This window comes from Maribacter sp. C-4077 (genome assembly GCF_055378385.1).
Genome location: NZ_AP038807.1, coordinates 2,953,672 through 3,011,342 on the forward strand (window position 1 = coordinate 2,953,672; position 57,671 = coordinate 3,011,342).

Genomic DNA, 57,671 nt, shown 5'->3' on the forward strand with positions numbered 1-57,671 from the left:
GGACCCAAACAGATTTTTTAAAATAAACCGTAGTCAAATCATTGCCAAAAATGCCATTGAAAAAATAGATTCCTATTTTAACCACCGAGTGAAACTCACCATTACAAACCCACGTGAACAGGAATTCATTGTTAGTCGACCAAAAACCACTGATTTTAAGGAATGGTTGAATATGTAATATGTGAATCGAATTTCTCAGTAACTATCAATCTAATGTACCTTGCATTATTTCAGTAAAACACTATTAAGGGAAAACTACGAGACGTATGTAGTATTTATGATTTGCTAAAGTTTAATGTTCTTAAAATGAAAAACAATCCCCGTCAACGAGACCAACGCCGTAATCAAAAAGAACACTACACTAATCCCAACGGAGGTGCTTTCTTCTAGGTTCAGTAAAGCGGCACCATAGAAAAAGGTCACTTCCCTACTACCCAAACCTCCAAGGGTCAATGGGATAACGGATACGATGGAAGAAACCAAAAATATAACCAGATACGCAATAATATTGCCCTCAATGGATAGTGCCTTCATAATACAGAGTACACAGAGAAGCTGGGCGAATTGTACTAGGGCGGAATATCCTACGGACTTCCAAAAAATGGGCAGGACATACTGGAAAAATCGCTTGTTTAAAAAGAAAAAGGTCCCCACAGATATGGGTGTTAAAATAAGGAATAACCATCGATATGGGTTAAAAAGCTCAAATTCCAGTACCCATAACAGGCCACAGGCATAGATAAACAGGAGTAGCAGGCCACTGAGTCGGTCTAGCGCCAAAACACTCACCACGCGCTTGGTTGGTACCTCGAAGGTCTTTTTTATCAGGTAGCCTTTGTAGGCGTCCCCACCTATCCCGCCAGGTAAAAAAAGGTTGTAGAACATACCTAAAAGGTAGAGCTTCAAATTGCTTTTTTGGGAGAGCGGGATTCCAAGCTGATGGAAATAAGCGTTCAGCCGAATGGAAGCGAGTATTTTGGACACAGAAAACAAAAGTACAGCTGCGGTCAAATACAGGGGGTTGCCTTTTTTCAAGGTGTTCACTACTTCCGTGAAATCGATTTTGGTAAATATGAAGTAAACAAGCGCAATGCTTATCAACAACTTTAGGGCGGTGGTAATGGTCTTACGCGGATTGGCCACCTATGCTTACTTTTTTGATTCGGTACGGTCTTTTCTGTTGCGATTCGTAATAGGTACGTATCAACAATTCCATCACGATGCCTATGGTAAACAGTTGGATACCTGCCAAAATGAACATCATCCCAAAAATCAATAAGGGCCTGTTCCCAATATCCTCGCCCAAACCGAACTTCACTAATAAAAGATAGATATTTATCAATATTCCAAGGATGATCAAAAGAAATCCAAAGATGCCGAAAAGGTGAATAGGTCTTTGAAAATATTTTCGGATAAAGAGCAACAACATCATATCTGCCACCACCTTAAATACACGTTCCAACCCGTATTTGGAAACTCCGGCATGACGGGCATGGTGTTTCACGGGCACCTGTTTAATTTGAGCACCTTCCAAATGGGCCAAGAGGGTTATAAAGCGATGCATTTCCCCATAAAGATTCAAATCCTTGGCAATGTCCTTGGTAAACACTTTTAGTGCGCAACCATTATCCTTAATATCCAATTTGGTAACCCGTCTTACCATATAATTGGCAATTTTCGATGGTATTTTTTTTACCAAGGAATCCTTACGCTTTTGACGGATTCCGGTAACCAGGTCATAATCATCGTTTACGGCATAGGAGAGCATCTGCGGAATATCGCTGGGGTCGTTCTGAAGATCCCCGTCCATGGTAATAATGTATTCCCCTTCGGCGTAATCTATACCGGCAGCTAGCGCTAGGCTCTGACCGTAATTTTTCTTGAGTTCTATGAGATGTACCTTTGGGTCCTTCATTCCCTTGACCACTTTTTTGGTGCCGTCCGTAGAAAAATCGTCGATGTAGATAATTTGGTAATTATATCCAGGTAGGCTTTCATGGATTTTTTGGGTCAACAACACCACATTTTCTTCCTCATTGTACAGAGGGACTACCACAGAGAGTAGGGAAGGGGTTACAATATCCATCAAGCGGTTTTTGGATTATGGGGCAAAGTTAAGTTTTTATTCGAACACTGTTAGCAAAGGATTTCCTGTCTATGCTTTCCTATACGCTCTAAGTAGGCGTTCGGCGGCAACAAAGGGGGTGATTTCACTTTCCATAACCTTTTCTTCCATGGATGACAGTGCTTGGGAAAGGGTTGGATTATCATAAAAATCCTGAAGCAGGATGTGGTTCAAATGATGCCGAAGCCACTTTTTGTTCTGTTGTTTTCGTGTCCGATGGAAAGAACCGTTTTCCTTTGTATGCAACATGAATTTTTCAATACAGGACCAAATCGGTTTCAAACCTGTGTTCTGCATGGCGGAACAGGTCATAACCTGCGGAATCCATCCGTTTTCCTTGGCCGATAATAGGTGCAGTGCCCTGCTGAATTCTAACTGGGCCGTTTCGGCAGGTTGTACGTTCTGACCATCGGCCTTGTTGATCGCTATGGCATCTGCCATTTCCATGACCCCCCTTTTAATGCCTTGTAGCTCATCGCCCGCACCGGGCAATTTTAACAAAAGGAAAAAGTCTGTCATATCCCGTACCGCGGTTTCGTTTTGTCCAACCCCAACGGTCTCTATCAAAATTACGTCGTACCCGGCAGCTTCCAAAAGTATGATGGTTTCCCTTGTTTTTCTGGCCACACCACCGAGTGAGCCACTCGTTGGTGAGGGTCTTATGAAGGCATTTTTTTCCTTGGATAAGGTTTCCATCCGAACCTTATCCCCCAAAATACTGCCTTTTGTCTCGTTGCTCGAGGGATCAATGGTAAGTACCGCGACCTTCTTCCCTCTGTGGACCAATAACATTCCAAAATTCTCGATGAAGGTGCTTTTGCCAACGCCCGGCACTCCCGTGATACCAACACGAACCGATTCTTTCTGGTATTCAAGGCACTTTTCCAGAAGTCCTTCAGCTATTTTCTGATGCTCCTTTTTGGTACTTTCAATTAAGGTAATAGCCTTGGCAAGGGTGGTCCGGTCATTCTCGATGACCTTTTTTGACAAGTCGTTAATGTAGGCTACATCGGGAGTCATTTTAAAGCTTCTTTCTAAATGTCCAATGGCTTTCGGCTATTTGTTTATGGGCACGTTGATACGTGTTTGGTCCCAGGAGAGGCTTAAATAAAGCTGGTCTTCATTGGTAAAGTCGATGGTAAAGTTTTCCACAGGTTGCGAAATTTCCCTTGAGGGCACTTCTACATTGATGAGGTCCTCGCCCGCATCCCTGGTAGTCTGTGTGCCACCCCCAAAAATGCTAACCCCCCAATCCGGTACTTCCTTATTGAAAATCACCTTCCAACTTTCCTTATTTGGAATGGTCCATAGGGAATACGTTCCCGCGGGCAAGGGCTTGTCGATTATTTTGATTGCCCCTGATGTAGTAAAAGTCGTGGGTTCGTTGGCTCCCGTACGCCACACTTGATCAAAGGGCACCAGACCGCCAAAAATGGGTCTGCCTTTTTTGGCGGGACTGGAATAATGGACCTCGAGCTGGGTACCTTGTAGGGTATAGGAGCTCGTTTTTTCCGGGCTGTGTTTTTTGGTCTCTTTTCGCAAATAGGGTAGGCCCACAAAGTAAAACAGGCCAAATAAAACTATAAGTACCGCTACCAGTCTTTTTAGGAATTTCATTTCTTTTGAAGTGTTAAGTAGTCCTAAGGTACTAAATCAAAGGTAAAGATGGTAATGTTGTTATAGGTTTCCCCGGGCTTTAGAACACTGCTTGGAAAGTCCGGTTGGTTGGGTGCATCGGGGTAATTCTGGGTTTCAAAACAAATTCCGGGAAAATCCAAGGGAGTGTAGACCACCAATGCGGGTTGGTTCGTGAATACCTGCATGGTAATACCGGATTTAGCCGAATGCAATTCCGCCACTTTTTCACTACCCATGTCTTTTATATAAGGTGTGTCCAAACGCTGTACGCCAATTTCCCTGGGCAGTAAAAAATCATATTTGGATTTCCGCACAGGGATGATATCGCCCGTAGGCAACAGGTTTTCGTCTGTTTCCAGTATATATGGGCAGTTGAGCTGTAACTCGTAATTGTCGATGTACGGGCTGTCATCCAATTTAAAATAGGAATGATTGGTCAAATTGATCACCGTACTCCGGTCCGTCACCGCTTGGTGTATGACCTGTAAAGCATTTTTGACCAGTTTATAGGTTACGTTTACGGTCAGGCTTCCCGGATACCCTTCCTCAAGATGTTTGCTTTTATAGGATAATTTCACCATTGGGTCATCTGCATAGGACACCTCCTCAATTTGCCAATATTTTTGATGAAATCCTTCCTTGCCACCGTGAAGATGCACCCCATCTTCATGGTAGAGTAAAAATTTTTCCCGATCTAAAACAAAACTACCGTTGGAGATACGCCCGGCGTATCTGCCTATGCATGCTCCCAAACAATTTTCATCCAAACGATATCGGCTTGGGTGGTTGTATCCAACTACCACATTGGTGTAGTTTCCGTCCTTTCCATTTACCAGAAGTTTCTGGATAATGGCGCCGTAGTCCAGGACCATTAAGGTCATAAATTCGTTGGAAATCGTAACTTGTTTCAAGCGGAAATATTAAAAAGATTCGTAAAAATAGAAGTTTTTTGCAACACCCTTTTTTTTCTTTCGTCCTTAAAGTAACAACAACTAAAAACAAACACCAAACCTACCAATGTTTCAAATTGACATTGTTGAAAAATGTAAGGCAAACGACCGCACTGCACAAATGCAATTGTACCGGCAGTATTGTGACGGAATGTACTGTGTAGCCATGCGTTTTTTAAAAAATGCGGACGATGCAGAGGATGTATTGCAGGAAGCTTTTATCAAGGCTTTTCAAAAAATACATCAGTTTAAGGGAGAGGTGACGTTCGGGGCGTGGTTAAAGCGTATTGTGGTGAACAAATGTATCGATTTCTTGAAGTCGAAAAAGGAACAGACCATCGCTTTGGACGAAACGTATATGCGGCCGGTGGATACCGATGATGATTGGACAGTGGAGGAACATATCGATATTGAAGAAGTAAAGGAGGCCATTGGGCAATTGCAAGGAAAATATAGATATGTCGTGATGATGTATTTGGTAGAAGGTTTTGACCACAAGGAAATTTCAGAAGTATTGAACATAACCGAAACCGCCTGCAGAACGCGATTGTTGCGCGGTAAAGGTCAACTAAAGGAGTTGTTAAAAACAAAAGGATATGGCACGGGATCTTAAAAAATTGTTCGATAAGGAACGTGAGGAACAAACCTTCAAAATGAAGCGGGGACATGAAGCCCGCTTTTTGGCCAAGCTGGAGGAGTCGCTTCCACAGGAAAGGGAGCAAACTTCCCTTTGGAATACCTGGCGGGTGGCTGCTTCGGTCATACTACTTGTTGGAGTGGGAATTTTTGCCTATGTACAAATCAATACGACGGAGGATGTACCCACCACGGTGGTTGACACTGAAAAATCCAAAGAAAATGATAAGGGCTTTTCCTTTGGGGACCTTTCTCCCGATTTAAAAAAGGTGGAGAATTACTACGTGGCCAATATCAATATGGAACTTTCCCAATTGGAGATATCGGAATCCAACAAGGAGCTTGTGGACAGTTTTATGGAGCGGTTGGCTGAGCTGAATTCCGAATACCAAAACTTGAACACCGAATTGAACGAATTGGGCCCCAACGACCAGACCATTGGGGCGCTAATAGAAAACCTGCAGCTTAGGTTACAGTTATTGCAAAAATTAAAAAAGAAGTTAAATCAATTAAAATCATCAAAAAATGAACAGATCACCAAGAATAGTATCTAAACAACTCATCATTGTTTTAGGATTTTGTATGGGTTCCCTAGTAGGTTTTGCCCAGAAGGAAAGCCGCACCTATACGGAAAGTTTCAATGTAGATAAGGATGCCGTTTTGGATATCAATACGAGTTACGCCGATATTGAGTTCGAAACCTGGAACAAGAATTCCGTTGAGGTGGCCGCGGTCGTCGAATTGGAAGGAGCGGATAAAGAGGAAGCGGAGAATTACTTTGCGAACGCCCCGATAAAGATTATGGGGAATAGTTCCAGGATCGAGATTTCTTCCGGTTCCAATAAATTCGGGTTTATAGGCTCCCGGGATTTTGAGTTCGAATTTGGGGATTTGGATATTGAGATTCCCGAAATGGCACCCTTTGTGGTGGAAATTCCGGAGATAGCACCTTTCCCGGAAATCGTGGAGATGCCGCCCATGCCCCCTTTGCCCCTTACCGATGCCTTTGAGTTTGACTACAAGGCCTATCAAAAGGATGGGGAAAAGTATATGAAAGAATGGCAAGAGGAATTCAAAAAGAGCTTTGATGAAAAGCATCAGAAAAAACTGAAGGAATGGGCCAAACGTATGGAAGAGCGAGGAAAGGATATGGAAAAGCGTATGGAGGAACGAGAGAAACACAGAGAGGAAATGGAAAAAAGGCGTGAGGAGCTCATGGAGCAACGTGTTGAAGAACGTGAGGCGATGCAGAAAGTAAAACATGAGGAGCGGAGGGCACGGCAAGAGGCAATGCGTTTAAAAAGCAGACATGAGGGACCCAATATTTTTTATTTTTCCACAAATGGGGAAAACAAGAACTTCAAGATCAAAAAGACCATAAAGATTAAAATGCCAAAATCCACCAAGATTAAAATGAACGTGCGGCACGGCGAGGTGAAGTTGGCGGAAAATACCAGAAACTTGAATGCGACCCTGTCGCATTCAAGCCTATGGGCCACTACCATTGACGGAGATGAAACACAGGTGTCCGTATCCTATTCCCCGGTCAACGTGAGACGATGGAACTTTGGGCAACTAAAGACCAACTATTCCAAGGATATTGAGTTACGTGAAGTGGGAAGTTTACAATTACAGGCAACTTCGTCCGATGTCACTATCGATAAATTGCTAAAAAGGGCCTTCATCAAGAATGATTTCGGGCCCTTGAAAATTGTTTCCATTGACAATGACTTTGAAGAGATGGACGTATCCTTGAAGAACGCAGAATTCCATTTTGCACTTCCTTCAGTGGCGACTTCGATTTACATTAAGGGAAATGCTTCGGAAATGGTTTTGCCCAAAAAACTGACCCTGACCGAGACAAAAAATGGAAATACCAAGATTTTAAAAGGATATCACCTATCCGATAATAAAGACCGTTCCCTTGTCATTACTTCGGATTATAGCGAAGTGACCATCCAATAAGTATCTTTGCCTCTTTTCTACAGTTTTGGTTCCCATCCAGGAGCATACTCGCGTTTCCAGAAATTCATCGCCATCTCATTGTTCAGCACTTTTCCTGTAGCGGTATCAATTTTTAAGGTCTCCCCGGCATCTTGGGCCATATTGCCCAAATGGCAGAGCATGGTCGTGATGCTGGCATCTTGAATATCTGCATGTAAACTCTCATCCTGCCGTATGGCATTGAAGAAGTTGCCTACATGATTCACGTCCAATTGGCCTTCCCCACGAGTATTCGTAGTTTCGCTAGCGCCTCCCTCTTTTTCTTCCTTTAACAGATTCCCTTGCAAATCGTATAACTGATAAAAGTTACGATCTAGCATGATGGAGCCTTTGCTGCCGTAGATGGTAATGCCCCTACCCGGTCTTTCCGGTTTCATGATGCCGCGACTATGTCCGGTCCAGGTAATGAATTTGTCATTATCGAAGGAGAACGTGACCTGTTGGTTGTCTACAAACTCCCAATCGTCGTCATACGTGTATTTTCCCCCAAAGGAAGTGACACTGTTGGGTAGGTCCACGTCCAGGGCCCATCGACATATATCAATTTCATGGGTTCCATTGTTATGGATTTCGCCCGTTCCCCAATTCCGGAACCAATGCCAGTTGTACGGATGTACATTGTCCTTATATTTTTCTCGTAAAGCTGGACCTTGCCACAATTCCCAATCCAAGGTTTTGGGGACATCGATTACGGTGCCTTTGCCAATACTTCCCCTATTGTTGGAGTAATAGGCTTCGCCTTTGTACACATCGCCAATGATTCCTTCCCTAATATCCTTGATAGCGCTAATGGAGGTTATCGCAGAACGTTGTTGGTTTCCCATTTGCACTTTCTTTCCATATTTCCTTTGGGCGGCCGTCAACAATTCGTTTTCATGGGGATTGTGGCTACAGGGTTTTTCCACGTAGACATGTTTTCCTGCCTGAAGTGCCAAAATCGCCATAGGGGCATGCCAGTGTTCCGGGGTGGCAATAAATACGGCATCTACCTTTCTGTCTTCCAAGATTTTCCGAAAATCCTTTTCTACTTTGGGCACATAGCCAATATTTTCCTGGCACCATACATTGTGTTCTTCAATGATGATATCGTCTACGTCACAGCTATACAAAATGGTGGCATTTGGGTCGGCATGAATGGCCTTTACATGCGCTTTTGCCCGACTGCGAACCCCAATGACCGCACAATTGATTTTATCGTTTGCTCCTAAAATTCTGCCGTAAGAGGCCGATGAAAATAGCATGCCGCCAAAGGTCAAACCTGCCGTGCCGGCACTTGTTTTCTTTATAAAATTTCTTCTTGTTGTCATTGCCTATTCTTTTGTGGTTGGTTTTATTTTTATATTCTTGAAGGAAACGCGGTCCCCATGGTCTTGAAGGAGAATATGCCCTTTTTCCGCTTCCCCAAAGTTGGGCCAGGTCACATATTTACTTTCGGAAACCAATTTTCGATAGTCATCGCTACCGCGTTCGTATTCCAAAACCTTCATACCGTTCAGCCAATGTTCTACATGTCCGTCCTTAGAAATTATATGGGCCGTGTTCCACTCGCCAATGGGATTTATGGGTTTGTTTTCATCGGCCTTGATTAGGTCATATAGCGATGCGACCGTCCTGCTACCCTCATGATTGCCCAATTTGGCATCAGGATGGCGTTCATCGTCCAAAATTTGGTATTCGAGACCAATAGAAGAGCCCGGACCTTTGTTGATATCAGTATCCACGTAATATTTGATGCCGCTATTCGCACCTTCGGTAATTTTAAAATCCACTTTTAACTCAAAATCGCCAAAGGTCTCCTTGGTCACAATATCACCACCTGCCGCTGATTCTTCACCTCCTGACGAAAGTACGGTCAATACGCCGTTTTCTATTTCCCATCCTTTATCGGGGAATTCATCCAATCGGGCACCCCGCCATCCGTCGGTTGTCTTGCCGTCCCAAAGCATTTGCCAGCCATTTTTTTCCTCGTCAATGCCCAAAGCGTTTTTGGTAATAATCGGGTCGATTGGGGTTTCGGTAGCATATTTGGAAAGACTATCCGTCAGGATTTTAATGTTCTTCCAACTAATTTCGGTGCCTTCCTGTTGGTCATCGCCAATACTGTGTACTTGTAGCGCAATAAAACCATTGGAGGTTTTATCATCGATCAAATGTGCGGCCGGTACACCGTTGATCCATGTTTTTAAAGTATCGCCTATGGCCTCGATCCTGTAATGGTTCCAATCATTTTGTTTAAATGCCTTTTGAGCTTCAGGATTTCTGGTCAAAGGGTTCAACCATCCTCGCCGGGCCTCGTCATAGATACCTGCGCTCCAATCCCTTTCCGATGGGTCGATTTCAATCTGATAACCATGCACCCTTCCGTCCATATAATGGGGAAAGCTGTTGCTCCTTATTTGTATTCCAGAGTTCATGGAGGGGTCTACCTTATAATCCAGCTCTAGGATAAAATCCTCGTACATTTTATTGCTGGTCAAAAAGGAGTTTGGGGTATCGTGGACGGTACTTCCTACGATACTGTTATCACGGACCGTGTATTTTGCCGTTCCCCCTTTTTGGGTCCAACCCTCAAGGGATTGTCCGTCGAATAAGGATACCCAAGGGGTATTATCGGTGGGTTCCTGCTTGCAGGACATACATAGGAAAGCCCCAATGGAGAATGCGTAAAGAATCAACTTGTTTTTTGTCATGGCGATGCTTGTGGTTGTTAATCGGTTCAAAAAAAAGCGTCTTAAAAAAGACGCTTGAAGATAGTAATTTTTGATGTTTTTTAGTTGGATGAATTCACTTCAATTTCTACGGTATGGCTTACTGGAATTCCGTCATCGGTGAGGCCCTCTACTTTTATTAGGTATTGACCAGGGTTATCTCCAGTAAAGAATTCTAGTTTGTTGTCCCCTTCCTTTTTTAGCATAATGTTGGGTTCCCAGAACAGGGTAGAGCGGTAATCTGGCTTTTCATGTTCTTTTTTGTCTACTGAATAATTAGGGGTATAGAATTCCCTTACCTTGTTGAAACCGGGTATTTTGAATTTTGTGATACCTGGTAATTCACTTGGAGTTTCTCCAAAATCCAAGCCCTTTTCAGTATAAACCGATATGACTCCAGCAGCTCCTCGAGAACCGTAGATAGTAGTATCGGCCCAATTTACATCTAAAAAGCTTATTTCTATGGCCCTTAAGCCCTGCAAATAGGTTATATCGGACCAAACGCCATCAACCATAACTCCTGGAATTGTGCTGGCATTCATAGATTTCGGTCCCCCGGGAAGTTTGATTTGTTGAAATGGATAAGTTCCAGTTATCCGAACACCTGGAATTCTTGCCAATAAATCCATAGCACTTAGGGATTCTCCCCCTGCAATGGAATCACGATACACCCGTCTCGAAAAAGGACCAAAGGAAAGAGAAGCATTATAGGCCTTATTAATTAATTCTTCTTTTGATTTTTTCTTTTCGGTAACTACAACTTCATCCAATTGGTTAACTTCTTTAGGGTCATACTTGAAATCTGCTGCCTTTTTTTTGAATGCGTTCAGAAGGTAGTCGTTGTCTGGCGCGACGAACTTCGTAGTCCTAGTCGAATTCTTTCTGGGAGCAGGTAAATCCATAGGGTAGTCAGGGTCCAAGGCAAAGTCGATGGACTTAGTTTTTTTCGTCGTGCTTTGTGCTTGGAGTACGGCATCCAGACTGTCCTGGAAGTAAAAATTGCCAAAGCTGAACCTTCCGTTAGCGTTGGTTGAGTCTTTGGAATAAATAAGGTCTTCCCCCATTAGTGTAAGGGAGGCCAGACTTTGCCTGGGTTTTTCTTTGTCGTGGTAGCTCACGGTCCTTCCGCTGATGGTAATGCCCTTTTCTGGTGAGAATCGCAGCTTCTTGCTTGTTTTTTGTCGTAGGAGTTCCTGCCACTCGAACCGTCGCCATCCATGGGTGAGCATAAGAGCGTCCAAAAGCTGTTTTCTATCTTGGGAGGCATCCTTGAAAAAATAACCAGCATCGGGAACAGTAGCCCCTACATCGGAGTCGAGCAAAAGCCAACTGCGTATATCGCGGGAATATTCGGAGGACAGGGCATTATGGGAAACCACGCTCATGGAGAACTCACCTTCCAATGAATTTCCTTCGGAATCTGCTAATTCCAGGTCGATTTGAACGCGATCTCTTGTTCCGTAGCTTTTCCTGTCCATATCCATGGAAAGCGATGCGCGCTGATTGGGATTTTCCACGAAGAAGAGCCGTTCGCTAACGGGCTCGCCCTTGGCGGTGAACAAGGTGAACTGTGCCACACCTTCCTTAAGCTGTTCCGGATATATCTTTACGGCATGTTCCTTCGTCCCGTAACCCTTCACCACCTGTTTTAGGAAGACCTCGCCCCTTAGGTGGCCAAGTAATAGTGCTCCCTGCAGTCCGTCCGATAGGTTTGTGGCCACCTGTACCAGGATATATTCCACTCGGTCCGTAACCTTGAGCAGATACCCTTCGTTCATGGCCTTTGGCAGTTCAAATTCATTGTTATAGGACTCTCCGTTCAACCGTGCATAATAGGTCTTTCCTGGAAGTGGTTTAAGGTTGACCATGCCCAGGCCGAACTCCCCACTATTGAAGTCGGTAACGATGTTGCCTTCCCCGTCCAGAATACTGCCACTAGCAGCTAGACCGTTGCCAAGTCCGTCGGTCACCTCGATGCCGAGTTTGGTGGTCATCCCGTAAACGAGCTGTCCGCCTTCCGGGAAAAAGCGCACGATGGTACGTGATGCAGGTTCCGAAGCATCATCTTCGCCGTTTTCCTTGGAATTGCCTAAGTCTTGGGAATTTTCAGGAAAATTGGATGTGGTCATGCTCTGCATCCAAATGTGGATATTCTTTTCGAAGAGTATGGGCTCGTCCTCATTGAGCATGTATTTTGTATAGGCCCTCAGAGTATATTCGCCCTGTTCAAGTTCTTGGTCCAACCTAATTTCGCCCTTGGACCCCGGGCCCAAAGCGAATTGTTTCCTTCGTTCCACGACCTGTCCGTCCGGGCCTACCAGTTCCACATGAACGACCTTGCTCTTGTTGCTTGCCCTGTGGTCTATACCATCCACCAGATATGCCTTGAACCAGATGGTCTGGCCATTGGTGTAGAAGTCTTTGTCCGTCTGCAGGTAGGTCTTCTCGGGCCTTTCGTCATTGCTGTAAAGCATTAGTTTGCCCAGTATATTGTCGAGTTGCAGGCTTTCCTGTTCGGGCGTATCGAAGGAAATTAAGCCCATTATGGAAAGACAGCTTAAAAAGAGAAAAGGAGGTAATTTTTTCATAGCGAAGTATTTACTTCCTTTAAAATACTAAAAATAATAATAATGTAAGGAAATTCCTTAGTGAGCTTCCTTTTTTAAGTAATCCCCAAAATTGGCCTTAAACCGATTCAACCTGGGAATGGAAACGTTACGGATGTAGGAATTGTTAGGATGTTTTCTTTCGTAATCCTGGTGGTAGTCCTCCGCATCATAGAACTTGGTAAAGGCAGTCACTTCTGTGGTAATGGGCGCCCCGCCGTAAACATCTTGGTCTTTCAACGCTTGTATGTAACTGTCTATGATTTTCTTTTCCTGCGCGTTCTTATAAAAGGCAATGGAGCGATATTGCGTACCCCGGTCCGGTCCCTGACGGTTTAAGGTCGTTGGGTCGTGCGACCCAAAAAATACCTGTACCAATTCCACAAAGGAAATTTCAGATGGGTCATAGTAGACTTCAACGGCTTCTGCATGGGAACTCTGTCCGCTTCCAACCATTTCATAGGTGGGGTTTTCTTCGGTGCCCCCGGCGTAGCCCGAGATTACTTCCTTTACTCCCCTAACACTTTCAAAAATGGCCTCCACGCACCAAAAGCAACCACTGGCAAAGTAGGCCGTTTCGTATTTGCTGAGGTCCTGTGGACTCAATTTTTCAATTTTTTCCGATGTTGCAGTCCTTTCAGAGGCGTTCTCCGAAATTGTTGCAGGTTTGGTTTTGGACTGGCAACTTGTGGCCAACAGAATGGCCATTACCATAAGGGAATGTTGTATGAACTTCATTGTAATTGGTTTTTTGTGCGCATGTTTAGTAGGAAAAATACAAAGTACTTACCTCAAAAAAGGTTAAAATATGTTAAGGATAGTGGGTGACGACTTAATTTTATCCCATGAACCCTCATCGCGGGGTTCGTTATTGTGGTTTAAACATCTTTGTAAACTTAAATGTTTAAAATCAAGCTAATAACCTAATTTTAATTGTGTGAACGAACTGGAGCAATTACTTTTTTCATATTCCGAAAAGTCCATTCCCATCTTGGATGAGGCTTTACCGATTGAAAACTATGTATCGTTGGATTTATCCAGTTCGAATTCCGATTTGAATGGTGTGAACATTACCGACCCAAACGAATGCCAATCCTACATTGACTCTATTTTAAAAAGGCAGGGAGGTAAGGTTGCCCATGGCGGTTATTTGGAACAGAGAAATCTCTATGCCGATAAGTCCGGCTTCAATGAAAAAACACAACCACCAAGAAATATCCATTTGGGAATCGATTATTGGGCGCCAGCCGGCACCAAAGTAATAACTCCTTTGGATGGAGTGGTCCATAGTTTTAAGAACAATGCGATCAGGGGCGATTATGGACCCACCATAATTCTGGAGCATAATATACAAGGTTTGGTCTTTTATACACTATATGGGCATTTAAGTTTGGAATCGTTGGAAGGACTATCGGTTGGGAAGGAATTTAGGGTCGGAAGCATACTGGCTACCTTGGGAACTCCGGAAATCAATGTAAATTACGCCACGCATCTGCATCTTCAGGTTATCCAGGATTTAAAAGGCTACGAGGGCGATTATCCGGGCGTATGTGCCCAGGTAGACCTTGATTTTTACAAGAAGAATTGCCCAGATCCCAATCTGCTATTGAAAATTTAATCTAAATAATTCCTCGATGGCTTTGCCTCGAGGTTTCCGATTATACCTACCCTTCGGGGAGGTGGGAATTGTCTTTTCGCTCCCGATAGTTATAAGGACCGTGTGGGGTAAATGTAAAATTTCGGTTCCCGATGGTAATCGGGATGAAACTGGCGGAATACCCCTATTACCTGCCTATGGAATACTCGGTTTAAAGAAATTTTTTATTCTGCTCGATTAAAAACACCTTTTTTCGATAACCTGTTTTTTGTGCAAGGTCCATTCGTCGAGCGAATTTTACACTTAATCCGGATCGGTGCAGCTTATCGAGAAACCCCTGTTTTTCAACGAAAGGCACCCCCCTTAAATACGCTTGCGGTAGTTATAATAATGTAACAAACGCAAGTCATGAAAACAGTAGCGACCATCTTCTTCATCTTCTTCATAGGAACCGCGGCCAATGCACAGGACAAGGCTGAGACTTTAAAGGTAGAGACCATCGAAATGGGCATCGTTACCGAAACGGCTCCGATAAAAAAGATGGAGGTAAAACAGGAAGTGGCCCGTTTGTACCGGTTCAAGAACTCAAGGGTAAAGAAGGAACTTTCCTTTACTACCAAAGCGAACAGCCCTAAAATGGCTTAACCTATACCAGTATCCCCTCGGTATCCCTTCCTGCCCAAAGGGCAGGTTTGGGGCTACCCCTTCAAAAGTTTGTAAGCTCTTTCAGCCTTTTATAAATGATTCCGTTGTGACGTGTAAGAATCGGGATTTTTTACCGATGAAATGCGTAAAAACATCGGTGAACCATAATTTTAATTGTAGGAAAATACGTATTATCGATTGTTGTTCGTCGAAAAGTTTGAATTTCATCGGTAAAACCTGACATTTCATCGAAACTCAAATTTTAAATCGGCAATGTTGGAGTTATATACAGACCAAATCTACCTACTAATGAAAACTATTCTTAGTTTAATGCTTGTTATTTGCATGGGGACTTTTGCCCAAGCTCAGAAAGCGGAAATTGAAGTGAAAGTGAGTACCATTTCAATGCCCATAGCTGAACCCATGGACCAAACTAATTTGGGTGAAAAGTTCCCAGCGGTAACAGGTATTTTCGTTCTAAAGCATTCGAGGGTCAAGCGGGCCCTATCCTTTATCGTGGAGGAAAAAAATGAAAAACTGGCCTAATCCATCGATGTTTCGGTCACGTTTTCCTCTAGGACTACGGGTCCTAGGATGTCCCAAACATTTTCGGCAACAATTTTTTGACCTTCTGCCGTTGGATGTATGCCGTCTTCTAAATTTAGTTCAGGTTCGCCTGCAACCCCTTCCAATAAAAACGGGATCAGCAAAATATCATTTTCCTGTGCGAGATCGGGGAACATACTTCTAAATTCTGAGGTATACTCCAACCCCATGTTTGGCGGAATCTGCATTCCGGCAAGTATGATAGTGGTTTCCGGATTTTTTTGGCGCACGGCATCGATGATCATCTGAAGGTTTTCCCTGGATTTGTCCAAGGGAATCCCCCTGAGTCCGTCATTGGCACCAAGTTCCAACACAAAAATATCCACCTCTTGGTTCAAGACCCAATCCAATCTATTGAGTCCCCCGGAGGTAGTTTCACCACTCAGTCCGGAGTTGATAACGGTGTAATTCAATCCCAGGGAATCAAGGCGCTTCTGTATCAGATTTGGGAATCCCTGTTCTGTTTCCAGTCCATAGGCGGCGGTAAGGCTGTTCCCAAAAAATAGGATTACCTTGTCATCCGCAGTTTCCCCCTGTTCAAGGGTAACATCGTCTTGGTTCGTATTGTCCTCCGTATTTTTTTGTTGTTTCTGACCTTCACCACAGGCAATAAGGGCGAAAAAAGCCAAAAAATAACTAAACTTTAATACTTTGTGCATCATGGTTTCTTCTAAAAATAGAAATCATTTGTTTATTTTGTTCGCTTGTACCAAATGATTTATGGCAAAGATATTAAACGTACGCAATCTTAGGAAGACCTATAAAAGCGGTTCCAAGGAATTGACCGTTTTGGACGGGATTTCCTTTGAAATTGAAGCCGGCGAAACCTTCTCCATTGTTGGGCCCTCCGGAAGTGGAAAAACGACCCTTTTAGGTCTTTGTGCAGGATTGGACCATGTGGATGAGGGTAGTATTGAGCTCTGTGGGGTGGAACTAAGTAAGTTGGACGAGGATGAACTGGCCTTGTTGCGAAACCGGAAGGTGGGTTTTATTTTTCAGGATTTTCAATTATTGCCCACATTAACGGCCCTTGAAAATGTTAGTGTCCCCTTGGAATTACAAGGCAAACCCGATGCCCAAAAGGTGGCCAGGGATTTGTTGGATAAGGTAGGTCTTGGGCGCAGGTACGATCATTATCCATCGCAATTATCTGGTGGTGAGCAGCAGCGCGTAGCATTGGCGCGTGCGTTTTCCACGACCCCCGATATTTTATTTGCTGACGAGCCAACCGGAAACTTGGACGAGGAAACCGGGGAAAAGGTGATCCAGCTGTTGTTCGAACTGAACAAGGAAATGGGAACCACCTTGGTTATCGTAACCCATGATCTGGACCTGGCACAGCTCACCCAAAAGATAATCCGACTGAAAGGCGGTAAAATTATTTCCAATCAAACCAAAACCCTAGCTTAAATACCTTGGAGACCTCTACCAAAACCCGATTTTCTTGGCTGTTAAAAATGGCTTGGCGCGATGGCAAGGCCAGTGGAAAGCGACTGTTCCTGTTTATGGGCAGTATAATTTTGGGGATAGCGGCGGTGGTTTCCATCCAATCGTTTAGTCAAAACCTAAAGGAAAATATCGGTGGGCAATCAAAGGCCTTGATGGGTGCCGATTTTCTAATTGACAGTAACGAGCCCGCCAATGAGCGGGTACAACAAATCATGGATTCCTTGGGTGGCGCGGGCGCAAAAGAAGTAAAGTTTGCCTCTATGGCGGCTTTTGTAAAGAACGGTGAAACCAAATTGGTTCAGGTGCGGGGCGTGGAAGGAAACTTCCCGTTTTATGGGGAATTGGAGACGGAACCAGCTTCGGCTGCTGCTGATTATCAAAAAAAAGGGGGTGCCTTGGTAGATGCCACTGCCATGATTCAATTTGATGTAAGGGTAGGGGATAGCGTAAAATTGGGGAACATTACCTTCCCGATTGTCGGCTCCTTGATAACCGCTCCCGGAAGTACGGGCATTGGAACATCCGTAGCACCACCTATCATCGTACCGTTCGAGTACATGGAACCTAGCGGTTTGTTACAAAAGGGGAGTCGCTTGGAATACGCCTATTACTTCAAATCCCCGGAAGCTGACCTGGAACAACTTGACAAGAAAGTGGACCCCTTGCTGGACGAACAAAATGCCGATTTGGATACCCATACCTCTACCAGTGACCGATTGGGGAGAAGGTATAACAATGTGGGTCGTTTTTTAAATTTGGTTGCTTTCATTGCCTTATTGCTGGGATGCGTGGGAATCGCAAGCTCCGTGCATATCTATATCAAGGAAAAACTAAGGGCGGTGGCCGTATTGAAATGTTTGGGCGCCACCAGGAAACAGACCTTCCTGATTTACCTTATCCAAATAGCAGGCATGGGCCTGTTGGGAGGGTTCATTGGCACGGTCATTGGACTACTGCTGCAGCAGACCTTTCCCATGATTTTACAGGAATTTCTACCGTTTGAGGTTGAAATCTCAACTTCGTATTCCGCAATAGCCGTCGGTTTGATTTTAGGGGTGCTCATGTCCGTCTTATTTGCCCTTTCCCCGCTGCTAAATACCTGGTTCGTGTCCCCATTGCAGGTATTACGTGTACAGGACAACATCGGTACAAAATCAAGAAAGGCACAGATTTGGGTGGTTTTGGCCATTGTACTTTTTGTTTTTTTGTTCGCTCTGTGGCTTTTGGAAAACCTAAAATACGCCTTGGGTTTTGTGGTTGGAATCCTGATTACCTTTTCAATTTTGGCCGGAGTTTCCATCCTTTTCATGCGCTTGGTTAAAAAGTATTTTCCAAAATCATGGAGTTTTACCTCACGCCAGAGTCTGTTGAATCTATTCCGACCCAATAATCAAACCGCTGTACTGATCTTGGCGATTGGAATTGGGACTTTTTTGATCAGTACCTTGTATTTTACTAAGGACTTTTTACTCGCGAAGGCGGTGGTGGAATCCAACGAAAAGAGCCCCAATATCATTATGTTCGATGTGCAGACGGGACAGAAGCAGGATGTCATCAATACCGTTGCTCCAAAAGGATTGCCCATTTTGGATAACATCCCGATAGTTACCATGCGGATGGAGCGTATCAAGGACCGTAGCGTCAATGAAATTCGATTGGATACTACCACAAGTATAAATAAGTGGATACTCAACCATGAGTTTCGGGTTACGTATAGAGATTCGCTCATAAGCTCTGAAAAATTGGTATCGGGCACCTTTGTTGAAAAAATGCCTCAAACTGGCCCCGTTCCCATTTCATTGGCGGATAATGTAGCGAGGGATGCCCAGGTCGTTGTGGGTGATACCCTACTTTTTAATGTACAGGGCATGCTTATGGAAACCGTTGTTGGTAGCATACGAGAGGTGGATTGGGGCAGGATGCAATTAAACTTTTCAATCGTTTTCCCAACCGGGATTTTAGAAAATGCGCCGCAGTTTCATGTACTTACGACCAATGCTCCGGACAAGTCGGCATCGGCCAAGCTACAAAGGGAATTGGTAAAGAAATTTCCCAATGTTTCCATTTTGGACTTACGCCAGGTGATTACCCTCATTGAAAGTATCTTGGACAAAATTTCATGGGTGATAAGCTTTATGGCCTTCTTTAGTATCCTTACGGGAATTATTGTCCTGATCGGTTCTGTTCGAAACAGCAAGTACCAACGAATTCGGGAAAGTGTGCTTCTGAGAACAATAGGGGCAAAAAGCAATCAAATTCTAAAAATTACAGCCTTGGAATACCTGTATTTGGGTATTTTGGGAAGCGGTATCGGGGTATTGTTGTCTTTATTGGGCAGTCAGTTGCTCGCATACTTTATTTTTGAAACACCTTTTGTACCCTCTTGGATTCCATTTTTGATTGTACTTCCCGGAATAACATTATTAGTGCTGACCATAGGTTTGTCCAATAATATTTCGGTGTTAAAAAGTCCGCCGTTACAGGTTTTAAGGAAGGAGACAAACTAGTTTTATTTCTTCGGATTTGTTCCGGGTCGGCTACTTCTCTACCCAAAAAACGGTCGGTCAAACGTCCTTTTTATCGGTAAGTGGAAAATAGATGTGGTTCCGTATATCGACCTTTTTTTGCACTTTATCCAACAAAAATCGAATGACCGAAAAATGTTGTATTTCAGCGATATATAACCATATCACCTTCCTTGCCGAGTTAGCTTTATATAACCCAAATCGATGTTATGAAAGCTATTTTAACCTTTTCCCTAGTACTTTTTTTCGGAGGAATTTCCTTAGCTCAGGACGCTAACATCAATCAAAAAGTGGCTACGCTACAAGAAGACGTAGTTTTGGTTGCGTCCCATTTGGAAACCAAGAACGTAAAAGGGTTGTATACGAAAGGACAAACCGGAATTGCCAGGTTGTACCGTTACAAAAATTCCAGGGTTAAAAGTGCTTTATTTTTCACAACAAAGAACAACAAGCCTAAATTGGCATAAAAATTGACCTACTTAATACACGGTACTTTTGGTACCGGTCACCTTAAACACAAAGCTATGTTAGTATCCATCACACTTATTGCCACATTATTGATTGCCACGTACTTGGTGGTTTTTCCAAAAACTAAGGGAACGCTTAAGCCGATCAAGATTCCGGTGGACCAAAACAAAAGATAAATCTTTGGGGGGTCAAGCGCACCCTCTTCCTTTTGTCATTATTTTACCCCAGGTTGCTTTATCGAATAATTTTCTTTGGCCTTGGCCTCATCCACTTGGCGTTTAACATCTGCCAACAAGGCCTTTGAGTCATAGATTATTCCGTCCTTGATGGTGTATTTCACCCCGCCAACGCGAACGACCTCATTATCTTCGGTGAGTTTTATGGCACCCGTTCCGTAAAGTACTTTTAGATTTTTAAGCGGATTTTCTTCGACAATCGCGAAATCTGCGAATTTTCCAATGGCAACACTGCCAATTTTATCATCCATGCCCAGTGCCTCGGCGCCATTCAATGTTGCCGACCTGATAATCTCCAATGGATGAAAACCGGCTTCACGTAAGAGCTCCAATTCCCGAATGTAGGCGAAACCATAAAGTTGGAAAATGAAACCGGAGTCCGAGCCCGTTGTTACGCGGCCACCCCTGTTTTTGTACTCGTTTACGAAGGTCATCCACAGGTCGTAGTTCTTTTTCCAGGCCACTTCCTGCTCTGTACCCCAATCATGCCAGTATGAGCCATGGGAAATCATACTGGGCTGGTAGAACTCCCAAAGGGATGGAAGGGTGTAGTCCTCATGCCATTCCGCTCTTCGGGCCCTTTGCAAGTCCCTGCTCGCCTCATAAATATTAAAGGTAGGGTCTAGGGTAAAATCCAGCTCCAACAATTCGTTCATAACGTTATTCCAATGCTCTGAATAAGGGGCCGCCGCTTGCGACCAGAGATTGCCCGCATTTTCAAATCGGTGTTGCTCGTTCTGATAGTTGTAGTCCAGAGGATAATCCTGTACCGTTCTATCATCAAATAATGCTTCTGGAAGCCCGTACCAATGTTCCATGGAGGTCAGGCCTGCACGAGCGGAGTGCAAGACGTTCCACCGGGCCACGCTCAATTGCGCGTGATGGCATGCGGAACCCAACCCCAATTTTTTGTTTTCGTCCAAGGCGGCGGCCATGATTTCCGGCTCCGCGCCAAAAAACTTGATTCCGTCCGCACCTTTTTTCGCATTGGCCCGTACCCATTCCCGTGCCTGTTCCGGAGTTGAGATTGGGATATCGTTAAGGGGGTTGAAGGACTTGCTAGTCTGCCCAAATCCGGTGTAGGCCATGATCCTTGGGGCTATAATTTCATTTTGTTCACTTTTCCTTTTTAGGTCCATCGTGAAGTCTACGCCCCTTCCGCTAGGTTCGCGCACGGTGGTAATGCCATGGGCCATCCAGAGTTTAAAGACATAATCCGGCTCCGCGCCTTGGGCCTTTCCACCAATATGGCCGTGCATATCTATGAGTCCGGGCATTAGGTACATGCCCGTACAGTCCAATTCCTTGCCCCCGGGTTTCAATTGCGGTCTATCCGACTCCTTGATCTTTACTCCCGGATAGCCTACCACTTGGATGTCCTTAATAATGTTGTTTTCAACAACAATGTCAATGGGTCCTTGTGGGGGAGCGCCATTTCCGTTGATGAGCATGACCCCTCTAATAATCAGTTGGGAGTGGGGTCCATCGCCTTCCAAGGATTGCGCAAAGGCTAGGTTTAAAGAAAAAACTAACAGGACTAAAGGGAGAAGAAATTTGTTCATTTGGTTATAGGTTGATTAAAGCCAAATATTTATTAGGCCTTTTAAATATAGGAAATATCGGGTTATGCTGTGCAGGCCCATGCCCAGTTTCAAATAAATTTATAAAGTGCGTTAATACGATTTTGGGAATTTAGGCTACTGGGGACAATTGCTGTTTTATTTCCTGAAACTTGATAATGTAATTTGTTCCTTTTTTACTTGTATCCTTTTGGATGGATCCCTTAAGTTGCCTAGTAAGGTTGTGAATTAATTTAAGGCCAAGGGATTTTGAATTTTTGTAGTTTATGGTATCGGGAAAACCAACGCCATTGTCCCCTATATTTAGTACATAATGTCTGTCGATTTCCTTTTTTAGGGCGATATAGATTTCCCCTTCCTGATCATCGGCAAAACCATATTTTAGAGCATTGGTAACGGCCTCATTGATCAAAAGGCCTAATGGAATGGCCGTATCGATACCTAATTTTATTTCTGGAATATCGATTTTTAACTGTACTTTACTGTCCAGGCCTTTAATAGACCGTATCAAATATTCGCTAAGTTCCTGCACATAGGATTTGTATTCGATCTGACTAATATCTTTTCGCATGTACAACATTTCATGGACCATGGCCATGGAAATAACCCGGTTCTGGGTGCTCTTTAAAAGATTTCGCATTTGGGTCTCCTCCACATTTCTTGTCTGTAAGCTCAATAGGCTGGACACGGTCTGTAGATTGTTCTTGACCCTGTGGTGTACCTCCTTTAAAAGCATTTCCTTCTCGTGCATTTGTCGCGTGAGTTCTTTCTTTGACTTGTAGAGTGCGTTGTGGGACTTCAATAAGTCCTTTCCAAAAATACTGCCCAATAAAAAGAGGGAAAACGACACAGAAATTAGACTAAAAATACTTCTGAACTCAATGGGAACAAGGTTTTCCGTAAAGCTCAATTGGGGAAAACTCTGTGAGAATATGAATAGAATAATGGCAAAGGTCAAGTATAGGAAAAACCTGCCGTGTTTACGCGTATTCACATACCCTGCAAAAACCACCAACGCCAGCATAAATATAAAGCTACTATTGATGCCTCCACTGTAAAGTGTTACTATCAGAGCGGTTACAAGGGCCATCAATGAGGATATATAGTACGTTAAACTTATTTTTTTGGTGACTTGGTAGATATAGGTATTTGCAAGATTGGCAAGGCCATAGATAAAGAGTACATGTGGGATAATTTCTGTAATGTTCAACAAAAACAGGCAAATGAGTCCGAAAACAATGGCCAAGGCACTGGTGATGTAATTTACCTTTAGAACTAGCTTTGTTTTCTCCCTTAGGTATTCTTGCTCTATATGAGAATCTGGCATACTAACGATTTAAAAAATTGGTAATCAAAGTTTCCACTGTAAATCTAGGTATGTTTTTAACACAATGCTAAGATTTTTTGCTTTCACATAGAAATTCAACCTCAAGACTTAGGTTCTTCTTACCTGCGGCTCCAAATCCGTTAATTCGGATATTTTTATGGGTTTACCGGATTGAATGCTTTTTCTTGCTGCAATTCCTATAAGGACGGACATGGCCCCATCCCGGCTACCAGCCGTTCTACCAAATGGGTCCGGTACTTCTGGGTTCACGAATATTTTGTCCTGTAAACGTTTATCGCCACCACCGTGGCCGCTTTCTTCCATATCTACTTGAATGGTCTCGAATTCTTGCCAAAGTTTATGCACGACGATTGGTTTTTTGGATACGATTTCCCCTCCGTCCTGAGCCATTTCATTGGCGTGCTTTTCAGCTTCATCTATAGAGGTGTTTTCAAAGTACGGAATATCCAACCAAGCCTCAATTCTACCTTCTGTTCCATTGAAGGCAACCCGCCAACCCTCAAAAGGCGAATAGGTCGTTAAGGAATAATTGAGGATGGTATTGTCCGTATACCTGACCTGTGCCGACATTTTATCATATATATCAATGTCTTCCCGAAACAAGCAGTTATCCCGAATATATCCGTCAGCATGTTCGTGATCAACATATAATTTCTTCGAAAATTCATCTTTGTGGATGTCCCAATAAAAAGCACATTCGTTTTTATGATTGCAGGTCCTACAGTTTTTTCCCCTATAAGGACCATTTTTTCCATAAAATTCCAGATCACCGTAGGCAAAAACTTCATTGGGTTCTGAGTTGATCCACCAATTGAGCAAATCAAAATGATGGGTCGCCTTGTGCACCCAAAGTGATCCGCTACTGTCCATTTCTCCATGCCATCTCCTAAAATAAGAAGCCCCGTGATACGTATTTAAATACCAATTGAAATCTACAGAGACCAGGTCCCCGATTGTTTTATTTGAAATCAGTTCCTTGATCTTGGTGGCATAGGGGCTCCATCTATAATTGAACCCAACGATTAAATTCTTCTTGGACACTTTTTCGGCATCCAATATCTGCTGGCATTTAACCTCATCGATTGTGAGGGGCTTTTCGGTAAGGACATCGCAGCCCATCCCAAGACCTTTGATTATAAATTCATGATGGGTGGAGTCTTTGGTGGTTACGATGACCAGGTCTGGTTTCGTAATGGAAACCATATCTTCAAAGGAAGTGAAGGTGGGACAACTGGCTCCAATATAGGTTTTGCCATATTCCAACCGGCTAGGATTGATGTCACTAAGTCCCACGAATTCCAAAATCTCTGAATACTCGTCCATTAGGCGTTTTCCCCAAAAGGTGATTCCACGGATACCCGTTCCCACTAGGGCAACCTTGAGTTTTTTCGATTTATCAAAGGCAAATGCCTGAATGGGAAAAGCACTGCTTGCGGCCAACATGCTGATGGAAAAAACAAATTCTCTTCTAGAATTTTTCATGGTATAATTCAAACTATCCTTTTAAAGATATTTAAAATTTGTAAAGGTTTGAAGATTATTGGTCTAATATTTCCGGTGCATTGGGGAAGCTTCCAAAAATAAAAAGGCGTTCAAATGAACGCCTCTATACTGAAAAATCTTTGGTTCTAATCCTGAATTAGAACCCATTCCCCTTTGGAAATTAGGGGTTCCGCCTGTTTGAACTTCAGGGTTTTACTTTCTCCGGACATTACATTTTTAATGGTAACCTTTTCATTTCTTCCAATTTTAGGTTGCCCCCGTACGATAGTCTCCGTTACGGCAGGTCGCTGTCGCTGTGTCTGCCCCACGGCCCTGTTTTGCGCCGCCAATTCATCGCTGTTGGGGATTTCCTCTTTGGAAGTCTGTATATTTTCCTTTTTTCTGGGGACGTTTCTAGCCTCTCGGATATCGTTTGGATTGCCTGATGGCAATTCGCCCTTAAACAAGAAGGAGACAATTTCCTTATTTACCTTTTCGATCATTTGTTTGAAAAGCTCAAAGGCCTCAAACTTATAGATTAATAAAGGGTCTTTTTGTTCGTGCACGGCCAATTGCACGGATTGTTTTAACTCGTCCATCTTTCTAAGATGGGTTTTCCAGGAGTCATCGATGATGGCCAAGGAAATATTTTTTTCAAAATCGGTAACCAATTGCTTACCATCACTCTCATAAGCTTCCTGTAAATTGGTCACTACGTTCAGGGTCTTTACACCGTCCGTAAACGGTACCACGATACGTTCGAAGTTGTTCGCGTTATCTTCGTATACCTTTTTGATTACCGGAAATGCCGTAGCGGCGTTGCGCTCCATTTTTTCCTTGTAATGGTCGTACCCCACCTTGTATACGCGTCCGGTTATTTCTTGGGCGCTAAGTTTACCGAATTCTTCCTCGCTGACCGGCGACGTCATGGAGAAATACTTGATCAGTTCAAACTCAAAGTTTTTAAAATCGTTGGCGGCCTTATTACCCTCTACAATTACCTCACAGGTATCATAGACCATATTGGCAATGTCCACCTTTAGGCGTTCACCTTGCAGGGCATGGCGTCTTCTCTTATAGACCACCTCCCGTTGCGCGTTCATAACGTCATCGTATTCCAACAAACGCTTACGTACGCCAAAGTTGTTCTCCTCCACCTTTTTTTGGGCTCTTTCAATGGATTTCGTCATCATACTGTGTTGGATGACCTCACCCTCTTCCAAGCCCATTTTGTCCATCATTTTAGCAACCCGGTCAGAGCCGAAGAGTCGCATCAGGTTATCTTCCAAGGAAACATAGAACTGTGAACTACCGGGATCCCCTTGACGCCCGGAACGTCCTCGTAGCTGACGGTCCACACGTCTGGAATCGTGCCGTTCCGTACCAATGATGGCCAATCCACCCGCTTTTTTAACCTCGGGTGTTAGTTTGATATCCGTTCCACGACCCGCCATATTGGTGGCAATGGTCACAACTCCGGGATTACCCGCATCGGCAACGACATCCGCTTCCTTTTTGTGTAATTTGGCGTTCAATACGTTGTGAGGGACTTTTCGTACGCTCAATAATTTTGAAAGTAATTCCGAAATTTCTACCGATGTGGTACCAATCAACACCGGTCTACCGGCCTGACTCAATTTGGTGACCTCATCGATAATGGCGTTGTACTTTTCACGTTTTGTCTTGTAGATCAAGTCGTTTCTGTCGTCCCTGGCAATTGGCCTATTGGTAGGTATCTCAACGACATCCAATTTGTAGATTTCCCAGAACTCCCCTGCTTCCGTAATGGCCGTACCGGTCATACCGGCCAATTTGCTATACATCCTAAAATAGTTCTGTAGGGTAATGGTGGCAAAGGTTTGTGTTAAGGCTTCAATCTTCACATTCTCCTTGGCTTCAATGGCCTGATGCAGACCATCGGAATATCTACGACCGTCCATGATACGACCGGTCTGCTCGTCCACGATCATAACCTTATTGTCGATAACTACATACTCCACGTCCTTTTCGAACAAGGTATACGCCTTTAACAGTTGGCTCATGGTGTGTATACGTTCGCTCTTGACGGTAAAGTCCTTGAAAAGTTCCTCCTTTAGTTCGGCCTCTTTCTCTATTTCTAGGTTTTGTTCCTCAATTTTGGCAATTTCGGCACCAATATCGGGCATTACAAAGAAATCCCTGTTCTGCTCTCCGGAGATATAATCGACACCTTTATCCGTAAGCTCTATCTGGTTGTTCTTTTCATCGATTACGAAAAGGAGGTCCTCATCCACCTTTGGCATCTCCCTGTTGTTGTCCTGCATGTAAAAATTCTCCGTTTTTTGGAGCAATTGTTTTACACCCTCCTCGCTAAGGAATTTAATGAGTGCCTTATTTTTGGGTAGGCCCCTGTACACGCGTAACAATAGAAAACCGCCCTCCTTGGTGTTTCCTTCGGCTATCAACTTTTTGGCTTCGGCCAGGACACCCGTCAAATGTTGTCTTTGTTTCTGAACGATTTCACTCACTTTGGGTTTTAGTTCATTGAACTCGTGCCTGTCGCCTTCAGGAACAGGTCCCGATATGATCAAGGGTGTACGGGCATCGTCCACCAAAACGGAATCCACCTCATCCACAATGGCATAATTGTGGGGCCGCTGCACCAAATCCTTGGGGGTATGGGCCATGTTGTCCCTTAGGTAATCAAAACCGAATTCGTTATTGGTTCCATAGGTAATATCGGCATTGTAAGCGGCCCTTCTACCATCTGAGTTTGGTCTGTGATGATCTATACAATCCACCGATAGTCCGTGAAATTCAAAAATGGGTGCCATCCAGGCACTGTCCCTTTTGGCCAGATAATCGTTTACCGTCACCAAATGTGCACCATTACCTGTGAGCGCATTCAAATATAAGGGTAGGGTAGCCACTAAGGTCTTACCTTCACCAGTTTGCATCTCGGCAATTTTTCCTTGATGCAGGGCGATACCGCCTATCAATTGGACATCATAATGTACCATGTCCCAAGTAACCTGTTTCCCAGCGGCATCCCATGAATTCTTCCATACGGCGTTGTCCCCATCCAGTGAAACATATTCCTTTTCACCCGATAGTTTACGGTCGTTCTCCGTGGCTTTTACCGTTAAGGTTTCGTTTGCCGCGAAGCGTTTTGCCGTTTCCTTTACAACCGCAAAAGCCTCGGGTAAAATTTTGTTTAAGGTCTCTTCCGATAATTTATAGGCATCTTCCTTTAGCTTGTCGATTTCGGTATAGATATCCTCGTTTTTATCAATATCGCTGGATTCCTTTACTTCCTTCTCAAGTTCCGTGATTTTATCGGTAATATCCTTGTAGGAATCCTTTATGGTTTGTTTAAATGTTAGGGTCTTGTTTCTTAGCTCGTCATGGCTTAATTTCTCGAAGTCGCTTTCAAAGGATTTTATCTGATCTACCAAAGGCTGAAGCTCCTTTACATCTTTCTTGGATTTATCACCTACAAAAGCCTTCAGTATAGAATTTATAATACTCATAGTGTGTTTCTAATTTGAGCTGCAATCCGGAACCATAGGATGTACGCCCCGTTTACAAGCTATTATTCGTTATCGATGGAATCATCGATACATCGTCTGTTCAAAAGCCGTTCCAGTGTGCGAAAAACACCGGATTTCTTTTTTAGACTGCCAAAATTACATAAAAAAAAAGCCTCCAAAGAGACTTTTAAGTAGTTATTGTAATATGGGAATATTAATATTCGTCCTCGTTCCAGAGGTAATCTTCTTCCGTTGGGTAATCTGGCCAAATCTCTTCGATAGATTCATAGATTTCACCACCTTCTTCCTCCATGGACTGTAAATTCTCCACAACCTCCAAGGGAGCACCGGTTCTAATAGAGTAATCTATTAACTCATCCTTACTTGCCGGCCAAGGTGCATCACTTAAATAAGATGCTAATTCTAATGTCCAATACATGGTAATTGTTTGATTTTAAAATTTTTGCAAAAATAATTTTTAATTGGAAACGGCCAAGACAATTTATTATTATTTCGACCGAGTTATCAACATATTTTTTGCATTGATAAATTGATAACGCATAAAATGTGAATTTATTAGTCCCTTTTCTCGGGAATCCACTTTATTTCCTCCACTCCCAAATCCATTGACAACTTTCGTGCCAATACAAATAGGTAGTCTGACAGCCTGTTTAAATAGGTAAGAACGATCTCGTCAAAAGGTTCGTTCTCATACAAAATAGTCGTTTTTCGCTCCGCCCTTCTGCAAACGGTACGCGCAATATGACAGTATGACACAATGGGATGTCCGCCAGGTAAGATAAAATGGGTCATTTGTGGCAAAACCTCGTCCATTTTGTCCATCGCCATTTCAAGGTATAGCACATCGTCCTTACTGATTCTTTCAATGTTCAGGCGTTCCTTGCCATTTTTTAGTGTTGTCTTTTGAGGTTCTGTCGCCAATATGGCCCCTACCGTAAAGAGCTTTTTCTGAATGGCTTGCAGTTCGGTCTGGTAATCCTTGGCTATATTTTGGTCAGCAATCAAGCCCAGCCACGAATTCAACTCGTCAACGGTTCCGTAACTATCTATCCGAATATGATGTTTTGGGACCCGAGTGCCACCAAATAATGATGTGGTGCCATTATCCCCAGTTTTTGTGTAAATCTTCATTTAAATCGTTCTGTTTATAGTTGCCGAATGTAAATTGATTTTTGCCAATCGCTGTTCACTTTCCGCTATGGGTTATTTTAACATTTAAGCCATCGGTCTTCATTCTATATTCATAATTGGTTATTCTTCATTCCCTTTTTTTCGTTTGTAATCTTCCATAAACTTGCGCGACTTTCGTTCCCTGGCTTTTCTTTTATTGGTAATGGTAATTACCAAATAGATTGCGAAAACAACCCCCAATACTATGTAAATTGTATTATCCATAATAGGTCATTGAATATTCAAATTCTAATTTTAAAATGTTCCTTATCCTGTTCCTTTCTAAAAAAAACAAGTCCACAGTGGAACAAATCCATGGTTACCGACACCTCCGGCAATTTTTTTATACGTTCCCATGACTCCTTTCGCTCCCTGTTCTTATATATTCCGTTTATCATGAGCATGGTATGGTTATGATAACTTGCTTTTGAAATTGACTTGAACAGGGTGCTATTCTCTCCAACATAAATTACATCCAATGGTAAGGTATCAAACGTCAAATGGTCAAAATTAGCGACTATCTTATCTTTAATATAGCCGTCTGCATCCACAAATCCAATACTTTTATAATTAAAATAAGAAATTGCCTTGGTAAGCACATGCTCTTCAAGGGGGATGTGCCTTTGTCTTTTCGTGTAAAGGCCTTTTGTTAGGAAATTATATACAAACGGTGAATGCACGCCGTGTTCATTGGAGGAGCGAATAATAAATTTGAGATAGGACAGCAACTGGAACACCTTCTTCGGCAAAATTTCCCAAATGTACTAATACCTTTTGTTTTTTAACGATGGATAAAAACTGGAGCCTCGTATTCTAAAATATCGGTTTTTTTATGGGGTAGCCCCAAACCTGCCCTTTGGGCAGGTAGGGATACCGAGGGGATACTGGTATAGGTTAAGCCATTTTAGGGCTGTTCGCTTTGGTAGTAAAGGAAAGTTCCTTCTTTACCCTTGAGTTCTTGAACCGGTACAAACGGGCCACTTCCTGTTTTACCTCCATCTTTTTTATCGGAGCCGTTTCGGTAACGATGCCCATTTCGATGGTCTCTACCTTTAGGGTCTCAGCCCTGTCCTGGGCACTGGCCGCGGTTCCTATGAAGAAGATGAAGAAGATGGTCGCTACTGTTTTCATGACTTGCGTTTGTTACATTATTATAACTACCGCAAGCGTATTTCAGGGGGTTGCCATTCGTTGAAAAACAGGTGTTTCTCGATAAGCTGCACCGGTCCGGATTAAGTGTAAAATTCGCTCGACGAACGGACCTTGCACAAAAAACAGGTTATCGAAAAAAGGTGTTTTTAATCGAGAGATTCCATTTAGGAGTAAGAGGGATTTTCCCAATTTTAGGGAATTATCAGCCCTTTTGGTCTGCCAGTTCGAACCAGCGCTCCGTTTTTTGATCAATGGTATCTGAGAGTTCCCCCAGTTCAATGGAAAGGGCCTCGATTTCTTCGCCACTAAGGGAAGTGTCCGTAAACTTATCCTGGATTTCCAGTTTCTTGGCTTCCAATTGCTTTATTTCCTTTTCCAAGTTTTTGTATTCCTTTTGTTCCAAGTAGGAGAGCTTGTTCTTTTCAGGTTCCTTCCAGGTGTTTTTAACAGGTTCCGATTTCTCCTTCTGTTCCCGCTGCTCGATTACCTTGCTGTCTTCATAGGTGCGATAATCTGAATAATTGCCCGGAAAATCTTCGATTACACCTTCGCCCTTAAAGACAAAAAGATGATCTACGATCTTGTCCATAAAATAGCGGTCATGGGACACTACAATGAGGCATCCAGGGAAATCCAGGAGAAAACTTTCAAGGACGTTCAATGTGACAATGTCCAGATCGTTCGTCGGTTCGTCCAATATTAAAAAATTGGGATTTTGAATCAGAACGGTACAGAGATATAGACGTTTTCGTTCCCCACCGCTTAGCTTTTCAACAAAGTCATATTGCTTTTTACGATCAAAAAGAAATCGTTCCAATAATTGCTGGGCCGATATTTGTCTTCCTTTCATCAGCGGAATATAATCCCCAAATTCCCGTATGACATCGATGACCTTTTGGCCTTCCTTGATCTGTATTCCCTTTTGGGTGTAATAACCAAACTTGATGGTGTCGCCTATAACCACCTTGCCGTTATCCGGTTTGTCCCTTCCCGTTAGGATATTCAAAAAGGTCGACTTTCCGGTTCCGTTTTTTCCGATGATTCCTACACGCTCCCCTTTGGTAAAGGAATAGTCGAACTTTTCCAGAATAACCTTATTGGGATAGGATTTGGAGACTTTATGGATTTCGATGATCTTGTTGCCCATCCGTTCCATATTCAGCTCCAATTGTACTTCATGTTCCTTTCTGCGCTGGCTTGCTTTTTCCTTGATGACGTGAAAGTCGTCTATGCGGGATTTGGACTTTGTGGTCCGTGCCTTGGGCTGTCTGCGCATCCAGGAAAGTTCCTTTTTATAAAGGATTTCCGTCTTGTGCTGTTCAACGGCTTCCAGTTCCAAACGCGCCTCTTTCTTTTCCAAATAATAGGAGTAGTTTCCTTTGTAGGGATAGAGCTTTCCGTTTTCCAACTCTATAATTTCGTTGCAGACCCTTTCCAAAAAATAACGATCATGGGTCACCATGAAGAGCGTAAGGTTTTCTTTCTTAAAATATTCCTCGAGCCATTCTATCATTTCCAGGTCCAGATGGTTTGTGGGTTCGTCCAGAATGAGCAGATCAGGCCTGTTGATAAGTGCATTGGCCAGGGCCAATCTTTTTTTCTGCCCTCCGGAGAGTTTTCCCACCTTGGCATGTAGATCTTCCAGTTTTAACTTAAAAAGAATCTGCTTGTATTGGGTTTCAAAGTCCCAGGCTTCAAATCGATCCATGGCCTCAAAGGCTTTTTGATAGGCTTCGGTGTCCTCTGGATTTGAAAGGGCTTTTTCATAATTGGCAATTACTTTAAGGATTTCATTATCCGAAGCGAATATGGTCTCCTCCACGGTCAAATCGGCATTCATGACCGGTTCCTGGTCCAAAAACGAAACCCTTATTCCTTTGCGATAATTCACCTGACCTGAATCCGGCTGGTCACTACCTGATAATATATTCAATATGGAAGTCTTTCCAGTACCGTTTTTGGCGATAAGGGCAATTTTTTGGTCCTTGTTGATGCCAAAGGACAAATCCTGAAAGAGCACTAGCTCCCCATAGGATTTGGAAATATTTTCAACGGTAAGTAGGTTCATTTTTAGGGGTTAGGAATTGGACTGGCCATTAAAATAAGACCACAAAAATAGATATCTAAGGGCTAAAGACAACAAAATAAAGATCAAGAGTATGGAAAACACCTGAAATTCTATCAGCCATAATAGAACGGTGAGGGCTAGAAATCCCAAGAGTGCCAAGATATACCATCGTATCCGGTTTGGCACCGAATTTTTAATCAAAAGAAAGGCTACAAAAAGGTTCGGAGCAAAGGCCCATAACACGTTAAAATTCATTTTGGTGGCATCGTGGTCCGTAAAGAACCAAAGAAACACGATTACTAGGCCCGCCAAACCGGTTAGAAGGAACAACACAAAGTCGAGCCACTTTGTTCTCTTTTTAGCCCGATGGTCTTTATAGCATATAAAACCCACCACCAAAAAGAGCAGTAAGAGCCAAAAAATTGGGGATAGCAAAAATGGGGTGGGGTAGGACTGTGGTGGGATATCCACCAAAACAGATTCCCTTTTCACTATAGGTTTTCCCGCCAGCGAAGTATGTTTCATTTGTTCATAGACATACAGGGGTAAGAACATAAGTTCATAAGGTGTCGCTTCCCGGTCGATTACGGCACCCAAGGCCAAATCGATGCCGAAATTCGACCACGAGTTAATTTCTAAATTTTGATGTATCAATTCCCTAAAAGTAAATTCTTCCTCAAGGTGGGAAAAGTTGAACTGAAGTGAAGGGCCTAAGGTTTTTTCAAAGACTAGGGGTATTCTGGTGGCGCAGTTATCAAAAAGAAAATCATATTGGTACTTCCTATTTTCCGGTAAAAGATTGTTTTCCAGAAAGACCACAATGGCTGTTCTCTTTTCTAGGTCAAGGTCCAGTTCCTGTTCCCGGACCCAACGTTTTTCAATTTCATAACTTCTTTTGAAATAAGAAAATGGCATCCTCGATATGGTATACGCCAGTTTCCCCCTGGTGAAATTCAAATAAAAGTTGGGGTCCTCAAAATCATAGGTGCCATAGCCATACACTTCGTCGATTCCCAAGGAAGCGTCCTGAAACCGAATGGCACTATGCCCAAATTTGGCAGCAAGCTCTTCCCCGGTTCCTACGGTCAACAGACTAATTTTGGAAAGGGGCGAAAGTTGGTTTTTCTGGGAATGTCCAGCAAAACCTACAATCAAAACCAGAAAAATTAGGACGGTCCTTTGAAACATAGTCGAAAAGCATGGATGCTACCGCAAAGATGCGAATAATAACCAATTTATGTTATTTTTACTCGAAATCGAAGTAGCTAACAATTACCGGTTTTAAACGACATGCAAAAACACCTTCCCAATTTTATTACGCTTTTTAATGTCTTTTGTGGCTGTGTGGCCACCGTTTTTGCTGTTTTGAACAATTTGGAAATGGCAGCCCTATTTGTGGCTTTGGGTATTTTCTTTGATTTTTTCGACGGACTTGCGGCACGGGTCTTGGATGTGAAAAGCGAATTGGGATTGCAGCTGGACTCCCTCGCCGATGTTATCACGAGCGGACTTGTACCGGGTGTCGTTATGTTTCAGTTGTTGGCCATGTCCCAAAGTGGCGGTTGGAATCTGATCGGGGCTTCTTTTTTGGAAGAACCCGGGGTTGACTGGGTTTCCTATTTACCATTTTTTGGGTTTGTGATCACTATGGCGTCCGCCTATCGTCTGGCCAAGTTCAACTTGGACGAGAATCAGGTATCGTCCTTTATAGGCTTGCCAACACCTGCCAATGCCCTGCTTATCATATCACTGCCGCTAATCCTTTTTTACAACGGAAGCGAAAGTGTCAATGCCATTATATTACATCCATGGTTTTTAGTGCTCCTCACCATTTTAAGTGCCTATTTGCTCAATTGCAACCTTCCGCTTTTTGCCTTGAAGTTTAAAAACTGGAGCTTTAAGGACAATGCGCTACGCTATATTTTTCTGACCATAAGTTTGGTCATGATCATCACCATGAAATTTTTGGCCATACCTTTTATCATCCTTTTTTACATTCTCAGTTCGTTGGTGCAGGAAAAATTTTCAAAATAAAAAGGATGTCCAAATCAAATCATAATGAATCCATCGAATATTGGTTACGGGGCCCTGTGGAGGGAATCCCCATTCTTTTGCAACCGGCCGCTCATGCCCTGCTACAATCCAACAAGGAACTTTACGACTATTTGGCGGATTTTCCAGTGGAATTACTTTGGCAAAAATTGGAAGATAGGGCATCCGTTGGATTTCATATAGAACACATGACAGGGGTGTTGGATAGACTGATGACGTACGCTAAAGGAAAGTCGCTCACGGAGACCCAGTTCGAGTATCTTAAAAACGAAGGAGCTCCAAAGTCGGATTTGACCTTAAAGAAATTAATGGCCGATTTTTCAAAACAAATGGAAATTATGCTTGGGTATTTTAAGGGCCTTTCCGAGGATTCCTTAAAAGAAGCAAGATTCGTTGGAAGAAAAAAATTTCCTTCTACGGTTTTGGGATTGCTGTTTCATGCAGCGGAGCATAGTCAGCGCCATATAGGACAATTACTGGTCACCGCTAGTGTGTTAAAATCCCAGCGTACGAGGATAAATTAATTTTTTTTAAAAGTTGTGAAGATTACACCAAGAATAGAAGAAAGTAAAGCGAGGAAATTAATTGGTGTGTCTTGCCACATGAGCATTTTGAATAATAGGACGGCTGAACTCTGGAGCGGTTTTCGGCCAAGGGTTTCGGAGATTTCCAACAGGGTTTCACCTGATTTTATTTCCCTCCAAAACTATCCCGAAGACTATTTCATGCATTATGACCCAAACAAGCCTTTTGAAAAATGGGCTGCCGTGGAAGTATTGGAGGTGTCCAATATCCCTAAGGGTATGCAGTTTTTTGAGTTGCCTGCGGGAAAATATGCGGTTTTTGAATACAAAGGGGCAAGTAGTGACCCTCGCATATTTCAATACATCTATAATGAGTGGCTGCCGAATTCTAGATATCGGCTGGACCATAGTCCCCATTTTGAGGTGCTAGGTGAAAAGTATAAAAATAACGATCCCAATTCAGAAGAGCAGATTTGGGTTCCAATCCTGGACCGCTAATGGATACCGAAAAAAGAGCTCCTTGGTATTATCTGGCATTGTTGATTTTGGCTGGAGAAAGTGTTTTTATTTTGCCCTTCGTCCTTCAACGTGTATTTAGGCCTACCGTTTTGAAGGTTTTTCAACTGAACAATACGGAATTGGGTCTTTGCTTTTCCGTGTATGGGGTAGTCGCCTTGGTTTCTTATTTCTTTGGTGGACCCTTGGCGGATAAATACCCGCCAAGAAAGTTGATCGCCCTAGGCCTTTGGACAACGGCCGCAGGCGGATTGTATTTTGCCACCTTTCCCAAATTTCATTACTTACAGATACTCTACGGTTATTGGGGTTTTACCACTATTTTCCTTTTTTGGTCGCCCATGATAAAGGCCACAAGGGTCTGGGGCGGACGTAATTCCCAAGGAAAGGCATACGGATTTTTGGATGGGGGAAGAGGGCTTGTGGGGGCACTTTTCGGGACCTTGGGCGTATTGGTTTTTTCTTGGTTTATGGCCGATAATTTGGAAAGTGCCAACCTCGCCGATAGTCGGTTTGCGTTCCGCAAGGTACTTTTGGTGTCATCCGCAATTGTGGCATTCGTGGGAATTTTGGTCTGGGTGTTTATGAAACTGCCAGACCGTTTGGAAAGGGAAATCGTTCTGGAAAAAATATCCATGTCACAAATTGGACAAGTACTAAAATTACCATCGGTTTTATTGTTGATGGTCATCATACTTTGCGCCTACGTGGGGTATAAACTAACCGATGTTTTTTCGCTCTATGCAAGTGAAATCATGCTGTACGATGATGTGGATGCCGCCAAGACCGGAGCTTTTCTTTTCTACGTGAGGCCCGTGGCGGGAATCTGTATCGGGATTATTGCGGATCGCTCCCTACCTAGTTATTGGCTGTTTGTGAGTTTTGTCGTTTCTTTAATTGGTGCCATGCTCTTTTCCATGGGGTTTGTGGTGGACACCTCCGTGTTTTTATTTCTTGTTTCCATTTTAATCGTCACTTCGGGAATTTATGCGGCCAGGGCTTTATATTTTGCGGTTATGGAAAGCGGAAAAATACCGTTGGCATTGACGGGAACCGCGGTGGGACTTATATCGGTAATAGGCTATACCCCGGATATATTCGCCGGCGCTGCCATGGGTCTATTGCTGGATGCGAGTCCCGGATTGAAGGGACATCAGCATGTTTTTTATATGATCGCGGGCTTTTCCTTTGTGGGAGCGTTGGCAGCCTACAGGTATTACAAATTATACAGAAAGGATGGAAAGAAAATTTCCTAGGAACCTGCAATTGGTCCTATCCGGAATCATTGTCATTTTGGCGGGCCTGTTTTATGGACTCCATCCGTTATATGTGATGCCGTTGACCTTTAAGTTTGAAGTCGAAGCCTTGGCTTTAAAGAATATATTCAGGGCCATCATGGGCATTTACCTCGGGTTGGGTATCTATTGGCTTTTGGGTGCATTTCGTCAGGAGTTGTGGAAATCAGCCACACTGTGCAACGTGCTATTTATGGGTGGTATCGCTTCGGGTAGATTGATCAGCTTGCTTTGGGATGGTTTTGGTTTACCATTTTTCGTCGCCATGGTTTTGGAACTGATTTTTATGGTTTGGGGATTTTATAACTTGAAAGCCTTTAAGTCCTACGTCGGTAAATAAATAAAACCATTAATGTTATACCTTCGTAGATATAGTATAGAATAAAATATGAACATATGAAAACCGTACTTCGTTTACTTTACTTATTGGCCATTGTGGTCCTTTTTTCCTCCCACGAACTATTTTTAAAGTCCGATTCTCATTTTTTGGAACCCAATACCTCAGGTCTCCTTTATTTGTTCAATGGTACGTTTGATACCAGTGAAAATGAAATTACCAGGGACCGAATCGTAAAAGCCAAAATATTGGGGCCGGGGTATCAATTTGAACCATCGGATACTGATTACTACGGAGAGGAAAATATCACCTATCTAAAATATACTACCGGAGCATCGGGAACGTATGTGGCCGGTATTTCCACCCTGCCAAGGATATTGGAAATGAATGCGGCGGATTTTAATGAATATTTGGAGCATGAAGGTCTGGAGGGCACCATTGCCGATAGAAAAAAGGCCGGAATCACCAATAACGGCGCTAAGGAGCGGTATTCAAAACATGTAAAGGCACTGCTACAGGTGGGTGAAAATACCTCCATCGACTTTATGAAGCCGTTGGGCTATCCCATTGAGTTCGTTCCCTTGAACAATCCTTTTGAGATTACCTTGGGGGACAGGGTCGCCTTTAAATTGCTCCGGAACGGAAAGCCGTTGGCCAATCATACGGTTCATTACAGCACCTCCGTGCCGGGCCAGGATGCCCACGAGAACGAAAATTCCGTGAAGTCCAATGCCAACGGTATGGTAAGCATTTTGCCCACCTCAAAAGGAAAGTGGTACGTGGCCACCATTCACATGGAAAAGAAGGAAGGTGATGCCGTGGATTACGAATCCAACTGGGCCACCTTGACCTTTGAGATTAAATAATGGTTAGCTTTTTAATCCGATGTTCTTTTTTCTGGAAACAGGTTTTAATTTTGCCTTAAATTATTGTGTGAGCTATGTTCAAGGAACTAAAAAAAGGCATCAAGGAACTTAAGGGATATACGCCCGATGCGGTCCGTACCCCAATTTTACAATCGTTGATCGATTACATTCAGGAAAAAAGGGATGAGGATGAGCCCATTAACCTGAATTTTGTTTGTACCCATAATTCCCGAAGAAGCCATTTATCCCAAATTTGGGCGCAGACCCTAGCCGCCTATTTTGATATTCCTAAAGTGGCTTGTTACTCCGGAGGTACGGAAGCAACGGCTTTGTTTCCAAAGGTCTTGGATACGTTGGAAGGTGCTGGATTTAGAATCAGCAAATTATCGGAGGGTGGGAATCCAGTGTATGCCATCAAATATGGAGCGAATAGCCTGCCCATCATTGGTTTTTCAAAGACCTATGATCATGCCTTTAATCCGGAATCCAATTTCGCGGCCATTATGACCTGTGGGCACGCCGATGAAAACTGTCCCTATATTCCAGGAGCCGAAAAGCGCATTCCAATGACCTTTGATGATCCAAAAGCTTTTGATGGAACCGACCTCCAAACCCAAAAATACATGGAGCGAAGTTTGGAGATAGCGGCGCAGTTGTACTATGTTTTTTCTAAAGTGGTATAGGAATTTCAGGAAATCCAACCTTTGATAATTTCACTTTTTCCCAACTTTTTAAAGATGTAAATGATTTGTTAAATATAGGTAAAACTGTCAATTTAAAATTGTCATTAGGGTCTGCATGATTATCTTTAAAGAGTATGCTCTGCGAAAAACTGAAAATAGTTTACCAGTCCATTAAATACTGGTTTTTAATTTCCACCTTTTTGATTACTTCACTTAATGCTCAGAATTTAAGTGTGGAGAATAAAATAAAACCTGCCTTTAAGGACTATTTTGGAATGCCCCGGGCCTCAGTTTTTTTGCATTTGAACAAAAGTGCCTATGTTGAAGGAGAGCATCTCTGGTTTAAAAGTTACCTATATAACAGACTAAAGAACAATCTTTTAAAGGAACCGCTTAACCTTTATATAGGAATTTATGATTCCGTGGGCCAACCTATAAAAAAGGAGCTTTTCATCAGTAGGAATGGATTAGCGCTTGGACAAGTACTGATTGATTCCACTTTTGACAAGGGAACTTATTATATAAAGGCTTCGACCAGCTGGATGCGTAATTTTCAAGAAGATGATTCGTTCATTTCCCAATTTGATGTCGTTCAAGGGCCTACCAAAATAAAAGGAATCGAAGACGAAGAATTAGATGTCCAATTTTTACCAGAGGGAGGATATTTGGTTTCGGATGTACAGGGTACCGTGGGGGTTAAGGTAATAAATTCTCATGGAAACGGTGTTAAAGGAGCAAGAGGGATCATCAGAAATAATCGCGGTGATTCCATAACAGCATTCATTACAAACAATTTTGGCCACGCGAAGTTTGAGATTTTACCTCAGCAGGAAATTCTGTATTCCGCAACAATGGATAATTTTCAAGGGAAAAAACAAAAAATTTTGCTTCCCAAGTCCAAACCCAAAGGTATTGCAATGTCCATAAGGAGAATTTCTTCTGATCGAATAATGATTCTTTTGGGAACCAATTCCGTGACCAGGGCTGAAATGGGAAGTAAGCCATTTAGTTTACTTTTTCACAGGGATGGGCTTTTAAAACATATGGAGGTGGTGTTTCCATCGGATAAAAATTACGTTTCCTATGTTCTTGACTCGGAGTCCTTACATCCTGGTACCAACATTATTACACTAATAGACAGCTATGGAAATCCTCTGTTGGAAAGACTGGTATTTAATAGGAATAGCATAAAGCAGGGAGAATTGAAAACATCACTTGGATATGTTGATCGCGACTCAGTATCCATGCATATTGATTTGGAAAGAAAATCAAAAGGGTTTTTATATTTAAGCGCCTCGGTTTTACCGGCAGAAACTAAGGCTTATCGACATGATTACAACATTTTAAGTACCTTTTTGTTAACTCCATATTTGTCCGGAAGTGTTGAAAATCCTAAATATTATTTTTCAAATGTATCCGAAAAAACCGAAAAGGATTTGGATTTACTTCTATTGACACAAGGTTGGTCCCGTTATGAATGGAAGAATATCTTTGAGAATGCTCCAGTTGAAAGGAATGGTTTTGAGACTGGCGTAGATGTTTTGGGCCAACTTAATTTTGAGCTTAGAAAAAATGAAGGGATTATGTTATATCCTGGAGAGGGGTCTCTTCCTCAAATGATAAAAATAAAAGAAGGTTCCAAAAGTTTTTTTCTTGAAAATTACGATCTTGAAAAAGGAACTGAACTCAGGTTTACGGTAGTAGATGCCAATGGAAGGCTTTCCAGGCCAAATTTATACGTCAGGGTCGATAACGGAACAAAATCGGATGTTCTACATAAACTGCCTAATAAAAGGCAAATGTCTACCTTTGATTATCAAGTAAATGATTACAGTGGCAATTTTAGTTTTGTACTTCCTGATAATACCATCACATTGAATGAGGTAACCGTAGAAGGCAGTCAGGAGGACCCTGTTTATGTGAGTCCCCACTTTACTCCGGATAAACTCGTTAAAGTTACAGAGAAAACCATAGGCAATTTTCCTAGACTATTGGATTTGATACGGTCCAGTGGATTTAATGTGTGGGAGGCACCCAATACGGGCTATGACCGCATTCGTATTACGTCCAAAAGACCCTTGGCACTTTCTTTGACACCTCCCTCTCCAAGATTATACGTGGATGACATACCTTATTCAGATTTCAATATATTGACAGATTTTTCCACTAGCCAATTGGAAAGCTATTTTATTGATAGGTCTGGAAACGGGGAACCTGGTGCCGCAGGAGGAGTGATAAGGGTATACACTAAGAAGGGGGTTGATCAGGATGCTTCAGGTTTGGGAAGAAAATATTCCGATAAGGAATTTTTTATACATATTGTAAAAAATGGTTTTGACCAGGTGAAAGAATTCTATGTGCCCAAATATGCCAGCGTCAGTGATGACTCCTTTAAAAATTTTGGAACTATTCACTGGGTCCCCAGTTTGGAAATAGTTGATGGACGTAATGGCACATTCGTATTTCAACACCTAGACATCAAGCGCATGAAAGTATTCATTGAGGGAATTGGTGAAGATGGTACTCTTTATTCCACAATGGAGGAAGTTCAAATTAGTCCGGATTAGGTCAAAGTTTTTTTAGATAACCGGTTATTTGAGTAAGATTCATAGGATGTACTTTTCATTTATTATTATAAATTAATAAGGCTATAAACATCTATTAAATCACCATTTTAGGTTGATAACGGCTACTTCGAAGGGATTGAAATTCTGAATATAAAAACTTTAACAAAAGATACTTGTCATAACAAAGTCACCTTGGCTAGATCAATAATTAATTCGTATTTGTAACATGAATTATACTATTCGCTCATTAAGTTGTTTGTTTTTTTTGTCGGTCTTCGCATGTGTAACCTTATATTCACAGAATTTAAGCATTGAAAACAGGGTCAAACCTGCAATCGGTGATTATTTTGGTATGCCGAGGCCTTTAGTCTTTTTACATACGAATAAAAGCGATTATGTGCAGGGGGAATATCTATGGTTCAATGGTTATATTTATGATCCTTTGACTGGCTCCCCTTATAACGAGAGACTGAATCTTTATGTAGGTGTCTATGATTCAGAAGGCAATCAAATCAAAAAGGAACTTTTCATTAGTGAAAATGGAATATCAAAAGGACAAATCAAGGTAGATTCTATTTTTTCTGCCGGGCTTTATTACCTAAAGGCAACAACCGGTATTTTGCAAAACTTGAAAGAAGAGGATTCTTTTATTCAAAAATTTAGGGTTATAAATCGATTACAGACTGTATTAGAAAATAGTAAAGATATTTTGGACATAAATTTTCTGCCCGAGGGAGGTACCCTAGTAAGCGATGTTCCTGCGACGGTAGGGGTTAAAGTTGAAAATCGATCGGGCCAGGGTGTCGAAAAATTTAAGGGCTATTTGGTGGAAAGTAAAGGTGATACCGTGGCGAGCTTTGAAACCAATATGTTTGGTTTGGCCAGGTTTAATTTCTTGCCTAGAAAAGAAGGGACCTACAGTACAAGTTTAATTGACAGCGAAGGCAGAATGAGGCAATTCTTCCTACCGGAGATAGAAGAAAGGGGAATAGGCATCAATGTCAAAAGGCTTTCTGAAAATAAAATACAGATTACTTTGGGCATGAATCCTTTAACTAGGAGTGAGATTGGTGAAAAAACGTATTCCTTATTGTTCCATAGAGATGGACTTCTTAAGCATATGGATATTAACTTTCCAAAGGATGAAACCTTTGTATCCTATATTTTTAATTCCGAAGAGTTACACCCGGGAATGAATATTGTAACCTTGGTTGATAATACGGGAATTCCTGTGGTCGAAAGGCTAGTCTTTAATTCTGGGGATTCAAAAAAGAATAATGATTTAAACATAAGCGTAAAGTCAAAGAAATTTGATTCTGTGCAATTAACCCTATTTGCAAAAAATAGCTCCAAAAGCTTAAAATTTTTAAGTGCTTCAATTTTGCCTTTGGGAACGAAAGCCTATCAAAAAAAGAAAAATATTTCTAGTTCTTTTTTATTGGAATCTTATGTTAATGAAAATATTGAGCATCCTTCGTATTATTTTACGGAGACCTCAAAGAAAAGGGAAAATGATTTGGACCTATTGTTATTAACGCAAGGTTGGTCCCGTTACGATTGGAAGAATATATTCAATAATTCACCAAGAAAAGAGAATAATTCCAGGACAGGAGTGGACCTTTACGGCAAGCTGAATTTTGAACTGGGAAGAAATGAGAATCTTTTACTGTATATTGGTGACAAGCCATACCCAAAAAGGATTGAGTTGTCCCAAGATTTGGAAGAATTTGTATTAAAGAACTATTATTTTGAAAATGGTGATGAATTACAATTCACCACAATAAATTCAAATGGAAAACTTTCAAGGCCCAATTTATATGTAAGGCTGGATAATGGCATTAGGGTCGATAAAATACATAGTGTTGAGAAATATATTACAGAGATTGTTGCTAAGGACAATAGCGAAGCGTATAACCTGGAAGATTTTATAATGCCTGACAAAACCATAGTTTTGAACGAAGCCACGGTAGTTGATAAGAAAAAGAGAAATCATTACTTAATCAGTCCGGTCGTTAACGAAAATCGTGTAACCGAGATTACGGAGCGGGAAAGAAAAATGTATCCCCGTTTTATGGACATTATCCGCTCCAATGGTTTTAGGGTTATTATCGACTGGACTAGCTCATATGAGGGTCGAGTATCCATTGTCAACCTTAGAAATGGCCTCTCACCAGCTTTATATGTAGATGACATTTTTCAAGTCGATTTTAATAATATAGAACATATTTTGACGGATGAAATAGGGGCTTATTTTATAGATAAGTCTGGAAATGCAGAACCAGGCGCGGGAGGCGGTGTTATAAGATTGTACCGGAAGATTTGGGGCGAAGGGGAGGATGTAAAAGTTGAAAAAGAGTCAAGGTTTTTTCTGCACAACGTAAAAAATGGCTTTACTCCGGTTAAAGACTTCCATGTTCCCAATTACGCTAGTGTTACAGACGATGCCTTTATTAATTTTGGAACCATTCATTGGGAGCCAGGTATTATTCTCGACGAAAATGGGAAGGCCGACTTTATTTTTGATGGTAAGGGTTGGACGGAATTTGAACTATTTATCGAGGGCATGGCTTCTGATGGTTCTTTATTTTCAACCAACAAAATAATTAGAGTAGATTCTAGTCAATAAGTATATTACATAAAAACAACTCAAAAATCCAGCTTCTTCTTTCTCAGCTCGAAGTTCTGGCCCAAATATACCTTGCGTACCATTTCATCGGCGGCCAGGTCTTCTGGTATTCCCGACTTAAGAATACCTCCTTCGAACATAAGGTAGGAACGTTCCGTAATGGCCAAGGTCTCCTGAACGTTGTGGTCGGTAATCAAAATACCGATATTCTTGTTCTTTAATTGGGCTACGATGCGTTGGATATCCTCCACGGCTACGGGGTCCACCCCGGCAAATGGCTCATCAAGCAATATGAATTTAGGGTCGGTCGCCAAAGCCCTGGCAATTTCCGTACGCCGTCGTTCCCCACCGGATAAAAGGTCACCACGATTTTTACGGATGTGTCCCAGACCGAATTCCTCGATCAGGGATTCCATCTTCATGAGCTGCTCCTTTTTACTCAGCTTGGTAAGCTGGAGAACGCTCAGGATATTCTTTTCAATACTCAATTTCCTAAATACAGAAGCCTCTTGTGCCAAATACCCAATACCGTTCTGGGCACGTTTGTACATAGGGAAATTGGTAATCTCCATGCTGTCCAAATAGATATTTCCACCATTCGGCTTGATGAGTCCTACGATCATGTAAAAGGAAGTGGTCTTACCGGCACCATTTGGACCTAAAAGCCCTACAATCTCACCTTGATTTACCTCAAGGGAAATGCCCTTAACGACCTGGCGGCCACGGTAGGACTTCATAATATTTTCTGCTCTTAGCTTCATTATTTCAAATCTAACCCTTCTTACTGGCGGGAAAAAGCAATTATAAAATCTTTAACCTTGATTTTCCTCCAACGCTTCCCAATATTCGTAGGCTCTTCGTAAGTGGGGAATTACTATGGTTCCGCCTACCAAGGTGGCAATACCCAAAGTTTCCATGACCTCTTCTTTAGTAGCCCCTTCCTTAAAGGAACTTTCCAAATGGTATTTTACGCAATCATCGCATCGTAGCACTGCGGAAGCGACCAATCCCAATAGTTCCTTGGTCTTTACGTCCAAAGCGCCGGGAGCATAGGCGTTGGTATCCAAATTAAAGATACGTTTGATTACCTTATTATTGTCCGCTAATAGCTTCTCGTTCATTTTGGAACGATAGGCATTAAATTCCTCAACTGGATTTGACATTTCTTTTGGCTCTTTTTGCTTCCCTTTTAGCTTCACTTTTCAGTACTCTGGCGGAAATATAAATACTCACTTGATACAATATAAGTACCGGAATTGCCACTATGATTTGACTGGCAACATCGGGAGGTGTAATCACTGCGGACAGGATCAATACTATTACCAATGCTATTTTTCGGTATTTCCTCATGATTTCAGGTGTTACCAACCCTACCTTGGTGAGGAAATAAATAATAATGGGTAGTTCAAACAGCACACCACAAGCAAGTACTGCGGACCTTACGGTACCAATATAAGAATCCAAATCAAATTCGTTTAAAACGCGTTCACTTACCTGATAGGTTCCCAAAAAGTTTATTGATAATGGAGCTACGACATAATAACCGAACAAAACTCCAAGAAAGAATAGAACAGAGGCGATTAAAATAAAGCCTTTGGAGTGTTTGCGTTCCTTTTCATAGAGCCCAGGACTAATGAACTTCCAAAGTTCATAGAGGATATAGGGAAACCCAATTATAATTCCTGCCCAAATAGCCGTCCAAATATCCGCTGAAAATTGACCGGACATGGTCCTACTTTGAATAGTGAAAGGTAATTGATCCTTACAGAAGTCGGATTCAATCCCAATGTATGTAGCCGCCCTACAAAAGAATTTATAAGTTGGAAAATCCATTTGCGAAGGTCCAAAGATGATGACGTCAAAAATGAACCTACTAAATACAAAGGCTACCACGCCAATGATTACTACCGCCAAGGTAGATCGTATTAAATGCCATCTTAGTTCTTCCAGATGGTCCAGGAAGGACATCTCATCTGGGGAAGTCGTACTTTTTGCCATTATATGATACCTTCGTTTATAAGGTTATGTAAATGGATCACGCCGCTATATTCGCCTTTTTCCATGGCCAATAATTGGGAGATGCCTTTTTGCTGCATCACTTCCAATGCCTTAATGGCGAGGGTGTCCATCTCAATTGTTTTTGGTTGTGTGGTCATGATATCGGCTGCAGTTAGCCCCTTGATATTATCATGATTGTTCAGCATTCTACGGATATCACCATCGGTTACGATGCCTACTACTTTTTTATCATCCAGAACAGCGGTAACCCCCAACATTTTTTCGGAAATTTCCACGATAACCTGCTTGACATCGGCGGAAACCTGAACCGCTGGTAATTGGTTGTTGCGGGCAATATCGGCTACCCTTAAATACATTCTTTTGCCCAAAGCCCCTCCTGGATGGTACTTGGCAAAGTCGGCACTACTAAAACCTCTCAGTTCCAAAAGAACGATGGCCAAGGCATCGCCCATCACTAATTGCGCCGTAGTACTTGTTGTGGGTGCCAGATCGTTGGGGCACGCCTCCTTTTCCACAAAGGTGTTCAGGACAAAATCCGCCTGTTTCGCCAAGAAGGATTCTAGGTTTCCTGTCATCCCGATCAGGGTATTTTTGCCCCTTTTGATGAGAGGTACCAACATCTTAATTTCTGGAGTACTGCCACTTTTGGAAATGCAAATCACTACATCGTCATCCTGGATGGTTCCCAAATCTCCGTGAATGGCATCGGCCGCATGCATAAAAATGGCAGGAGTGCCCGTGGAGTTGAGCGTTGCGACAATTTTTGAGGCAATTATGGCGCTTTTTCCAATACCAGAAATAATCACGCGTCCCTTGGAATTCAAGATACAATCGACGGCATTGGAAAAATTCGTGTCCAATAAGGTTGCCAAGTACCCAATAGCATCCCGTTCCTTCTCAATAGTCCTTTTCGCCAACTCAAGAATTGTGCTCTTGGATGTCAATGTATTATTTAATTTTATCAATGGTATTCTTGTGAAGATGTGTTATCTTTAAGAATACAAAATTACGTAAACTTAATTTGATTGGGTATCTATCCATCAATATTTTAGTTCTATCAGATTGTTTGAAATAATTATTTAATTTCTTTCGGGGTCGGGGCCCATTCGCCATAATCCGACGCTGTAAATTTGAAATACTGTATAAGTTTGAATGAGATTGATATACATGCCGCGCTAAAAAAATATTTTGGTTTTTCTCAGTTTAAAGGACTTCAAGAAGGCGTTGTAAAAAATATTTTGGAGGGACGGAACACCTTTGTAATTATGCCTACGGGCGGAGGAAAGTCCTTGTGCTATCAATTGCCTGCGCTTATGCAGGAAGGAACGGCCATAGTGGTCTCCCCTTTGATAGCTTTGATGAAAAATCAAGTGGATGCCATGCGGGGCGTTTCGGCCGAAATGGGAATTGCCCACGTACTTAATTCTTCCTTGAACAAAACCGAAATCAAACAGGTTAAAAAGGATATTACGGACGGTACCACTAAATTGCTCTACGTGGCACCGGAATCGCTTACAAAGGACGAGAACGTAGAGTTTCTGCGTTCGGTTAAAATATCCTTTGTAGCCGTGGACGAAGCCCATTGCATTTCAGAATGGGGCCATGACTTTAGACCGGAATATCGAAACTTAAAAGCCATCGTTGCCAGATTGGGAGAGGATATACCTATGATCGGTCTCACGGCCACCGCAACCCCAAAAGTGCAGGAGGATATCATCAAAAACCTTGGTATTACCGATGCCACCGTTTTTAAAGCATCCTTTAACCGTCCCAATCTGTTCTACGAAGTGCGGACCAAGACGGACAATGTGGATGCGGATATCATCCGATTCATAAAGCAGAACGAAGGCAAATCCGGCATTGTATATTGTTTGAGCCGTAAGAAAGTTGAGGAGCTCGCCCAAGTGCTTCAGGTAAATGGAATCAGTGCCGTTCCGTATCACGCGGGTTTTGATGCCAAGACACGATCCAAATACCAGGACATGTTCCTGATGGAAGATGTAAATGTAGTAGTAGCCACAATCGCCTTTGGGATGGGAATAGACAAACCAGATGTAAGGTATGTCATCCATCACGATATCCCCAAAAGTATCGAAAGCTATTATCAGGAAACCGGTAGGGCCGGTAGGGACGGGGGCGAAGGCCACTGTTTGGCCTTTTATTCATATAAGGATATTGAAAAATTGGAAAAATTCATGTCCGGAAAACCGGTTGCGGAACAGGAAATAGGCAATGCCTTGTTGCAGGAGGTAGTTGCCTACGCCGAAACTTCCATGTCCCGCCGAAAATTCATGCTCCATTATTTTGGGGAGGAGTTCGATGAGATAAACGGCGATGGTGCCGATATGGATGACAACACCCGAAATCCCAAGGAAAAGGTGGAGGCCAAGGACGATGCCCTTAAATTGCTTAGGGTGGTCCAGGGAACCAGTGAAAAATTCAAATCAAAGGAAATAGTCAATACCCTTAGAGGAAAAAACAACGCATTGATAAGTTCCCACAAAACCAATGAAAAGGAGTTTTTTGGGATTGGGTCCGACAAGGATAAGAGCCATTGGATGGCCTTGATCAGGCAGTTTTTGGTTGCAGGTTATATACGCAAGGACATCGAACAATACGGAGTACTGCACCTAACCGAAAAAGGCCAGAAGTTTTTGAATAATCCGCACTCCTTCTTGATGACAAAAGACCACGTTTATAATGCCGAAAATGACAACGCGATTGTTGGGGCCTCCAAAGGCGGTGGTGTTGCCGATGAAAAATTGCTCAAGCAATTGAAGGACCTGAGAAAGTCCCAGGCCAATAAACTAGGGGTGCCCCCATTTGTAGTCTTTCAAGATCCCTCTTTGGAGGATATGGCACTAAAATATCCAATTACCTTGGAAGAACTACTCAATGTCCATGGTGTGGGCGAGGGCAAGGCTAAGAAGTACGGTACCCCTTTCGTGTCCTTTATCGCATCGTATGTAGAAGAAAATGATATCATCCGTCCAGATGACCTCGTGGTAAAAAGTACCGGGGCCAATTCAGGATTGAAATTGTACATTATCCAAAATGTGGATAGGAAACTACCTTTGGATGACATCGCTTCGGCCAAAGGTTTGGAAATACCTGAACTCATCAAGGAAATGGAACAAATTGTCTACAGCGGCACCAAGCTGAATTTGGATTATTGGATAGATGAGGTCTTGGACGAAGACCAACAGGAGGAAATCCACGAATATTTTCTAGAAGCGGAAACTGACAACCTGGAAGAAGCTATGAAGGAGTTTGATGGTGAATATGAGGATGAGGAATTACGACTCTACAGGTTGAAATTTATCAGTGAAGTGGCGAATTAGGATTGTTATTTTGTAACTGGTTTTTGAATTATTTTCAATTGTAAACGGTCTGCATCAAAATATGCTTCCATTCCTATGGGAAAGGTAAAGTTCTGTTCCACATGTCCAAAGCTAAAGCCATAAGCTGCGGGAATTTCCAGTGGTTTTATCCTATCCAGTATTACTTCCTTTAAGGTAAAAGAATTGGGATTGTTACTTGTATTGCATCCTTTGCATACTCCAAAAAGGATGCCCGAAGCCTTTTTGAACGTTTTACCTTCAATTAATTGGGTTAACATCCTATCGATTCGATACGGTGACTCCTCCACATCCTCTATACATACGATCTTATCCGTAAAGTCAATTTCATGGGGCGTACCTATGAGGGCATTGATCAAAGTAAGGCTTCCGCCGCAAAGTTCACCTTTTGCCTCGCCCGGGTTTATGGTATAGCGTTCATATTCCGCATCTATAAGCTGTTCCTTCGTAAGCGTGGCATTTCGTATCACCCTATTTTCTTTGGGCTTTTTAACGATATCGATAAGGGCCTTTTGGGAATAACCATCATCAAGGGTACTTCCTACCGGGCCATGAAAAGTGATAAGACCGGTCATTTGATGAATACCGTTCAAAAGAGCGGTAACATCGCTAAAGCCAATTAGGGCCTTGGGATTGGAGGCTATCACCCCATAATCTATCAAATGCATGATTCTGGTGCATCCGTATCCGCCTCGTATACAAAGTATGCCGTCCACAACTTTATTTTCGAACATATGGTTGAGATCGGTTGCCCGTTCTTCATCGGTATTACTGAAATAACCATATGGTTTGGATAGCCTTTCCTTACAATAGACATTATATCCCATTTTTCGTAGGACCGACTTGGCCTTGGTCAAGGTTTCTTCGGAAAATCGGTATCCGGGGGCTATCAATCCAATGGTGCCCCCTTTTTTTAAGGGCTTCGGATACAATTTACCTGTTAGTTTGACCGATTTCCCAGTTTTGGGGAATTCTTTTCCGTATACAAGTTGATAGACGGATAGGCTTAGGGCGGCGGTTAGGAACTTTCTTCTAGGTAATATTGGCTAGGTATTAAAATAATTTAATAATGTTTAACTATTTTAAAAATTAATTAAACAAAAATTAAGATTATGCTATGAATCAATCGCATACATTTGGATAAATCTAAAAAAAAGAACTATGAAAATTTTAAAAATTACCACAGTATGCGCTTTCCTTCTTTGTTTGACCGCGGGTTTTTCCCAATCGGACAATATCGTAGGGGTCGCCGCAGGAAACGAGAATTTTACCACGTTGGTAACCGCTGTTAAATCTGCCGATTTGGTAGGAACCTTAAGTAGTGAAGGTCCTTTTACAGTGTTTGCGCCAGTGAACAGTGCCTTTAGTGCCTTGCCCGATGGTACAGTTGAAAGTCTTTTGAAGCCGGAAAACAAGTCTACGTTACAAGGAATATTGACCTATCACGTAGTATCCGGTGAGTATATGGCCAAGGACGTAATCAAGGCGATAAACGATAACAATGGCGAATTCAATGTTAAGACGGTTGCGGGAGGTGATATAACCCTATCTTTGTCAGACGGAAATGTGATGTTGAAAGATGCTAAAGGTGGCATGGCCAAAGTTGTAATGGCCGATGTTGATGCCTCAAACGGTGTAGTACATGCCATTGATGGCGTGGTAATGCCTAAATAAGGTTATTTTGCCTTACAAAAAAGCCGTTGCAAATTTTTGCAACGGCTTTTTTCTTAACATTCATCTGGTTTATTGCGATGCGGCCGAGGTACCGCCGTCAATTTTCCCTCTTTTCAATTGCCGTTGAATTTTACGAATCGCGGATTCAATGGATTTTTCAGGTTCTATGATATTGTATTCCCCCCAAAAATCCGGGTCGGCAAAACCTATGGCCTCATCGGTCAGAATTATATCGGATTTAATTCGGTCCTTATACTTTGGAATCTCGTTGCTCAAGTTCTCTTCCCAATCCGTTATGGCCATTTCACAGCTCATGCTATAAACGGAATTAAAAAGCCTTTTGTCCCAATTGATTTTAAACTCCATCAACACGTTGCTATAGCCATAGTACCATTTTCCATCTTTCTCGCGGTAGTCTACCCTGTAGGCGACCTCCGTGGGCCAAACATCCGCATTTCTGGGTTTCTTTCTCACGAACATTTGGGCGGCAAGATCTCGATCAGTTATATTAAGGGAATAAATGGCACTGGTCAATATTTTATTGTCCACATCTATGTATAGTTTTCCCGTATAGAGGGGATCTATTATCCCCGGTTTTTGGGTGAAATCTATCACATAGATTAATTTATCGTCTACCCTCGTAGAATTTGAGAATGAAAAATCATAGTACTCGAACATATCGGCCGCAAAAATATAATCGGGATATTTTACCATATCCACGAACAAAGCGTTGAAAGGACCGCCTTGAAGCTTCAAAGCAAGCGTGTCCAATTTACTGTAGTCCGTGCTTTTACGTGCTTTAAAAAGTTTCAGCGCATCGCTTTTATTACTGGAGTAGGGGGCCTTGTAAATATTTACTACAGCCTCAGAAAGACTCACGTTCTGCCTCCTTCTTTTTATGGTTTCCCGGTAAAAGGCCGTCATCACGGTGGGATTATCGATATAGTTTTCCCCCCGTTTTTTCAAGGTTTCCCTAACCAGTGCCCTGGCATCTTTCGGTATACTGAGGCTTACTTCGGACAGTTGCGTTACGAGTTCCGTCATACCAATTTCATTGCCTTCGGATTTAAATTGCAACATGGGGATTCGTTTGGTCCTGTAACCTAAAAACGATACGATGACATTTTCACTAGTGTTGGAATCCGGCACCTTTAGCGAAAATTCACCTTCTGTGTTCGTAATTGTACTAATATTGGTATTTTCCAACGTAAGGGTCGCAAAAACCAATGGTTTTTTGGTTTCGCTGTCATACACCTCCCCTAGATATTCTTTGAAGCCTTCTTCTTGGGAAAACAGTCCGATACTTATAAACATAAAGGTAAAAAACCATCCAATCCTTGGATTGAAAACGTCTTTCATTTTTTGGAGATTTATTTTCTTGTTCATATCAATTTGATTTTAAGCAATCTTTGGGAACAATTCCCTTTTTCCTACCTAAAATAGTGATATTAAGAGTGATATAAAATAAATTTTAGTTAAAATAACTGGTTTTGAAGTTTTTGCCGAAGTCGGAATACGGCATGTATTATCCTTTGTGGGTCTTGGAAGAACGACTGACCAATCTTTGAATTTCCTTTAATTCAGAAGCGGTAAGATCGCGCCATTTTCCCACGGGTACATCCAAGGTAACGTTCATAATCCGAATTCGCTTCAATTTTTTTACCCGATAGTCCAAGTATTCGCACATGCGCCTAATCTGTCGGTTCAAGCCTTGGGTAAGGATAATCCTAAATTGATATTTACTGACCTGATGTACTTCGCATTTTCGTGTGACGGTATCCAAAATAGGCACCCCGTTTCTCATTTTCTTTAAAAATTCGGGAGATATGGGCTTATCCACGGTAACCAAGTATTCCTTTTCATGATTGTTTCGGGCCCGTAAAATCTTGTTTACGATATCGCCGTCGTTCGTGAGGAAAATCAAACCTTCGCTCGGTTTGTCCAACCTACCGATGGGAAAAATCCTTTTTGGATAATTGATGAAATCGATGATATTGTCCTTTTCCACGCCTGTGTCCGTTGTACAAACAATTCCAACGGGTTTATTAAACGCGAGGTATACCGGTTTTTCTTTAGGTTCGGAAATCGATTCGCCATCCACCTGTACCAAATCCCCTTCGGATATCTTGGTGCCCATTTCAGGAACTTTTCCATTGATGGTCACCCGCCCCTGTTCTATGAGCTTATCGGCCTCCCTACGGGAACAATAACCGACTTCGCTCAGATATTTGTTGATACGGGTTTGTTTGGGTGCTTCTGGCATCTATCTCTTTCTTTCTAGTTCCAATCTGTGGATTTCCCTTCCCAGTTCGGCTAAAAAGGGAATACCTATTTCATTGTATTCATAGGCATCGTCATTGAAGATTCCATCCTTGTTTACCAAAATGGTCGCCGTGAGCATAAAATCCACCTTGTTTTTAGTGTCCTTGATGTAGGCGCAATCGGTCAGCGTACCATAGGCAAACCCCACCTTATTGTAGATTTCCATATGGGAAGGTATGGTATCCTTGGTGTCTCCGTATATGAAAAATTTACAATAACCATCATAATATTCCGTAGGGTCATAGCCCGCATTTCTTGGGAGTATCTTCATCGCTTCCAGTAAAAACGCATGTTGATCTGGGGACAGGTTGAATCGCTGTTCTGGACGGAATTGTTCAGGGAATATCACCCGCTTTAGGACACCGTGTTGGGCCTCAATGGGGTAGTAGTTTTTCAATGAAAAATCAAATGGATCCTCCATCAAAGTATCGTCTTCATAGTAGCCTATTCCTTTACGAATGTTTTTCAGGGATAACCGTATTGGAGCCAAATTTATACTAGGTTTCGTTATGCCAGTGGTACTATCGTTCAAATAGATGATCAAAGGTTTGGTTTCCAGGTCTTCCGAGTGATAGCCCAGTCTATGTGAGATACGGACGGGTTCTACGCCCTTTTCCCATAAAGAAGCGTTTATGGCATCCTGTCCCAACAGTTCCACCAATCGGTTGTTGGCCAAATTGTCGCTAACGCTGAAAATTTCTACAACATCCTTGGAGAATGTCGATTCTAGGGTGTCGCCTTCCACATAATAACGTACCTCCCTGTTCAGGGTATCCGTCTCGTTCAATCGTTCCAAGCCCAGTACTGCTATGGGAAATTTGACCGTGCTGGCGGGATAGAAGTAAGCGTCCTTATCCACCTGAAAATCATAATCGGTAAAAAAAATACTGTCGTTTTTCCTATCGATTTTGGTATACCTGATTTGGACTTCGTACCGATCAAGGCTATCCATGACCCTCTTTATTTTCGGGTTGTTGGAACTTAGTGCAACTTCCAAAAGGTTATCGTTCACCGGTTCGTTCGAACAGGAAAAAAATAACCCAATGATCAAAAGGCCCAAGAGCCTTAATGATATATACAACGTGTGATTAATTTTCAACATAAACTTCCCCTCTATGTGGTTTTAATCGATCCCGCATGGCAGTCATATCCCGTTCATGAACGACCAGGAAGGCTATACTGTGCATATCGTTCAATTCCGTGAAACCCGTTGTGATCGCCGCTACCTTTTCCAAGGTAATGAATTCTTTGAGATGAATTTCATGGTGCTCTGCGATCTTGTGCGCGGCGGGACCCCTAAAGTCCCATATCAATTTGATCTGTCTTTCCAAAATAATAAACTAATGGGTATCAAAATTAACATTTGGACCTTGTTTTTCCATGGATTTCAAAAATTTTGTTGCGTTTGTCCAACTTTTTGAATGCAATTTTTCTAGGATTATCGCCTTATTCTGTTAAGGAAAACCCATAGCGTTTGTTCGGGATATTGTATTTGCTATTTTTGCAGGATGTGTAGTTCTCAAATGATACCACGGGGAGTCCTTTATTTGTTGATGGCGGTAGGAACTGTTTGTATCCTCGTTTCATGCGAGGGGTATTTCAACAAAAAAGAGGAAAAGGAGCCGTTGGCCAGGGTGGGCGAGTCGTATCTTTACAAAGAGGACGTGAAGCCCCTTCTTAAAGAGGGAATGTCCAAAGGGGACAGTGCTTCTTTCGTAACCAATTATATCAATAACTGGGCCTCCAAACAACTACTGCTTTCCAAGTCCAAGATCAACCTACCGGAGGAAAAGCTCCGGGAATTCGATGCTTTGGTCGATGCGTATAGAACAGACCTGTACACCAGGGCCTATCAAGAAGCTTTGGTATCACAGGGGACGGACACATTAATTTCCGAAACCCAATTACAGGAATTCTATGACAGACAAAAGGAAAATTTCAAATTAAAGGAGCGTATCGTGCGCATTCGTTTTGTGCAATTGCCCCTTAATTTTTTGAATCAGGACGAAGTTAAGCAGCGCTTACGAAGTTTTGACGAGGAGGATTTGACGTATCTGGATTCCATTGGGGTACAGTTTAAGAAGCTGAATTTTAACGATTCCATTTGGGTGAGTTCTTCCAGGATATTTGAGGAAATTCCACCCATAACCTTTGATAATCAGGATAGATACTTAAAAAATTCACAATTTTTTGAATTACAGGATTCAATCGGGGTATATTTGGGCAAAATAGAGGAAGTAAAGGATGTCAATGATATCGCACCACTTTCATACATTGCACCTACCATAAAGCAAGTTTTATTAAGTCGCAGAAAAATCGACTACCTGCGAAAACTAGAAACCGAAATCATAGATGAAGCAATCAGAGAAAAAGAATTTGAGGTTTACAATGACAACAAGTAGGAGACTGTTGACCTTTTTGGCAAGTATCTTTTGTGCAATTTTGACGGCCCAGGAGAATACGGAAGAAGGCGCGGAGGCATCGGCAAGTGTTGAAACTCCCTCTAAGAAAGACTCCACAAACTTTAAGCGGATCAAATTGGACGGAATCGCCGCCGTAGTGGGTGATTATGTAATCTTGGATTCCGATATCGAAAAAACCCTCATCGATTTAAAAAGTCAGGGTGCATCCACGGAAGATATTACGCACTGTAGCCTTTTGGGCAAGCTGATGGAAGATCGATTATACGCACATCAGGCCGTACAGGACAGTATTTTGGTTTCCGATGATGAGGTGAATGCCACGGGCGAGCGTCAATTACAGTCCCTGGTGCAGCAGATCGGTTCTATGGAGAAGGTCTTGAAGTACTACAAAAAGGAGGACGAGCAAAGTTTTAGGGAGGAGTTGTTCAAGATCAACAAGCTACGAATGCTGTCCGAAAAAATGCAGCAGGATATTGTTTCAGAAATAGAGATAACCCCAGAGGAAGTACGTCAATTCTTTAACAAGATTCCTGAAAACGAACGGCCTGTTTTTGGTGCCGAATTGGAAATCGCCCAGATTGTGAAGGCTCCGGAGCCTTCACAGGAAGAAAAGCAGAAGGTGATAGACAAGCTTAATGAAATAAAGGCCGATGTTGAGGACAACGATGCCAGTTTTAGCGTAAAGGCCATTTTATATTCGCAAGATCCGGGCTCTAAATCCAAAGGTGGATTTTATAGTATTACCAAGGACACAGGATTTGATAAGACATTTAAGGACGTAGCTTTCAGCCTAAGGGAAGGGGAGGTTTCGGAGCCTTTTGAGACCATGTTTGGGTTTCATATTATTTACATTGAAAAAATAAGGGGTCAGGAGCTCGATCTAAGACATATTTTGATTCAGCCCGAAATTTCGGATAAGGCCTTGGCCGAGGCTAAATCGGAATTGGACAGCATCCGTCAGAAAATTATAGAGGGGAAATTTACCTTCGCTGAGGCGGCCCTGAACTTTTCGGACGAAAAGGAGACAAAATTCGATGGTGGCTTGCTAAGAAACCCGCAGGATTTCAGTTCCCGTTTTGAACTTACTAAAATGGATCCTACCTTGTACAATCAGGTACGTGATTTGCAGGACGACCAAATATCCTATCCCATTTTGGAAGCTGACCCAAGGGGAGGTCCATCCAAGTACAAAATTCTTAAGGTGACCAATCGATATGACGAACACGTTGCCGATTTTGCAAAGGACTACACCAAAATTCAACAACTTGCCCTAACGGAAAAGCAATATAATGCCATCAAGGAATGGATGGAAGATCATATTGAAGATACGTATATTAGCGTAAGCGATGCCAACAGGGATTGTGATTTTGCCAATAACTGGGTAAAGGAATAAATATGTCAGATGTTGCTGCCGTTAAATTATTGGTCGAAAAACATAATGCCTTAAAGAAGGAAATAGCCAAGGTAATCGTTGGCCAGGAAGCCGTTATAGACCAAATATTGCTCTCCATCTATACAGGAGGACATTCCCTTTTAATCGGTGTTCCGGGGTTGGCCAAGACCTTGATGGTGAATACCATTGCCCAAGCCCTAGGATTGGATTTCAAGCGCATCCAGTTTACACCAGATCTCATGCCCAGCGATATCTTGGGTAGTGAGGTTTTGGACCAGAACAGAAATTTTAAGTTCATCAAGGGCCCTGTTTTTTCCAATATTATTTTGGCCGATGAGATCAATAGAACCCCACCCAAAACACAGGCTGCCCTTTTGGAGGCCATGCAGGAAAGGGCGGTTACCATTGCGGGCCATCAATATAAATTGGATTTGCCCTATTTTGTTTTGGCTACCCAAAACCCCATAGAGCAGGAGGGAACCTATCCCTTGC

54 protein-coding genes (2 of these 54 only partly in view) are annotated in these 57,671 nt (G+C 42.5%); 24 read left to right on the forward strand and 30 right to left on the reverse strand.

The window, feature by feature from the left end; translation table 11 throughout:
- Positions 1–178, forward strand: the final stretch of a protein-coding gene (locus tag ACZ41C_RS12695) for a LytR/AlgR family response regulator transcription factor (protein ID WP_464561926.1). It extends 575 nt beyond the left edge of the window; 178 of the gene's 753 nt are visible here — the last part of the coding sequence; its start codon lies off the left edge, out of view; its stop codon occupies positions 176–178.
- A gap of 107 nt (positions 179–285) precedes the next feature.
- Here the strand turns inward: ACZ41C_RS12695 and ACZ41C_RS12700 are convergent, their stop codons facing one another.
- The 5 genes from ACZ41C_RS12700 to ACZ41C_RS12720 form a co-directional block, all read right to left on the reverse strand.
- Complete coding sequence (locus ACZ41C_RS12700) at positions 286–1,143, reverse strand: lysylphosphatidylglycerol synthase transmembrane domain-containing protein (RefSeq protein WP_464561929.1); 858 nt, start codon at positions 1,141–1,143, stop codon at positions 286–288.
- Positions 1,127–2,086 (reverse strand): glycosyltransferase family 2 protein, encoded by a 960-nt coding sequence (locus ACZ41C_RS12705; RefSeq protein ID WP_464561932.1) that lies wholly within the window; start codon positions 2,084–2,086, stop codon positions 1,127–1,129. The genes ACZ41C_RS12700 and ACZ41C_RS12705 overlap by 17 nt, the downstream gene beginning before the upstream one ends.
- A 69-nt stretch (positions 2,087–2,155) precedes the next feature.
- Positions 2,156–3,145: a methylmalonyl Co-A mutase-associated GTPase MeaB gene (meaB, locus tag ACZ41C_RS12710; RefSeq protein WP_138257613.1), complete on the reverse strand. Its 990-nt coding sequence runs from the start codon at positions 3,143–3,145 to the stop codon at positions 2,156–2,158.
- A 36-nt stretch (positions 3,146–3,181) separates the two neighbouring features.
- Positions 3,182–3,742: a DUF2911 domain-containing protein gene (locus ACZ41C_RS12715; protein ID WP_464561936.1), complete on the reverse strand. Its 561-nt coding sequence runs from the start codon at positions 3,740–3,742 to the stop codon at positions 3,182–3,184.
- Positions 3,743–3,765: 23 nt separating this feature from the next.
- Entirely contained in the window at positions 3,766–4,674 is a 909-nt protein-coding gene (locus ACZ41C_RS12720; protein ID WP_464561939.1) for an aldose epimerase family protein, read from the reverse strand.
- Positions 4,675–4,780: 106 nt separating this feature from the next.
- Between ACZ41C_RS12720 and ACZ41C_RS12725 the strand changes: the two genes are divergently transcribed.
- Genes ACZ41C_RS12725 through ACZ41C_RS12735 form a run of 3 tightly spaced genes read left to right on the forward strand, consistent with a single transcriptional unit; the run spans position 4,781 to position 7,314 of the window.
- Positions 4,781–5,326: an RNA polymerase sigma factor gene (locus tag ACZ41C_RS12725; RefSeq protein WP_464561942.1), complete on the forward strand. Its 546-nt coding sequence runs from the start codon at positions 4,781–4,783 to the stop codon at positions 5,324–5,326.
- Positions 5,310–5,903 (forward strand): hypothetical protein, encoded by a 594-nt coding sequence (locus ACZ41C_RS12730; protein ID WP_464561944.1) that lies wholly within the window; start codon positions 5,310–5,312, stop codon positions 5,901–5,903. Before ACZ41C_RS12725 ends, ACZ41C_RS12730 begins: the two co-directional genes overlap by 17 nt.
- Positions 5,875–7,314 (forward strand): hypothetical protein, encoded by a 1,440-nt coding sequence (locus ACZ41C_RS12735; protein ID WP_464561946.1) that lies wholly within the window; start codon positions 5,875–5,877, stop codon positions 7,312–7,314. The genes ACZ41C_RS12730 and ACZ41C_RS12735 overlap by 29 nt, the downstream gene beginning before the upstream one ends.
- A gap of 17 nt (positions 7,315–7,331) precedes the next feature.
- Here ACZ41C_RS12735 and ACZ41C_RS12740 read toward each other — a convergent pair whose 3' ends face one another.
- The 4 genes from ACZ41C_RS12740 to msrA form a co-directional block, all read right to left on the reverse strand.
- The gene (locus ACZ41C_RS12740) at positions 7,332–8,660 is read right to left on the reverse strand and encodes a Gfo/Idh/MocA family protein (RefSeq protein ID WP_464561949.1); all 1,329 of its coding nucleotides are present in this window, start codon (positions 8,658–8,660) and stop codon (positions 7,332–7,334) included.
- 3 nt (positions 8,661–8,663) lie between these two features.
- Positions 8,664–9,989 (reverse strand): 3-keto-disaccharide hydrolase, encoded by a 1,326-nt coding sequence (locus tag ACZ41C_RS12745; protein ID WP_464565756.1) that lies wholly within the window; start codon positions 9,987–9,989, stop codon positions 8,664–8,666.
- Between the two features lie 134 nt (positions 9,990–10,123).
- Complete coding sequence (locus tag ACZ41C_RS12750) at positions 10,124–12,649, reverse strand: MG2 domain-containing protein (protein WP_464561952.1); 2,526 nt, start codon at positions 12,647–12,649, stop codon at positions 10,124–10,126.
- A gap of 57 nt (positions 12,650–12,706) precedes the next feature.
- Positions 12,707–13,405 (reverse strand): peptide-methionine (S)-S-oxide reductase MsrA, encoded by a 699-nt coding sequence (msrA, locus tag ACZ41C_RS12755; RefSeq protein WP_464561954.1) that lies wholly within the window; start codon positions 13,403–13,405, stop codon positions 12,707–12,709.
- A 199-nt stretch (positions 13,406–13,604) separates the two neighbouring features.
- On the opposite strand from msrA, the gene ACZ41C_RS12760 reads away from it, so the two are divergent.
- The 3 genes from ACZ41C_RS12760 (at position 13,605) to ACZ41C_RS12770 (ending at position 15,455) form a co-directional block, all read left to right on the forward strand.
- Positions 13,605–14,285: a peptidoglycan DD-metalloendopeptidase family protein gene (locus ACZ41C_RS12760; protein WP_464561957.1), complete on the forward strand. Its 681-nt coding sequence runs from the start codon at positions 13,605–13,607 to the stop codon at positions 14,283–14,285.
- Positions 14,286–14,672: 387 nt separating this feature from the next.
- Entirely contained in the window at positions 14,673–14,909 is a 237-nt protein-coding gene (locus ACZ41C_RS12765; protein ID WP_464561959.1) for a hypothetical protein, read from the forward strand.
- A gap of 309 nt (positions 14,910–15,218) precedes the next feature.
- Positions 15,219–15,455 carry a hypothetical protein gene (locus tag ACZ41C_RS12770; RefSeq protein WP_138257623.1) on the forward strand — a complete coding sequence of 79 codons (237 nt, stop codon included), beginning with the start codon at positions 15,219–15,221 and terminating at the stop codon, positions 15,453–15,455.
- Here ACZ41C_RS12770 and ACZ41C_RS12775 read toward each other — a convergent pair.
- Positions 15,452–16,177 (reverse strand): arylesterase, encoded by a 726-nt coding sequence (locus ACZ41C_RS12775; RefSeq protein WP_394347768.1) that lies wholly within the window; start codon positions 16,175–16,177, stop codon positions 15,452–15,454. The genes ACZ41C_RS12770 and ACZ41C_RS12775 overlap by 4 nt on opposite strands.
- 58 nt (positions 16,178–16,235) lie before the next feature.
- Here ACZ41C_RS12775 and ACZ41C_RS12780 point away from each other — a divergent pair, with 58 nt between their 5' ends.
- The 3 genes from ACZ41C_RS12780 (at position 16,236) to ACZ41C_RS12790 (ending at position 19,956) form a co-directional block, all read left to right on the forward strand.
- Complete coding sequence (locus tag ACZ41C_RS12780; protein WP_138257624.1) at positions 16,236–16,925, forward strand: ABC transporter ATP-binding protein; 690 nt, start codon at positions 16,236–16,238, stop codon at positions 16,923–16,925.
- Positions 16,926–16,972: 47 nt separating this feature from the next.
- The gene (locus ACZ41C_RS12785) at positions 16,973–19,471 is read left to right on the forward strand and encodes an ABC transporter permease (RefSeq protein ID WP_138257719.1); all 2,499 of its coding nucleotides are present in this window, start codon (positions 16,973–16,975) and stop codon (positions 19,469–19,471) included.
- A gap of 227 nt (positions 19,472–19,698) precedes the next feature.
- Entirely contained in the window at positions 19,699–19,956 is a 258-nt protein-coding gene (locus tag ACZ41C_RS12790) for a hypothetical protein (protein ID WP_464561964.1), read from the forward strand.
- Between the two features lie 215 nt (positions 19,957–20,171).
- Here ACZ41C_RS12790 and ACZ41C_RS12795 read toward each other — a convergent pair whose 3' ends face one another.
- The 11 genes from ACZ41C_RS12795 to ACZ41C_RS12845 form a co-directional block, all read right to left on the reverse strand.
- Complete coding sequence (locus ACZ41C_RS12795) at positions 20,172–21,755, reverse strand: amidohydrolase family protein (protein WP_464561966.1); 1,584 nt, start codon at positions 21,753–21,755, stop codon at positions 20,172–20,174.
- A 130-nt stretch (positions 21,756–21,885) separates the two neighbouring features.
- Positions 21,886–23,100 (reverse strand): sensor histidine kinase, encoded by a 1,215-nt coding sequence (locus tag ACZ41C_RS12800; RefSeq protein ID WP_138257627.1) that lies wholly within the window; start codon positions 23,098–23,100, stop codon positions 21,886–21,888.
- A 108-nt stretch (positions 23,101–23,208) separates the two neighbouring features.
- On the reverse strand, positions 23,209–24,603 hold the full coding sequence (locus ACZ41C_RS12805) for a Gfo/Idh/MocA family protein (protein WP_464561968.1): 1,395 nt from the start codon (positions 24,601–24,603) through the stop codon (positions 23,209–23,211).
- 146 nt (positions 24,604–24,749) lie between these two features.
- Complete coding sequence (gene secA, locus ACZ41C_RS12810) at positions 24,750–28,112, reverse strand: preprotein translocase subunit SecA (protein ID WP_464561970.1); 3,363 nt, start codon at positions 28,110–28,112, stop codon at positions 24,750–24,752.
- Positions 28,113–28,326: 214 nt separating this feature from the next.
- Entirely contained in the window at positions 28,327–28,551 is a 225-nt protein-coding gene (locus ACZ41C_RS12815) for a DUF2795 domain-containing protein (RefSeq protein ID WP_027064442.1), read from the reverse strand.
- Between the two features lie 137 nt (positions 28,552–28,688).
- Positions 28,689–29,264, reverse strand: coding sequence for a cob(I)yrinic acid a,c-diamide adenosyltransferase (locus ACZ41C_RS12820; RefSeq protein ID WP_464561972.1), 576 nt, complete (start codon positions 29,262–29,264; stop codon positions 28,689–28,691).
- 120 nt (positions 29,265–29,384) lie between these two features.
- Positions 29,385–29,528, reverse strand: coding sequence for a hypothetical protein (locus ACZ41C_RS12825; protein WP_464561974.1), 144 nt, complete (start codon positions 29,526–29,528; stop codon positions 29,385–29,387).
- Positions 29,529–29,545: 17 nt separating this feature from the next.
- The gene (locus tag ACZ41C_RS12830; RefSeq protein WP_464561976.1) at positions 29,546–30,052 is read right to left on the reverse strand and encodes a hypothetical protein; all 507 of its coding nucleotides are present in this window, start codon (positions 30,050–30,052) and stop codon (positions 29,546–29,548) included.
- 145 nt (positions 30,053–30,197) lie between these two features.
- Positions 30,198–30,434 (reverse strand): hypothetical protein, encoded by a 237-nt coding sequence (locus ACZ41C_RS12835; RefSeq protein ID WP_138257622.1) that lies wholly within the window; start codon positions 30,432–30,434, stop codon positions 30,198–30,200.
- Positions 30,435–30,657: 223 nt separating this feature from the next.
- On the reverse strand, positions 30,658–32,523 hold the full coding sequence (locus ACZ41C_RS12840) for an ABC-F family ATP-binding cassette domain-containing protein (RefSeq protein ID WP_464561978.1): 1,866 nt from the start codon (positions 32,521–32,523) through the stop codon (positions 30,658–30,660).
- A 9-nt stretch (positions 32,524–32,532) separates the two neighbouring features.
- Positions 32,533–33,678 (reverse strand): lipoprotein N-acyltransferase Lnb domain-containing protein, encoded by a 1,146-nt coding sequence (locus ACZ41C_RS12845; protein WP_464561980.1) that lies wholly within the window; start codon positions 33,676–33,678, stop codon positions 32,533–32,535.
- 135 nt (positions 33,679–33,813) lie between these two features.
- On the opposite strand from ACZ41C_RS12845, the gene ACZ41C_RS12850 reads away from it, so the two are divergent.
- The 9 genes from ACZ41C_RS12850 to ACZ41C_RS12890 all read left to right on the forward strand — a co-directional run bounded on the left by ACZ41C_RS12850 (position 33,814) and on the right by ACZ41C_RS12890 (position 43,989).
- The gene (locus ACZ41C_RS12850) at positions 33,814–34,557 is read left to right on the forward strand and encodes a CDP-alcohol phosphatidyltransferase family protein (RefSeq protein ID WP_464561982.1); all 744 of its coding nucleotides are present in this window, start codon (positions 33,814–33,816) and stop codon (positions 34,555–34,557) included.
- Positions 34,558–34,562: 5 nt separating this feature from the next.
- Positions 34,563–35,099 carry a DinB family protein gene (locus ACZ41C_RS12855; RefSeq protein WP_464561984.1) on the forward strand — a complete coding sequence of 179 codons (537 nt, stop codon included), beginning with the start codon at positions 34,563–34,565 and terminating at the stop codon, positions 35,097–35,099.
- Positions 35,100–35,114: 15 nt separating this feature from the next.
- Positions 35,115–35,597, forward strand: coding sequence for a GyrI-like domain-containing protein (locus ACZ41C_RS12860; protein WP_464561986.1), 483 nt, complete (start codon positions 35,115–35,117; stop codon positions 35,595–35,597).
- A complete protein-coding gene (locus ACZ41C_RS12865; protein ID WP_464561988.1) occupies positions 35,597–36,871 on the forward strand; it encodes an MFS transporter in 1,275 nt (424 codons plus the stop codon). Before ACZ41C_RS12860 ends, ACZ41C_RS12865 begins: the two co-directional genes overlap by 1 nt.
- On the forward strand, positions 36,852–37,250 hold the full coding sequence (locus tag ACZ41C_RS12870; RefSeq protein WP_138257637.1) for a DUF4345 domain-containing protein: 399 nt from the start codon (positions 36,852–36,854) through the stop codon (positions 37,248–37,250). Before ACZ41C_RS12865 ends, ACZ41C_RS12870 begins: the two co-directional genes overlap by 20 nt.
- A 56-nt stretch (positions 37,251–37,306) precedes the next feature.
- Entirely contained in the window at positions 37,307–38,113 is an 807-nt protein-coding gene (locus ACZ41C_RS12875; protein WP_464561990.1) for a DUF4198 domain-containing protein, read from the forward strand.
- 74 nt (positions 38,114–38,187) lie between these two features.
- Complete coding sequence (locus ACZ41C_RS12880) at positions 38,188–38,796, forward strand: low molecular weight phosphatase family protein (protein ID WP_464561992.1); 609 nt, start codon at positions 38,188–38,190, stop codon at positions 38,794–38,796.
- A gap of 200 nt (positions 38,797–38,996) precedes the next feature.
- Positions 38,997–41,363 carry a hypothetical protein gene (locus tag ACZ41C_RS12885; RefSeq protein WP_464561994.1) on the forward strand — a complete coding sequence of 789 codons (2,367 nt, stop codon included), beginning with the start codon at positions 38,997–38,999 and terminating at the stop codon, positions 41,361–41,363.
- A gap of 352 nt (positions 41,364–41,715) precedes the next feature.
- Positions 41,716–43,989, forward strand: coding sequence for a hypothetical protein (locus ACZ41C_RS12890; RefSeq protein ID WP_464561996.1), 2,274 nt, complete (start codon positions 41,716–41,718; stop codon positions 43,987–43,989).
- 20 nt (positions 43,990–44,009) lie between these two features.
- Here the strand turns inward: ACZ41C_RS12890 and lptB are convergent, their stop codons facing one another.
- Genes lptB through ACZ41C_RS12910 form a run of 4 tightly spaced genes read right to left on the reverse strand, consistent with a single transcriptional unit; the run spans position 44,010 to position 46,952 of the window.
- Positions 44,010–44,750, reverse strand: a complete 741-nt coding sequence (lptB, locus tag ACZ41C_RS12895) for an LPS export ABC transporter ATP-binding protein (protein WP_138257642.1) — start codon at positions 44,748–44,750, stop codon at positions 44,010–44,012.
- A 51-nt stretch (positions 44,751–44,801) separates the two neighbouring features.
- Positions 44,802–45,152 (reverse strand): carboxymuconolactone decarboxylase family protein, encoded by a 351-nt coding sequence (locus tag ACZ41C_RS12900; RefSeq protein WP_138257643.1) that lies wholly within the window; start codon positions 45,150–45,152, stop codon positions 44,802–44,804.
- Complete coding sequence (tatC, locus tag ACZ41C_RS12905; protein WP_138257644.1) at positions 45,136–45,987, reverse strand: twin-arginine translocase subunit TatC; 852 nt, start codon at positions 45,985–45,987, stop codon at positions 45,136–45,138. The genes ACZ41C_RS12900 and tatC overlap by 17 nt, the downstream gene beginning before the upstream one ends.
- The gene (locus tag ACZ41C_RS12910; RefSeq protein ID WP_464562000.1) at positions 45,987–46,952 is read right to left on the reverse strand and encodes a KpsF/GutQ family sugar-phosphate isomerase; all 966 of its coding nucleotides are present in this window, start codon (positions 46,950–46,952) and stop codon (positions 45,987–45,989) included. Before ACZ41C_RS12910 ends, tatC begins: the two co-directional genes overlap by 1 nt.
- Positions 46,953–47,150: 198 nt before the next feature.
- Here ACZ41C_RS12910 and recQ point away from each other — a divergent pair, with 198 nt between their 5' ends.
- Positions 47,151–49,349 (forward strand): DNA helicase RecQ, encoded by a 2,199-nt coding sequence (gene recQ, locus ACZ41C_RS12915; protein ID WP_464565758.1) that lies wholly within the window; start codon positions 47,151–47,153, stop codon positions 49,347–49,349.
- Positions 49,350–49,354: 5 nt separating this feature from the next.
- Here the strand turns inward: recQ and ACZ41C_RS12920 are convergent, their stop codons facing one another.
- On the reverse strand, positions 49,355–50,299 hold the full coding sequence (locus ACZ41C_RS12920; RefSeq protein WP_464562002.1) for a S66 peptidase family protein: 945 nt from the start codon (positions 50,297–50,299) through the stop codon (positions 49,355–49,357).
- A 229-nt stretch (positions 50,300–50,528) separates the two neighbouring features.
- Between ACZ41C_RS12920 and ACZ41C_RS12925 the strand changes: the two genes are divergently transcribed.
- A complete protein-coding gene (locus ACZ41C_RS12925) occupies positions 50,529–51,041 on the forward strand; it encodes a fasciclin domain-containing protein (RefSeq protein ID WP_138257647.1) in 513 nt (170 codons plus the stop codon).
- A 69-nt stretch (positions 51,042–51,110) separates the two neighbouring features.
- On the opposite strand, the gene ACZ41C_RS12930 is transcribed toward ACZ41C_RS12925, so the two are convergent.
- The 4 genes from ACZ41C_RS12930 to ACZ41C_RS12945 form a co-directional block, all read right to left on the reverse strand.
- Positions 51,111–52,355, reverse strand: coding sequence for a carboxypeptidase-like regulatory domain-containing protein (locus ACZ41C_RS12930; RefSeq protein ID WP_419776391.1), 1,245 nt, complete (start codon positions 52,353–52,355; stop codon positions 51,111–51,113).
- 211 nt (positions 52,356–52,566) lie between these two features.
- A complete protein-coding gene (rluF, locus tag ACZ41C_RS12935; RefSeq protein ID WP_154916658.1) occupies positions 52,567–53,304 on the reverse strand; it encodes a 23S rRNA pseudouridine(2604) synthase RluF in 738 nt (245 codons plus the stop codon).
- Positions 53,305–54,444 (reverse strand): serine hydrolase, encoded by a 1,140-nt coding sequence (locus ACZ41C_RS12940; protein ID WP_464562005.1) that lies wholly within the window; start codon positions 54,442–54,444, stop codon positions 53,305–53,307. It lies immediately after the preceding gene.
- A gap of 7 nt (positions 54,445–54,451) precedes the next feature.
- Positions 54,452–54,694: a hypothetical protein gene (locus ACZ41C_RS12945; protein WP_464562007.1), complete on the reverse strand. Its 243-nt coding sequence runs from the start codon at positions 54,692–54,694 to the stop codon at positions 54,452–54,454.
- A 192-nt stretch (positions 54,695–54,886) separates the two neighbouring features.
- On the opposite strand from ACZ41C_RS12945, the gene ACZ41C_RS12950 reads away from it, so the two are divergent.
- The 3 genes in view from ACZ41C_RS12950 to ACZ41C_RS12960 are tightly spaced (at most 2 nt apart) and all read left to right on the forward strand, a layout consistent with a single transcriptional unit that may run on beyond the window.
- Entirely contained in the window at positions 54,887–55,765 is an 879-nt protein-coding gene (locus ACZ41C_RS12950; RefSeq protein WP_464562009.1) for a peptidyl-prolyl cis-trans isomerase, read from the forward strand.
- Positions 55,752–57,179 carry a peptidylprolyl isomerase gene (locus ACZ41C_RS12955; protein WP_138257653.1) on the forward strand — a complete coding sequence of 476 codons (1,428 nt, stop codon included), beginning with the start codon at positions 55,752–55,754 and terminating at the stop codon, positions 57,177–57,179. Before ACZ41C_RS12950 ends, ACZ41C_RS12955 begins: the two co-directional genes overlap by 14 nt.
- A gap of 2 nt (positions 57,180–57,181) precedes the next feature.
- A protein-coding gene (locus ACZ41C_RS12960) for an AAA family ATPase (RefSeq protein ID WP_154916649.1) crosses the window boundary here: on the forward strand, positions 57,182–57,671 show its 5' portion. The gene runs 464 nt beyond the window's last position; only the first 490 of its 954 coding nucleotides appear in the window; it begins with the start codon at positions 57,182–57,184; its stop codon lies beyond the right edge, outside the window.

Excerpts from the sequence above, each read along its gene's own strand:
- ACZ41C_RS12930 (WP_419776391.1), bottom strand. The coding sequence starts at position 52,355 with ATGTTTATAAGTATCGGACTGTTTTCCCAAGAAGAAGGCTTCAAAGAA.
- ACZ41C_RS12725 (WP_464561942.1), top strand. The coding sequence starts at position 4,781 with ATGTTTCAAATTGACATTGTTGAAAAATGTAAGGCAAACGACCGCACT.
- ACZ41C_RS12805 (WP_464561968.1), bottom strand. The coding sequence starts at position 24,603 with ATGAAAAATTCTAGAAGAGAATTTGTTTTTTCCATCAGCATGTTGGCC.
- ACZ41C_RS12855 (WP_464561984.1), top strand. The coding sequence starts at position 34,563 with ATGTCCAAATCAAATCATAATGAATCCATCGAATATTGGTTACGGGGC.
- rluF (WP_154916658.1), bottom strand. The coding sequence starts at position 53,304 with ATGCCAGAAGCACCCAAACAAACCCGTATCAACAAATATCTGAGCGAA.
- tatC (WP_138257644.1), bottom strand. The coding sequence starts at position 45,987 with ATGGCAAAAAGTACGACTTCCCCAGATGAGATGTCCTTCCTGGACCAT.
- ACZ41C_RS12925 (WP_138257647.1), top strand. The coding sequence starts at position 50,529 with ATGAAAATTTTAAAAATTACCACAGTATGCGCTTTCCTTCTTTGTTTG.
- ACZ41C_RS12800 (WP_138257627.1), bottom strand. The coding sequence starts at position 23,100 with ATGCCAGATTCTCATATAGAGCAAGAATACCTAAGGGAGAAAACAAAG.
- ACZ41C_RS12735 (WP_464561946.1), top strand. The coding sequence starts at position 5,875 with ATGAACAGATCACCAAGAATAGTATCTAAACAACTCATCATTGTTTTA.
- meaB (WP_138257613.1), bottom strand. The coding sequence starts at position 3,145 with ATGACTCCCGATGTAGCCTACATTAACGACTTGTCAAAAAAGGTCATC.
- ACZ41C_RS12865 (WP_464561988.1), top strand. The coding sequence starts at position 35,597 with ATGGATACCGAAAAAAGAGCTCCTTGGTATTATCTGGCATTGTTGATT.
- ACZ41C_RS12875 (WP_464561990.1), top strand. The coding sequence starts at position 37,307 with ATGAAAACCGTACTTCGTTTACTTTACTTATTGGCCATTGTGGTCCTT.
- ACZ41C_RS12775 (WP_394347768.1), bottom strand. The coding sequence starts at position 16,177 with ATGATGCACAAAGTATTAAAGTTTAGTTATTTTTTGGCTTTTTTCGCC.
- ACZ41C_RS12870 (WP_138257637.1), top strand. The coding sequence starts at position 36,852 with ATGGAAAGAAAATTTCCTAGGAACCTGCAATTGGTCCTATCCGGAATC.
- secA (WP_464561970.1), bottom strand. The coding sequence starts at position 28,112 with ATGAGTATTATAAATTCTATACTGAAGGCTTTTGTAGGTGATAAATCC.
- ACZ41C_RS12820 (WP_464561972.1), bottom strand. The coding sequence starts at position 29,264 with ATGAAGATTTACACAAAAACTGGGGATAATGGCACCACATCATTATTT.
- ACZ41C_RS12730 (WP_464561944.1), top strand. The coding sequence starts at position 5,310 with ATGGCACGGGATCTTAAAAAATTGTTCGATAAGGAACGTGAGGAACAA.
- ACZ41C_RS12950 (WP_464562009.1), top strand. The coding sequence starts at position 54,887 with ATGATACCACGGGGAGTCCTTTATTTGTTGATGGCGGTAGGAACTGTT.
- ACZ41C_RS12785 (WP_138257719.1), top strand. The coding sequence starts at position 16,973 with ATGGCTTGGCGCGATGGCAAGGCCAGTGGAAAGCGACTGTTCCTGTTT.
- ACZ41C_RS12765 (WP_464561959.1), top strand. The coding sequence starts at position 14,673 with ATGAAAACAGTAGCGACCATCTTCTTCATCTTCTTCATAGGAACCGCG.
- ACZ41C_RS12770 (WP_138257623.1), top strand. The coding sequence starts at position 15,219 with ATGAAAACTATTCTTAGTTTAATGCTTGTTATTTGCATGGGGACTTTT.
- ACZ41C_RS12850 (WP_464561982.1), top strand. The coding sequence starts at position 33,814 with ATGCAAAAACACCTTCCCAATTTTATTACGCTTTTTAATGTCTTTTGT.
- ACZ41C_RS12715 (WP_464561936.1), bottom strand. The coding sequence starts at position 3,742 with ATGAAATTCCTAAAAAGACTGGTAGCGGTACTTATAGTTTTATTTGGC.
- ACZ41C_RS12795 (WP_464561966.1), bottom strand. The coding sequence starts at position 21,755 with ATGAACAAATTTCTTCTCCCTTTAGTCCTGTTAGTTTTTTCTTTAAAC.
- ACZ41C_RS12890 (WP_464561996.1), top strand. The coding sequence starts at position 41,716 with ATGCCGAGGCCTTTAGTCTTTTTACATACGAATAAAAGCGATTATGTG.
- ACZ41C_RS12740 (WP_464561949.1), bottom strand. The coding sequence starts at position 8,660 with ATGACAACAAGAAGAAATTTTATAAAGAAAACAAGTGCCGGCACGGCA.
- ACZ41C_RS12900 (WP_138257643.1), bottom strand. The coding sequence starts at position 45,152 with ATGTCAAATCCAGTTGAGGAATTTAATGCCTATCGTTCCAAAATGAAC.
- ACZ41C_RS12750 (WP_464561952.1), bottom strand. The coding sequence starts at position 12,649 with ATGAAAAAATTACCTCCTTTTCTCTTTTTAAGCTGTCTTTCCATAATG.
- ACZ41C_RS12825 (WP_464561974.1), bottom strand. The coding sequence starts at position 29,528 with ATGGATAATACAATTTACATAGTATTGGGGGTTGTTTTCGCAATCTAT.
- msrA (WP_464561954.1), bottom strand. The coding sequence starts at position 13,405 with ATGAAGTTCATACAACATTCCCTTATGGTAATGGCCATTCTGTTGGCC.
- ACZ41C_RS12790 (WP_464561964.1), top strand. The coding sequence starts at position 19,699 with ATGAAAGCTATTTTAACCTTTTCCCTAGTACTTTTTTTCGGAGGAATT.
- ACZ41C_RS12780 (WP_138257624.1), top strand. The coding sequence starts at position 16,236 with ATGGCAAAGATATTAAACGTACGCAATCTTAGGAAGACCTATAAAAGC.
- lptB (WP_138257642.1), bottom strand. The coding sequence starts at position 44,750 with ATGAAGCTAAGAGCAGAAAATATTATGAAGTCCTACCGTGGCCGCCAG.
- ACZ41C_RS12815 (WP_027064442.1), bottom strand. The coding sequence starts at position 28,551 with ATGTATTGGACATTAGAATTAGCATCTTATTTAAGTGATGCACCTTGG.
- ACZ41C_RS12705 (WP_464561932.1), bottom strand. The coding sequence starts at position 2,086 with ATGGATATTGTAACCCCTTCCCTACTCTCTGTGGTAGTCCCTCTGTAC.
- ACZ41C_RS12955 (WP_138257653.1), top strand. The coding sequence starts at position 55,752 with ATGACAACAAGTAGGAGACTGTTGACCTTTTTGGCAAGTATCTTTTGT.
- ACZ41C_RS12840 (WP_464561978.1), bottom strand. The coding sequence starts at position 32,523 with ATGAACCTACTTACCGTTGAAAATATTTCCAAATCCTATGGGGAGCTA.
- ACZ41C_RS12880 (WP_464561992.1), top strand. The coding sequence starts at position 38,188 with ATGTTCAAGGAACTAAAAAAAGGCATCAAGGAACTTAAGGGATATACG.
- ACZ41C_RS12835 (WP_138257622.1), bottom strand. The coding sequence starts at position 30,434 with ATGAAAACAGTAGCGACCATCTTCTTCATCTTCTTCATAGGAACCGCG.
- ACZ41C_RS12745 (WP_464565756.1), bottom strand. The coding sequence starts at position 9,989 with ATGTCCTGCAAGCAGGAACCCACCGATAATACCCCTTGGGTATCCTTA.